Raw genomic sequence first — 56,936 nt, 5'->3', positions numbered from 1 at the left:
CAGCCGCACCACGCGGGTGATGTCGCTGGAGCCGATCGCCTTGGTCGGGTCGCTGAAGCTGAGGATCAGCCCGGTCGGGTTGGACCAGGGTTCGCAGTCCAGGTCCAACTGCTGCGCCAGCGCCACCACCGCCGCCTCCAGCCGCTGCGCGGTGGTGCCGTAGGTGTGCAGTCGCCCGGCGATGTCGGAGACGAAGGCGATGCGCTGCGCGTAGGTCGCGTTGGCGGAGGGACTGACGGTGGGAGCGGCGGGCATGTCGGCTAGTATGGCGCGAACGCCGCGCCCGGCCACCCCGTCGCGATCACCACATCTGCAACACGGGCGAAACAGGTATGCTCGCGCACCGGACGCCCCCATGATCGAACCGCAACCGCCCAAACTCAGCCAGGACGACCGAGACCCCTCGCGGGTGCGGCTGACCGGCAGTTGGACCCTGGCCACGGCCCTGGCCTCCTCGGAAGTGCTGCGCGGGATGCCGGCCGGCACCACCGGCATCGACGCCAGCGGCATCGGCCAGCTGGATTCGGCCGGGGTGCTGCAACTGATGCGCTACGCCACCCGCAACGGCATCGCCCACGAGGCGCTGGATTTCCGCCAGGACCACCGCGCCCTGGTCTCGACCATCGAGGACGTCGCCGACGACCGCCCCAAGCGCAAGCGCGACTATGGCTTCGCCGCGGCGCTGGAACGCCTGGGCTACGCGGTGCACCGCAACGGCAAGGAAATCGTCGCCCTGGTCGGTTTCCTGGGCGAGACCCTGGTCAAGCTGCTGCGGCTGCTGCACGCGCCGCGCCGATTCCGCCTGACCGCCACCGTGCACCACATGGAGCAGGTCGGCCTGGACGCGGTGCCGCTGGTGGCGCTGCTGTCCTACCTGGTCGGCGCGGTGATCGCCTTCCTCGGCTCCACGATCCTGCGCGACTTCGGCGCCGAGATCTACGTGGTGGAACTGGTCAGCATCGCCTTCCTGCGCGAGTTCGCGGTGCTGCTGACCGCGATCGTGCTGGCCGGGCGCACGGCCAGCGCGTTCACCGCGCAGATCGGCGCGATGAAGGCGCGCGAAGAGGTCGACGCGATCCAGACCCTGGGCCTGGACCCGATGGATCTGCTGGTGATCCCGCGGCTGGTGGCGCTGCTGCTGATGCTGCCGCTGCTGACCTTCGTGGCGATGATCGCCGGCCTGGCTGGCGGCGTCACCGTCGGCGCCTTCGACCTGGGCATCCCGCCGCAGATGTACCTGGCGCGCATGCACGACACCATCCAGATCCGGCACATGCTGGTCGGCCTGTCCAAGGCGCCGATCTTCGCCATCGTGATCGGCCTGATCGGCTGCCTGGAGGGACTGCGCGTGGAAGGCACCGCGCAGTCCGTCGGCGAGCGCACCACCTCCAGCGTGGTGCAGACGATCTCGCTGGTGATCATCATCGACGCGATCGCCGCGCTGTGGTTCATGAACATGGGGTGGTGACGTGAAGCCGGGAATCGGGAGTGGGGAATCGGGAATGGGAAAAGCTGGCGGCGTCCGCGACGCTGGCCAGGAGTGCACGCTTTGACCATTCCCGATTCCCCACTCCCGAATCCCGAGCAAGACCTCGCCATCTCCGTGCGCGGCCTGGTCAATCGCTTCGGCAGCCAGACCGTGCACGAGGAGCTGGACCTGGACGTGCGCCGCGGCGAGATCCTCGGCGTGGTCGGCGGATCGGGCACCGGCAAGTCGGTGCTGATGCGCACCATCCTCGGCCTGCGCGAGCCCGATGCCGGCAAGATCCAGGTGCTCGGCGTGGATACCGATTCCGGCCGCCGCGCCGATCGCCTGCACGTGGAGCGCAACACCGGCGTGCTGTTCCAGGACGGCGCGCTGTTCTCCTCGCTGACCGTCGGCGAGAACGTGCAGGTGCCGCTGAAGGAGCATTTCGGCGAACTGCCCGACAGCTGGCACTACGAGCTGGCGCTGCTGAAGGTGAAGCTGGCCGGCCTGCCCGCCGACGCGCTGAACAAGCTGCCCTCGCAGCTGTCCGGCGGCATGCGCAAGCGCGCCGGGCTGGCGCGCGCGCTGGCGCTGGATCCGCCCCTGTTGTTCCTGGACGAACCCACCGCCGGGCTGGACCCGATCGGCGCGGCCGCCTTCGACCGGCTGATCCGCACCCTGCAGGAAGCGCTGGGCCTGACCGTGTTCCTCATCACCCACGATCTGGACACCTTGTACGCTATCTGCGACCGCGTGGCGGTGCTGGCCGACCGCAAGGTCATCGCCAACGCGCCGCTGGCCGAGATCGAGCAAGTGGACCATCCGTGGATCCAAGAGTATTTCCACGGCCCGCGCGCCCGCGCCGCGCGCGATGCCAAGACCGCCTGGACCGAGACCCCCTGAGCCCATGGAAACCAAAGCCAATTACGTGCTGATCGGCGCCTTCACCATCGTGGTGGGGATCGCGCTACTGCTGTTCGGACTCTGGGCCGCCAAATACTCCTCCGACCGCACCTGGCAGGAATACCGCGTGGTGTTCCGCGAGGCGGTGACCGGCCTGTCGGTGGGCAGCCCGGTGCAGTACAACGGCATCGCGGTGGGCTCGATCACCGAGCTGACCCTGGCGCCGAACGATCCGCGCCAGGTGGTGGCGCGGATCCGGGTCAACTCGACCACGCCGATCAAGAGCGACACCCGCGCCAAGCTGGGCATCACCAGCCTGACCGGCCCGTCGATCATCCAGCTCTCCGGCGGCACCCCGGAAGCGCCGTCGCTGACCTCGATCGACAACAGCGATGCGCCGATCATCCAGACCACGCCCTCGGCGCTGCAGAACATCACCGACACCGCCAACCGCATCGTCGAGCGCCTGGACGAGGTGCTCAGCGACCGCAACGTCGCCAGCATCACCGCCACCCTGCACAACCTGGAAACCATCAGCGGCGGCCTGGCCGACCGCGACCAGGGCATGCAGTCGCTGATCGTCAGCGCGCGCGATGCGGCGCGCAACCTCGACACCACGCTCAAGACCACCAACGGCACCATCCAGCGCCTGGACCAGAACCTGGTGCAGCAGTTGCCGCCGATCCTGGACAAGCTGGAGGACACGCTGAGCAAGCTGGATTCGGCCGCGGGCAATGCCGACAAGATCCTTGGCGAGAACCGCTCGGCGATCAACAGCTTCGCCAACGACGGCCTCGGCCAGCTCGGCCCGACCCTGACCGAACTGCGTGGCCTGATCCGCGACCTGCGCCGGGTCAGCGACCGCCTGGACAACAACCCCGCGCGCTACCTGCTCGGCCGCGACGCCCCGAAGGAGTTCAAACCCAAATGAAGCCGATGCGCGCCTTCCTCCTGCTCGCCGTGCCGGCCCTGCTGCTGGCCGGCTGTTCGCTGCCCGGCGGCAACAAGGAGCCGGTGACGATCTACGCGCCGGACGTGCGGGTCACCGCCGACCCGGCCTGGCCGCAGGTGAGCTGGCAACTGGCGCTGACCAAGCCCAGCGCCGCGCGCGTGGTCGACAGTTCGCGCATCGCGGTGCGGCCGACGCCCGACGAACTGCAGGTATATGGCGGCGTCAGCTGGGCGCAACCGGCCACCGACATGCTCGAGGACATGCTGCTGCGCGCGTTCGAGGATTCCGGGCGCATTCCCGGCGTGGCCCGGCTCGGCACCGGCATCCGCGCCGACTACAAGCTGCTGCTGGACCTGCGCCGTTTCGAATCGGACTACGCCGGGCGCACGGTGCCGTCGGCGACCATCGAGCTCAACGCCAAGCTGCTGTACAGCGCCGACCAGCGCGTGGTCGCCTCGCGCACCTTCCTGGTGACCCAGCCCGCCGCCGGCACCGCCGAATCGCAGGTGGTCGACGCCTTCGGCCAGGCCATGTCGCAACTCGGCCACGACGTGGTCGGCTGGACCCTGCAGCAGGGCCAGGCCGATGCCGCCACCGCGCTGGCCCCCAGCGTGCCGCCGCCGGCCAGCCAGAAGCCGCCGCGGCGCTGATTGGCTCCCCTCTCCCACCGGGAGAGGGGTCGGGGGTGAGGGTGCGACGGCCGCGGAGCCGTCTTCTCCAGACACCTCCCTAGCCACCCAACCCTCATCCGCCCCTTCGGGACACCTTCTCCCAAAGGGAGAAGGGATCGAGGCTTCGCTCCCCTCTCCCACCGGGAGAGGGGTCGGGGGTGAGGGTGCGACGACCGCGGAGCCGTCTTCTCCAGACACCTCCCTGGCAACCCGACCCTCATCCGCCCCTTCGGGGCACCTTCTCCCAAAGGGAGAAGGATCACGGCTTCGCTCCCCTCTCCCACTGGGAGAGGGGTCGGGGGTGAGGGTGCGGCGGCCGCAGAGCCGTCTTCCCCAGACACGTCCCCAGCCATCCGACCCTCATCCGCCCCTTCGGGGCACCTTCTCCCAAAGGGAGAAGGGATCACTGCTTCGCTCCACTCTCCCACCGAGAGAGGGGCTGGGGGTGAGGGTGCGGCGGCCAGGGAGCCATCTCCTCCAGACGCTTCCCTGACAACCCGACCCTCATCCGCCCCTTCGGGGCACCTTCCCCCAAAAAGGGGGCCGTGGTCCCGGCGGGAGAAGGGAGGCGCCATCACGCGATCCTGCGAAACGTCAGATTGATCCGCTCCCCCACCGGCTTGGCCGTGCGCGGCAGCGCATGCCTGTACAGGCGCTGGGTGTCGCCTGCCATCAGCAGCAGCCCGCCGGAGGTCAGTTCCAGCGCCTGGCGCAGTGCCGGCTGCTGACGATGGCGCAGCACGAAGCGACGCGTCGCCCCCAGGCTCAGCGAGGCGATCACCGGCGTCGGGCCGAGTTCGCGCTCGTCGTCGCTGTGCCAGCCCATGGCGTCGCGGCCGTCGCGGTAGCGGTTGGCGAGCACGCTGTTGAACGCCACCCCGGTCTCGGCCGCCAAGCGCGCGCGCAGCGGCAGCAGCGCCGCTGGCCACGGATGCGGCGCGAAGAGGGTGCCGGAATAACGGTAGCTGGCGTCGGCGTCGCCGATCCAGCAGCTCAGCCGCGGCGAATCGACCAGCTTGCCGAACAGGCGGATGCTGTGCACCTCCCACGTCACGTCCTGCAGCAACTGCGCGCACAGTGCCGCCGCCACGGCCGGGTCCAGCCACTCGGGATACCAGCGCAGATCGGCGCCGGGCAGGTCCAGTTCCATCGCGCCACGCTAGCATGTCGGCGACCACCATACGCCGGCGTGCGGAATTTGCCCCTTCACGCGCAAACCCTGAAAATGCGGGCAGCCAGAACGAGCCAACGGGAGCGGAGCAGATGACGGGAACCGAGGGCGGCGCCAACGCGCCGCAGCCAGTGGAGCGCGACGTCATGGAATACGACGTCGTCACCGTCGGCGCAGGCCCGGCCGGGTTGGCGTTCGCGATCCGGCTCAAGCAGCTCAACCCCGACCTCTCGGTCTGCGTGATCGAGAAGGCCAGCACCATCGGCGCGCATATCCTGTCCGGCGCGGTGATCGAACCGGCGCCGCTGGACGCGCTGCTGCCGGGCTGGCGCGACAACCCGCCGCCGATCTGCGTGCCGGCGGCCGAGGACGAGTTCTGGTACCTGAGCAAGGACGGCGGGCACAAGTTCCCGATGGTGCCGCCGGGCATGCGCAACCACGGCAACTTCATCGTCAGCCTCGGCGCGATGTGCGCCTGGCTGGCGCCGCAGGCCGAGGCGCTGGGCGTGGAGATCTACCCGGGCTTCGCTGCTGCCGAGACCCTGCACGCCGAGGACGGCACGGTGCTGGGCGTGCGCATCGGCGACATGGGCGTGGCCAAGGACGGATCGCACAAGCCCGGCTACACCGCCGGCATCGACATCCGCGCAAAGGTCACGGTGCTGGCCGAAGGCGCGCGCGGACACCTGACCAAGCGCCTGATCGCGCGCTTCGCACTCGACGCCGGCCACGATCCGCAAGCCTTCTCGATCGGCATCAAGGAGCTGTGGCAACTGCCCGAAGGCCGCGTCAGCCCCGGCAAGATCGTGCACACCCTGGGCTGGCCGGCCGACAGCAAGACCTATGGCGGCAGCTTCCTGTATCACTTGGAGAACAACCAGGTGGCGCTGGGCTACGTCAGCGGCCTGGACTACCACGACCCCGAATACCGCCCGTGGGAAGCCTTCCAGCAGTGGAAGAACCACCCGATGATGAAGTCGCTGCTGGAAGGCGGCACCATCCTCTCGGCCGGCGCGCGCGCCATCGCCAGCGGCGGCTGGCAGTCGCTGCCGAAGGTGGAGATGCCCGGCGCGCTGCTGATCGGCGACACCGCCGGCCTGCTCAACGTGCCCAAGATCAAGGGCACCCACCAGGCGATCCGCAGCGGCATGCTCGCCGCCGAACACCTCGCCGCCGGCGCCGCGCTCGACCCGGCCGGCTTCGACGCGCGCCTGCGCAACTCCGAAGTGATGGCCGAGCTCCGTCAGGTACGCAACATCAAGCCCGGCTTCAAGAAGGGGCTGTGGTTCGGCCTGCTCAACGGCGCCTGGGAAACCCTGGTCAAGGGCGCCTCGCCTTGGACGCTGAAGGTCGGCGCCGACTGGAAGAGCCTGGACCGGCTGGGCGAGCACGAGCAACCCAAGCGCGACTACGTGCAGCGCGAGCTGGCCCCGCGCGACCGCCTGCAGGGCGTGTACTTCGCCGCCACCGAGCACGACGAGGACCAGCCGGTGCACCTGCACGTGCTCGATCCGCAGATCTGCGTGACCCGCTGCACCGAGGAATACGGCAATCCCTGCACGCGCTTCTGCCCGGCGGCGGTGTACGAGATCGTCGACGACGCGGCCGGCAAGCGCCTGCAGATCAACGCCGCCAACTGCGTGCACTGCAAGACCTGCGACATCAAGGATCCCTACGCGATCATCGACTGGGTGACGCCGGAAGGTGGCTCCGGGCCGAACTACCAGAACCTGTGAGCGGTCACCGGATGAGCGACTCCGTGCCGGCACGCCTGCGGGCGGGCATGTACCGCGTGTTGCGTATCGCCTTTCGTGCGATGCCAATCTCCGAAGGACTCCGCGACCGATGGCGCAACTGGTTTCTCGATAGATACGCGAACTGGGTGCCGGAGGCGCCCAGAGGGCGCGTCGCGAGCGTCGGGAGCATGGCCCTGCGCCCTCTGCATCGCGCCGACGAGGCGGCGATCGGTCATGTGCCTTACCAGAAGGGCGTGCTGCCGTCGCCGCTGCCGGCGACCCTGGTCGCGTTCTATCTCCCGCAGTTCCATGCGATTCCGGAGAACGATGCATGGTGGGGCAAGGGCTTCACCGAGTGGCGCAACGTCAGCCGCGCCCTGCCGCAGTTCTATGGACACATGCAGCCACGGATCCCGGCTGATCTTGGGTTCTACAATCTGCGCGACCGCGAGGTGATGCGGCAGCAGGCGCAACTCGCCTCCGAGTACGGGATCGGCGCCTTCTGTTTCTATTTTTATTGGTTCGCAGGAACGACCCTGCTCGAGGACCCCATCCGCAACTGGCGCGATGACACCACCATTTCCCTGCCCTACTGCCTGTGCTGGGCCAACGAGAACTGGGCGCGCCGATGGGACGGCCGCAATACCGACATCCTGATCGAGCAGCAACACAGCGACGCAGACGATCTGGCCTTCATCGCGCACTTGGCCACCTATCTCGCCGACCCTCGCTACTTGCGCATCGACGGCAAGCCGCTGGTGCTGGTCTATCGTCCGAATCTGATGCCGGATCCTAAGGCCACGGCGTCGCGCTGGCGCGCGTGGTGCGCAGCCAACGGGATCGGCGAGATCCATCTTGCGTACGTCCAGGGGTTCGAGCGTCCCGATCCGCGCGACATCGGCTTTGATGCTGCCGTGGAGTTTCCGCCCAATATGAGTGCGCCGCCCTCGGTGGCTGGCGCACAGTTGTTGATCAATCCGGATTTTGCCGGGGAGGTGCTGGACTGGCGCGTCCTGGCGACCGAGATGGCAGCCAGGCCGTTGCAGGACTATCCGCTCTATCCCTGCGTCAATCCCGGCTGGGATAACGAGCCCCGCCGCTCCGGCAAGGGCCGCGTGTATCTCCATGCCTCCCCGCGCGGCTACGGGACATGGCTGTCGCAAACTATCCATGACCGGCTTGCGGCTGCTCCGGCTGCGCAGCGCATGGTGTTCGTCAATGCCTGGAACGAATGGGCCGAAGGTGCCGTCCTGGAACCGGATGCGCGCCTGGGCCACGCATGGTTGGAAGCGACTCGCCGCGCATTGCAACCAAAGCGCCCCGCAAACGAACGCCCGCACGTCGTCATCCATGCCTGGTATGTCGATGTTCTGGAAGAATTGCTGGCGCAGCTGCGCGAGGCGGCGTTCGACCACCAGCTCATCGTGACGACGACGGAACGCAACCTCGCCGGTGTCAACCTCGCGCTGAAACAACAGGGGATGGAGGCCGAGGTCGTGGTCCACGACAACCATGGCCGCGACATCCTGCCGTTCCTGCGGATCGCCGATCGCCTGCTCGATGCCGGCGTATCAGTGGTGCTGAAGCTGCACACCAAACGCTCGGTGCATCGCCAGGACGGTGATCAATGGCGGCGCGAAATGGTGGGCAGCCTCCTCGACCGCGACCGGGTCAAGGCGATCGTGGAGGCCTTCCAGCAGCGTCCGGATCTCGGCCTGGTGGCCCCGGAAGGGCATCTCCAGCCCCTGAGCTTCTACTGGGGCGCAAACGAGCAGGCCGTGCGCGCCCTGGCCACGCGCATGGGTCTGGCGCAACCGGACATCGAGACTGCGGTCTTTGCAGGCGGCAGCATGTTCTGGGTGCGCCTGCAGGCGATTCAGCCCATTTTGGACTGCCACCTGCAGGCCGGCGAATTCGAGAAAGAGGCGGGACAGGTCGATGGCACCTTGGCGCATGCCATCGAGCGCCTGTTCAGCCTCTGCACAGTGGATCGGGGCTTTGCGCTGACCAGTGCCGCCTCCCTCGTGGGGGCCGAGCACGCGCCTGCCGGCCCCTACAAGTACGCACGCAGAGGCTAGATCACCCGGCCCGGATCGAAAACGGCACGCCGGTCTTGGCGGCCAGTTCCGCCTCGTCCACGCCCTCGGCGGTCTCGACCAGGATCAGGCCGCTGTCGGTGACGTCGAACACCGCCAGGTCGGTGATGATGCGGTCGACCACGCCGACGCCGGTCAGCGGCAGGTCGCAGGCCGGCAGGATCTTGTGGCTGCCGTCCTTGGCCACGTGTTCCATCAGCACGACCACGCGCTTGACCCCGGCCACCAGGTCCATCGCGCCGCCCATGCCCTTGACCATCTTGCCGGGCACCATCCAGTTGGCCAGATCGCCCTTCTCGCTCACCTGCATCGCGCCGAGGATGGCCAGGTCGATATGACCACCACGGATCATCGCGAAGGAGTCGTGGCTGCCGAAGTAGCTGGCGCCGGCACGGGCGGTGACGGTCTGCTTGCCGGCGTTGATCAGGTCGGCGTCGACTTCGTCCTCGGTCGGGAACGGGCCGATGCCGAGCAGGCCGTTCTCCGATTGCAGCCACACGTCCACGCCCTCGGGGATGTGGTTGGCGACCAGGGTCGGCAGGCCGATGCCCAGGTTCACGTAGGCGCCGTCGGTGAGTTCGCAGGCGGCGCGCTGCGCCATGTCGTCGCGGGTCCAGGCCATGTCAGGCGTCCTTCTGGCGCAGGGTGCGCTGTTCGATGCGTTTTTCGGGGTGCGGGTTGTGCACGATGCGGTCGACGTAGATGCCGGGCAGGTGCACCTGGTCCGGATCCAGGCTGCCGGTCTCCACCACCTGCTCGACCTCGGCGATGCAGAGCTTGCCGGCCATCGCGCAGGCCGGGTTGAAGTTGCGCGCGGTCTTGCGGAACACCAGGTTGCCGGCGGCATCGGCCTTCCATGCCTTGACCAGGGCCACGTCGGCGCGCAACGCGGTCTCCAGCACGTAGTGCTTGCCGTCGAACTCGCGGGTCTCCTTGCCCTCGGCCACCACCGTGCCGTAGCCGGTGGCGGTGAAGAACGCGGGGATGCCGGCACCGCCGGCGCGCAGGCGTTCGGCCAGGGTGCCCTGCGGATTGAATTCCAGCTCCAGTTCGCCGGCCAGGTACTGACGTTCGAACTCCTTGTTCTCGCCGACGTAGGACGAAATCATCTTGCGGATCTGCCGCGTCGCCAGCAGCTGGCCCAGGCCGAAGCCATCGACGCCGGCGTTGTTGGAGATCACCGTGAGACCGTTGACGCCGCTGTCGCGCAAGGCCGCGATCAAGGCCTCGGGAATGCCGCACAGGCCGAACCCGCCGACCGCCAGGGTCTGTCCGTCCGCCACCACATCGGCCAGCGCCGTGGCCGCATCGGGGAAAAGCTTGCCGCGCCGCCCGCCCGCAGGGGTAGAGGTGTCGCCCATTCGCCAGCTCCGCATTGGAATGTAGACAGCTAGTTTAGCCGCTCGGGGACTGCGACCCCCGCCGCACCGCCGCAACGACCGATTAAGCGCCGTAACGTTACACTCCAGTTTCCCCCAACTAGGACCCTCTTCCATGTCGCTTCCCGCATTCAAGGCCTACGACATCCGCGGTCGCGTACCCGACGAACTGAACGAGGACTTGGCCCGCCGCATCGGCGTGGCGCTGGCGGGGCAATTGGGCAGCGGGCCGGTCGTCGTGGGCCACGACGTCCGCCTGGCCAGCCAGGGGCTGCAGGACGCGCTGTCGGCCGGCCTGCGCGCCAGCGGCCGCGAGGTCATCGACATCGGCCTGTGCGGCACCGAGGAAGTGTATTTCCAGACCGACCACCTGCAGGCGGCCGGCGGCGTGATGGTCACCGCCAGCCACAACCCGATGGACTACAACGGCATGAAGCTGGTGCGCGAGAACGCGCGCCCGATCAGCTCCGACACCGGCCTGTTCGCCATCCGCGACACCGTCGCCGCCGACACCGCGCCGGCCGTCGCGCCGACCGCTGCCGAGCACCACCGTCCGGACAAGAGCGCCTACATCGAACACCTGCTCAGCTATGTCGACCGCGCCACGCTCAAGCCGCTGAAGCTGGTGGTCAATGCCGGCAACGGCGGCGCCGGCGCCATCGTCGACCTGCTCGCACCACACCTGCCGTTCGAGTTCGTGCGCGTCTTCCACGAGCCGGACGGGCACTTCCCCAACGGCATTCCCAACCCGCTGCTGCCGGAGAACCGCGCCGCCACCGCCAATGCGGTCAAGCAGCACGGCGCCGACTTCGGCATCGCCTGGGACGGCGACTTCGACCGCTGCTTCTTCTTCGACGCCGACGGCCGCTTCATCGAGGGCTACTACCTGGTGGGCCTGCTGGCGCAGGCGATCCTGGCCAAGCAGCCGGGCGGCAAGGTCGTGCACGACCCGCGCCTGACCTGGAACACCATCGAACAGGTCGAAGAAGCCGGCGGCATCCCGGTGCTGTGCAAGAGCGGCCATGCCTTCATCAAGGAGAAGATGCGCAGCGAGAACGCCGTGTACGGCGGCGAAATGAGCGCGCACCATTACTTCCGCGAATTCGCCTACGCGGACTCGGGGATGATCCCGTGGCTGCTGATCGCCGAGCTGGTGTCGCAGTCCGGCCGCTCGCTCGCCGATCTGGTCGAGGCGCGCATGCGCAAGTTCCCGTGCAGCGGCGAGATCAACTTCAAGGTCGCCGACGCCAAGGCCGCGGTGGCGCGGGTGATGGAGCACTTCGCCTCGCACGCGCCGACGCTGGACTACACCGACGGCGTCAGCGCCGAATTCGCCGACTGGCGTTTCAACCTGCGCAGTTCCAACACCGAACCGCTGCTGCGCCTGAACGTGGAAACCCGCGGCGACGCGGCGCTGCTGGAGCAGCGTACGCAAGAAATTTCCGATCTGCTGAAAGCATGATCGTTCCCTTGCCTTTCTCTTCCCCCTTCAACGGATCCATGGAGTCCTTCCGTTCATGAGCGACATTCTGCCCATCATCCTGTCCGGTGGTTCCGGCACCCGCCTCTGGCCGCTGTCGCGCGAGGCGTATCCCAAACAGTTCCTGCCGCTGGTGGGAGACACCACCATGTTGCAGTCGACCTGGCTGCGCGCTGCGCCGATCGCCGGCCGTCCGCCCATCCTGGTGGCCAATGAAGAACACCGCTTCATTGCCGCAGAACAATTGCAGCAACTCGGCGTCACGCCCGGCACGATCCTGCTCGAACCGAAGGGCCGCAACACCGCCCCCGCCATCGCGGTCGCGGCGATGGAGGCGATGCGTGAGGGGGCCGACCCGCTGCTGCTGGTCCTGCCATCCGATCACGTGATCCTGGACGAAGCCGCGTTCCAGGCCGCGGTCCAGGCCGCCGCGTCTTCGGCGGCCGACGGCAAGCTGGTGACCTTCGGGATCAAGCCGACCGCGCCGGAGACCGGCTACGGCTACATCAAGGCGGCTGCCGGCGTCGGCGCACGCCCAGTCGAGCGCTTCGTCGAAAAGCCCGACCTGTCCACCGCCCAGGGGTATCTGACCTCGGGCGAATACTATTGGAACAGCGGTATGTTCCTGTTCCGCGCTTCGCGCTACCTGGAAGAACTGCGCAAGTTCCAGCCCGCCATCGCCGATGCCTGCACCAAGGCCTGGCAGTCGGCCAAGCGCGACGCCGACTTCACCCGCCTGGACAAGGACGCCTTCGCCGCCAGCCCCTCCGACTCCATCGACTACGCCGTGATGGAGAAGACCGCCGACGCGGTAGTGGTGCCGCTGGACGCGAAGTGGAGCGATGTCGGGTCGTGGTCGGCGCTGCTGGACGTGTCGCCGCAGGACGTCAACGGCAACGCCCACCACGGCGACGTCATCGAGATCGATTGCCGCAACACCTACGCCTACGGCTCGCGCCTGATCGCGATGGTGGGCCTGCAGGACGTGGTGGTGGTGGAGACCGACGACGCCGTGCTGGTCGGGCACAAAGAGCGTATCCAGGAAGTGAAGGACGTCGTCGGCAAGATCAAGGCCAACGGTCGCTCCGAAGCCACCTGGCACCGCAAGGTGTACCGCCCGTGGGGCGCCTACGATTCGATCGACAATGGCCAGCGGTTCCAGGTCAAGCGCATCACGGTCAAGCCCGGCGCCACGCTGAGCCTGCAGATGCATCACCACCGCGCCGAGCACTGGATCGTGGTCAGCGGCACTGCCGAGGTCACCCGTGGCGAGGAAGTGCTGCTGCTCACCGAGAACCAGAGCACCTACATTCCGCTCGGCGTGACCCACCGCCTGAAGAACCCCGGCAAGCTGCCGCTGGAGCTGATCGAAGTGCAGTCGGGCAGCTACCTGGGCGAGGACGACATCGTGCGCTTCGAGGACACCTACGGCCGCACGTGATACTGAGCCCTTGCACGGATGCGACGGACCGGATGGAGGCCGCTTACGCGGCCTCCATCCCGATGTCAGTCCGCCACCCTCTGCACGTCCACATCCTGCGCAAGGCCACCGTCCTCGATCCAGCTCACGCCCTCCTGTACCAACCTCAGCTGGAGCGTGAACCGGCCGCTACGTGCCGGAGTACGTACTTGCACCGCCATCGTCAGATGCCCGCCCGCCCCCAATGCTACGGGCAGCACACTGCGCTCACCGTCGTACACAGCCACCTCGCCGCTCTCGGCATCGACCCAGTGGTAGGAGACATGTAGCGGGTTCGGCGGACGGCTGCTCAACAGTTCGTCGGAGTCGTTGCGGACGCGCGCCTTCAGCACGACCCGCGTATCGGCAGGTAGCGTTCGTGGACATTCCAGGAGCGTCACACTGATGCGCTTGAACGTAGACGGCTGCAGCGGCAACCGCCAGGCCAGTCCGGCATGACCTTCGCGCCTGGCCTCTTCCATCACCAGCGAGCGCGCCATCGCGTTGAAGCGTTCCGCGAACGCGCCCCTGGCCCACTCGTACAGTGCGCGGTCCAACCCGGTGACACTTTCCACGGCGACACGCACATCGGCAGCCACCCCAAACTCGGGGAGGCGGTCGACCGATGCATTGAGATGCGGAACCGGCAGCCCCGGATCGAATCCGAAGGTGTGCGCGAACAGGGCCAGGGAATCTTCGATACGCTCGACGATGCCGAACTGCATCGATTGCAGGCGGTGTTTCGCGGTCTCCAGCAACGCCGGATCGTCGCCGCGCTCGGCATAGGCGCGGATCGTACGGCGGCCATAACCGGTCGGATCCGCTGCCAGCCTTTCGAAATCCAGATCTGCGGCCAGGTACAACGTTTGCGTATTGATCAGATCCCAGCGCGTTTCAGGATCGGAAACGAAATCCAGTAACGACCAGCGTTCGCGTACCACCTGTTCGTGCCGGTACGCATTGGGATCGCGACGCACATGCGCATACCACGACAGGGTGCGCTGCAAAGGGTCCCGTAACATCGTCAGATAACGCAGTGGCTGACCGACATACCGTTCCAGCCCGTGCCACAGATGGCCGCGGAACAGGCGGTAGCCACCCAGGCGATTCCGGTCGAGTGCGAACAAATCCGGCAGCAACTGGCTCGGACATATTTCATCATGCGCATACTGCGCATCGAGAAAAGCGCTGAGTGTGGTCCCTGCCGTCTTCGGGATATGCAGGTAGTACAGGGCTGACGCCGGCGATCCAGATACTTGGACACCAGGGTTCAACTGAGTTTTCATTAGTCTTCATTTGAGCCGCGATCTGCGCGCGCCTATCGGAAGGCTGCACGGCCAATCATTGCATCGAACTTATCACATTTGTAACTTCATTTTGCCACTGCGGTAACTCAACGCCAAAGTCGGCAAAGAACGAGCTCGTATCCAACCGTGAATAGGCTGGCCGTGCCGCCGCGGTTGGGTAATCTGCGGTCGTGATCGGTGTCAGCTTCGGCACGCGATCGGCCAGCCCGAGCGCAAGGGCGGTCGCAAAAATGTGTTCGGCAAAGCCATACCAACTCGTCTCTCCGGTGGCCGTCAGGTGCCAGGTTCCCGACCGTTGGATGGGATGCCGCATCGCCCGCACCGTCATCTGCGCGATCAACGCCGCCGGCGTTGGCGTGCCAATCTGATCGGCCACCACTCGCAACTCGTCGCGTTCGGCACCGGCACGCAGCATCGTGCGCAGGAAGTTGTGGCCGTGTGCCGAATACACCCAAGCGGTGCGGAAAATCAAATGGCGACCGCCCGCAGCTCGGATCGCCTGCTCTCCGGCCAGCTTGCTCTCACCGTAGACGCAAAGCGGGCCGGTCGGATCGTCCGGCAAATAGGGGCGCCTGGCGCGACCGTCGAAGACATAATCCGTCGAGTAGTGCAACAACGGCACACCCTGCTCGGCGCACCAGCGCGCGATCGCGGCGGGCGCCTCGGCATTGACCCGGAACGCCGCCGCGCGCTCCTGTTCGGCCTTGTCCACTGCGGTGTAAGCAGCCGCATTGATCACCCAGGTCGGCCGCGCGACGGACAGCAGCGCGACCAGTTGTTCCGGCTTTTCCAGGTCCGCGCGCAGACAGGCCGATCCGTCGGCCAGCAGGCCGCTGCGCGTAGTCGCCAGTACCCTGCTGCCGGAAAGCACACGCAGCAGCTCCTGACCAACCTGACCGTTACCGCCAATGACCAGCACGCTCACGCTGCGTCTCCCTGCGCCGGATACACCGGCAGACATTCCTCACCGAGCTGCTCGAGGAACGGTGCGTGCGCGTCCTTCGACGAGAGGATGGGGTCGGCGATTGGCCAATCGACGGCAATGCTCGCATCGTTCCAGCGCACGCCCGCATCGGCGGTTTTCACGTAGACATCGGTGCACAGGTAGCTGAAGACCGCGAACTCAGAGAGAACCGCGAACCCGTGTGCGAATCCCTCGGGAATCCAGAACTGGCGGCGGTTCTCCGCACTCAGAATCACCGCTTCCCAGCGTCCGAAGGTCGGCGAGCCTCGGCGCAGGTCCACCGCCACATCGTAGACCTCTCCCTCCAGCACACTGACCAGCTTGCCCTGCGGCCGTGGCCACTGGTAATGCAGGCCGCGCAGAACGCCCTTGGACGACGCAGACACGTTGCTCTGCACGAATCGACTGGGAAGCCCCAGTTCCGCGAAACGTTCGGCATTCCACAGTTCCATGAAGTAACCGCGGGCATCGCCGAACACCGCCGGTTCGATCACCATGCAGCCGGGCAAGTTTGTCTCAATCACTTTCACGGAACGATTCCTCGTACAGCCAGCTCCTGCAGATATCTGCCGTAGCCATTCTTAAGTAAAGGCGCGGCCAGCCTTTCCAATTGCGCGGCATCGATCCACCCCTGTCCGAACGCGATTTCTTCTGGACAGCACACCTGCAGCCCTTGCCGCGACTGAATGGTCTCGATGAAGTTAGAGGCCTCGTGCAGCGACTGGTGGGTCCCGGTGTCCAGCCAGGCGTAGCCACGGCCCAGCGCCTCCAGATGCAGTTCGCCGTCCTGCAGGTAACGGCGATTGAGATCGGTGATTTCCAGTTCACCGCGTGCGGAAGGTTGCAGTTCCGCGGCGTAGTCGCTGGCGCGACCATCGTAGAAATACAGCCCGGTCACCGCATAGTTCGAGCGCGGCTTGGCCGGCTTTTCCTCGATGTCGATGACCTTGCCCGACGCATCGAACTCGGCCACGCCGTAGCGCTCGGGGTCGTTGACCCAATAGCCGAACACGGTGGCGCCATGCTCTCGCGCATCGGCGCGGCGCAGGGTTTCGGTCAGGCCATGGCCGTGGAAGATGTTGTCGCCCAGCACCAGGCAGCTCGGCTTGCCGGCGACGAAATCGCGACCGATCAGGTAGGCCTGGGCCAGCCCGTCCGGGCTCGGCTGCACCGCGTACTGGATGTCCATGCCCCACTGCGCGCCATCGCCCAGCAGCGCGCGGAACAGCGCCTGTTCGTGCGGGGTATTGATGATCAGCACCTCGCGGATCCCGGCCAGCATCAGCACGCTGAGCGGGTAATAGATCATCGGCTTGTCGTACACCGGCAGCAGCTGCTTGCTGACGCCCTTGGTGATCGGATACAGCCGCGTGCCGGAGCCGCCAGCGAGGATGATGCCCTTGCGTTGTGTCATGAGGTGTTCCCTGGTGAAGTCCGCACGTCCGGACGCTTGTGCGGGACGCGCGTTATGCCGCGGTGCCGATCCGTTCCAGCCGATAGCTGCCATCGAGCACGCCCTGCACCCAGTCCTGATGGCTCAGATACCAGTCCACGGTGAGCGCGATGCCCTGTTCGAACGTGTATTTCGGCTCCCAGCCCAGCTCGTTCTTCAGCTTGGAGGCGTCGATCGCGTAGCGGCGGTCGTGCCCCGGCCGGTCGGCGACATAGGTGATCTGGCTGGCGCGCGGCTTGCCGTCTTCGCGCGGACGCCGCGCGTCCAGCAGTGCACAGATCGCCTGCACCACCTCGATGTTCTGCTTCTCGGCGTTGCCGCCGACGTTGTAGGTCTCGCCGACCTTGCCCTTGGCCAGCACGGTGCGGATCGCCTCGCAGTGGTCGCCGACGAACAGCCAGTCGCGCACCTGCTTGCCGTCGCCGTAGACCGGCAGCGGCTCGCCGGCCAGCGCCTTGGCGATCACCAGCGGAATGAGCTTTTCCGGGAAGTGGTACGGGCCGTAGTTGTTGGAGCAGTTGGTGGTCAGCACCGGCAGGCCGTAGGTGTGGTGAAACGCGCGCACCAGGTGGTCGGACGCGGCCTTGGACGCCGAGTACGGCGAGTTCGGCGCATACGGCGTGGTTTCGCTGAACTTGCCGGTCTCGCCGAGCGTGCCGTAGACCTCGTCGGTGGACACATGCAGGAAGCGGAACGCGTCGCGGCGGTCCTCCGGCAACGCCTTCCAGTGATCGCGCACCGACTCCAGCAGACCGAGGGTGCCGACCACGTTGGTCTGGATGAAGGCACCGGGCCCGTCGATCGAGCGGTCCACATGACTTTCGGCAGCGAAATTGACCACGGCGTCGGGCTGGTGCTCGGCGAGCAGGCGGCACACCAGATCGCGGTCGCCGATATCGCCGTGCACGAACACGTGGTCGGGGTTGCCCTCCAGCGACGCCAGCGTGTTCAGGTTCCCGGCATAGGTCAACGCGTCCAGGTTGATTACACGGATGCCGCGCGCCACTGCCTCGAGCACGAAATTACCGCCGATGAAACCGGCGCCGCCGGTCACGAGCCAAGTCGCCAATGCCTTTCTCCTGTGTCTTGGCCTGGGCACCAGACAGAATCGCTGGAGCTTAACCGGTAAGGATAACGCTCAGGAGGCCGTACGACGCGCCTACGCAACGGGTGCCGTTCAGTCCGCCGATCGGACCTCGACCATACGCCCTCGCATGGTCCCCCGCGCCCGGTTAGAATCCTCCGACTGCCCCGTGCCAGCCGCCGCGGCCGGGCCTTCCCGCACTGCTGAAGGATCTCGTACACGATGAAAATCCTCGTCGCCTACAAGCGCGTGGTGGACTACAACGTCCGCATCCAGGTCAAGCCGGACGGCTCCGGCGTGATCACCGAGGGCGTCAAGCTCTCCGCCAACCCATTCGACGAAATCGCCCTGGAAGAGGCGCTGCGCCTGCGCGACGCCGGCATCGCTAGCGAGGTGGTGGTCGCCACCATCGCCCCGGCCGACGCCGCCGCGCACCTGCGCAACGGCCTGGCGATGGGCGCCAACCGCGCCATCCACGTGGTCGCCGACGCGGCGATCCAGCCGCTGACCGCTGCGCGCACCCTGCTCAAGCTGGTCGAGCAGGAGCAGCCGGACCTGGTGATCCTGGGCAAGCAGGCGATCGACGACGACGCCAACCAGACCGGGCAGATGCTGGCCACGCTATGGGGCCGTCCGCAGGCGACCTTCGCCGGCAAGCTGGTGGTGGCCGACGGCAAGGCGACGGTGACCCGCGAGGTCGACGCCGGCCTGGAGACCCTGGAAGTGGACCTGCCCGCGGTGGTCACCACCGACCTGCGCCTGAACGAGCCGCGCTTCATCAAGCTGCCGGACATCATGAAGGCCAAGAGCAAGCCGCTGCAGACGCTGGCCTTCGCCGACCTGGGCGTGGAGGCCAACGACAGCCTCACCACCACCCACTACGCCCCACCGGCCAAGCGCAACCGCGGCGTGATGGTCAAGGATGCCGCCGAACTGGTGGCCGCACTCAAGCAGAAGGGGTTGCTGTAATGGCCAAGATCCTCGTCGTCGCCGAACATCTCAACGGGCAGCTCAACGCCGCCACCGCCAAGTGCGTCAGCGCCGCGCAGGCGCTGTCGGCCGAGACCATCGACATTGTGGTGCTGGCGTCCGATCCGGCCGCGGTGGCCGCCCAGGCCGCGCAGATCGCCGGCGTCGCCCGCGTCCTCACTGTCGCCAACCCCGCCAACGAACACGCCATCGCGCAGGTGCTGGGCCCGCAGATCGCCGCCCTGGCGACCGGCTACACCCATGTGTTCGGCCCCTCCACCACCTTCGGCAAGGACCTGATGCCGGTGGTGGCCGCCCTGCTCGGCGTCAACCAGATCTCCGACCTGATGGCGGTGGACGGCGACTACGCGTTCAAGCGCCCGATCTACGCCGGCAACGCCATCATCAGCGTGCAGGCGCCGGCCGACCAGATCGTGGTCGCCACCGTGCGCAGCGCGTCCTGGCCGGAAGCAGCACAGGGCGGCACTGCCGCAGTCGAAGCGGCCAGCGTCGACGCCGCCCTGCCGGGCCACACCCGCTTCGTCGGTCTCGCCGCCGGCAGCTCCGACCGCCCCGACCTGCAAAGCGCCAAGCGCGTGGTCTCCGGCGGCCGCGGCGTCGGCTCGGCCGAGAACTTCCAGATCGTCTACCAGCTCGCCGACAAGCTCGGCGCGGCGGTCGGCGCCTCGCGCGCGGCGGTCGACGCCGGCTACGTGCCCAACGAACTGCAGGTCGGTCAGACCGGCAAGATCATCGCGCCGGAACTGTACGTGGCCGTGGGCATCTCCGGCGCGATCCAGCACCTGACCGGCATCAAGGACGCCGGCACCATCGTCGCGATCAACAAGGACCCGGAGTCGCCGATCTTCGAGATCGCCGACATCGGCCTGGTCGGCGACCTGTTCACGCTGTTGCCGGAGCTGGAAAAAGCGCTCGGTTGAACAGCGTCCGGCCCCTACACCTCACTCCCGCTGGCAGCAGCGGGAGTGTGTCGAGCGGGCACTACGCGCCAGGGAGGTACCGGACATGGCGCCAGCGAGCCTGCAGCCCGCAGATGGCCATGGCAAGCCAGCCCGGTGCCCCGGCATGGCGATCAAGGAAGGCCTATCCGCCTCGCAGCACCGAACAACCCTCAGTTGTCTCCGAACAGGTCTCGGGTGTAGACCTTCTCCTGCACATCCTTGAGCGCGTCGGCCATACGATTGCTGATGATGACGTCGGCCTGGGTCTTGAAGGCCTGCAGGTCATTGACGACGCGCGAGTGGAAGAATTCCGGCTCGTCCAGGCATGGCTCATGCACGATGACCTCGACGCCCTTAGCCTTGATCCGCTTCATGATTCCCTGGATGCTCGAAGAACGGAAATTGTCCGACCCGCTCTTCATGATTAACCGATAGATCCCTACCACCTTGGGATTGCGACGGAGGATGTCGGACGCGATGAAATCCTTGCGCGTGGTATTGGAATCCACGATCGCGCGGATCAGGTTCTGCGGCACGCTCTGGTAGTTGGCCAGCAGCTGCTTGGTGTCCTTTGGCAAGCAGTAGCCGCCGTAGCCGAACGACGGATTGTTGTAGTGCGAGCCTATGCGCGGATCCAAGCAGATGCCCTGGATGATCTGGCGACTGTCGAGCCCGTGGGTGAGCGCGTAGGTATCCAGCTCATTGAAGTAGGACACGCGCATCGCCAGGTAGGTATTGGCGAACAGCTTGATCGCCTCGGCCTCGGTCGGCTCCGTGAACAGCACCGGCACATCCTGCTCAAGCGCCCCCTCCTTCAGCAGTTCGGCGAACCGCTCCGCACGCGCAGAACGCTCGCCAACGATGATCCGCGAGGGATGTAGATTGTCGTAGAGTGCACGGCCCTCACGCAGGAACTCGGGAGAGAAGATGATGTTGTCTACACCGAACTGCTTGCGTACCTTGCTGACGTAGCCGACCGGAATCGTCGACTTGATCACCATCGTCGCGGCGGGATTTATCGCAAGCACACCGCCGATGACCGCTTCGATCGAAGAGGTATTGAAATAGTTCGTCTCCGGATCGTAGTCCGTCGGCGTCGCGATGATGACGTACTCGGCGCCCGCATAGGCCTCCTGCGGATCGAGCGTAGCGCGGAAGTTGAGATCGCCGCCGATCAGTACCCGTTCCAGCTCGTCGTCAATGATCGGCGAACGCCCCTCATTGAGCATCCGCACCTTCTCTTCGACGATATCCAGCGCCACAACTTCATGATGGCGCGCCAGCAGCACGCCATTGGAGAGACCAACGTATCCGGTTCCTGCTACCGCAATCTTCATTATCCGAGTCCAGACTTAGGGACGAGGCACGTACAACATGCGCTCGGTCGCACAACTATAGTAGGTATCCGAGCGCCAGAAGCTCAATCCGAGCTGCTGGCTGGCAGGTTCCTGCATGGCTTGCTTCATGCGCTCGCATTGCTGCGCCGGCCACATCGTCTCGCCGATCATGTCCGCACGCGCGGCCAGATAAGGCAGCGACACGTAGTAGGCCGACCAGAGCAAGGTCGGCGCCAACGCCAGCACCACCCAGGCCATGCGTCGATCGGTGGCGACCGACACAGGGCGCAGCGCCAACAGCCCGGCCACCAGGACCGCAAGCATCGGCTGGATCATCAGCCGGTTGCCCCAGGAACTCCATCCGAAGGGCGCCCACCAGCGCGCGAATCCGATCAGGGAGATCAACGCCGCCAGCACGGCGATCGCCAACGTATCGCGATCTGCACGCAGCCCCAGCACCCGCCAGCCAACGAAGGCCGCGGTCAGGCCGAGGGTCCAGAACACCAGTACACCGCCATTGGGGGAGAGCACAGAGCCGACCAGGAACCCAGCGCTGGTTTCCCAGGACGGCTGGGTCTGCCTGGCCTCTTCCAGGTATGCCAAAGGCAGCAGCGAGTGGTAACGCAACAGGTTGTATCCGAGGACGACGCACAAGCCCACCGCAACGCCGGCCCCGGCGGCGATCAGCGCAAGCCTCACCCCATCCCGCCGCTGCGCCGACGCGGATTCCGCCTGCACACGTTGACGCGCCCTCCAGAACCCGGCAACCGCTAGCACAGACAGGCCAACGCTGAGGACCACCGTATCCTTGTAAAGAACCGCCCAGGCACCGGTCAGCGCGATCAAGGCGACCTGTCCACGGGTGAGCGGCGCCGTTGCCCGCAACCCTATGCCGAGCAGCCCGATGAACATTCCGATCACGACGCCGGCCTGCACCTCCAGCGCTCCCGACCTCAGATAGAACATCGGCAGCGGGGTCAAGGCGATTGCGCCAAGATAGACGATCGCGGGCGCAAGCCCACGGCGCCAGCCGTGCAGCCTGAGAACGGCGAACACCGGCAGCAACAGCACGATCAGGTTGAGACCGGTCATCCGCGCGTGCGATTGCGCCGGACCCGCGCCCTGCAGCAAGGCCGAATTCGCCAGGTAAGCGACGGGAAACTTGCTCACGCCAGCACAATCCGACGTCGGTGCAGTGGCGCAGTGCTCAACTAGCGGAGCATCGTGGATCCAAGTCTCCATGTCGTAGACGCTGAAACCTCCAGCGCCCAACCATGCCGACAACAGCGCCAGGACCGCGAACACGCCAGTTACCACCGCTTGCCGCGCCCACGAACCGCGCGCGCGTTCTAGCGGCGCGGGGTGCATAGCCATGAATCATCTCCGTTCACGTGCTGCTTGCAGTCGAAACGCCCGCCTAACCGATCACTGTAGGTGGCGTAGAGATCCGGCGACAACAAATAGATCGCGGACGGGTCCGGCCGCTCCAGCCGATGCGGATAATCGCAGTGGTAGGCCAGTTGCTCAGGCAGGCTGCGGGCAGCGTAAAAGTTATTCGTCACGATTCCATGACGCAGCGCGAAGACGCCGACCGACTCGTAGTTACGGATTCCCAACGGCGTCTTCGCGTTGTCGCACTGCCACGCCGGATAGACCAGGATCGCGGAATACTTGCCCGGCGCAACCCCATGCAGCTCCTGAGTCTGGCCATTGGCGATCGCAAACTTGATGTTGCGGGCGATGGGCTGCACATCCACCACTTGCAGCACCAAGATCAGCATCAGCAACGGCAGCGCCCGTGCAGCCCCCAGCCGCAGCACGCAGGCGCTCAGGCCGATCAAGATGATCCAGAATCCCGACATCCAGAAGAAGCGCCCGCTGGAGCGGAATCGACTGAGCGCGGCCTCCAGTCCTGGCGGAATCGTGAAGTGGTGCCCCTGCGAACCGAAGTAAACCGTACTCGAAAGCGCCAGCAGATAGCAGACGAACACCACCCCTAACGCCGGCACGAACGGGAAAGTGGACGACCGCCCCCGATAGTTGATGAACATCGACACGGCAAGGACGCCCATCAGCAGCACGCCAAAGCCAAGGTAATCGAAGCCTTCGAAGGCCTGGCCGCCGGTCGGGTCGGCGATGTCGAGCCCGACAATGCGAGCCAGTCCATTTGAGTCCAGCGGCCCCAAGATGTTCATGGAGTACATGCCATAGCCGCCGGCAGCAGTACCGGACGCACCCATAAATCCGAAAACAGACAACCCCAGTGCGGCGACCAACCCGGCAGCGGCGATGCGCAAGGCGACCTGCGGCCAGCCCAGGGTCCGATAGCGCAGCACGGTGATGCCGCACACGTTCACCAGCACCATCAGGCAAAGATAGGGATTGATGCCCGCCGCCAGCAATACGACGCCGCAATTGCCGAACAACCAGCGGTTGCGACTGCTGTGCAGCGTGAGCAGGGTCACCCAGATCGAGAGCACCAGCAGCCACTGCGATGACAGCGCGGTGTGGCCCTGGAAACGGAAGAAGGTGAACGGCGCAAGCGCGAACAACATGCCGCCCAGCACCGCAATCACCACATTTAGCCCGCGGTACGGCTCATCCAGCAAACGCAGCGCGCGCTCTGTCGCGAGGTAGCCGAACACGCCCTGCAGGACCACGCACAACAGGAAGTACGGGCCGATGAACTGCAGGCCATCCGGCAGCAACCAGGCTAGCGGACGTGCGAGCAGCAGGAACAGCGGCATCGGGTCGAACAGTGCGATGCTCATCGGCACGGGATGGCTCAGCCGCAGCGAATCCAGCCAGCCTTTGTCCGGGTCCGCCAGATATTGCCCCCAGGCGACGTAGACCTGCGCCAGATCGCCCCAGATCCAATGGGTGTCATGTATGTCCAGGGGCACGGGACCAAGCGCATAGCGGCCCCATACCATGGCCAACCCGGCCACAACGACGATGCCGAGCCAGAAAGCGCGCCCGAGGCCCACGGCCCGCTGCGCAATGCGACGCACTGCGTTGTTCATGTTCATTGGCATGTGTAATCAACGCTTTCGGCGCTTTTACGGAAGGGATCCACCAGGTCGTCCGTATAGGCGTTCATGATTAGGCGCTTCCTTGGCAGGAAATGTGCCCGGTAGAAGCGGCTGATCGAGGCAATATCCTGGCCCTTCGCGGTCAGCAGCACGCAGCCATGCTTTATTTCCACCGTCCCGGATTGCAATTGCTCGGTTAGCCGGATATCCACCAGACGGTGTTCCTTCATGTACTCATGGACAAAAACGTCGCCGATCCGGTTCTCGAGGATGCCGCCGCCCCGCTGCTGCAGCTTCTCAAGGATATAGAACGACAACGAGCGGTCCAGCACCGTCGGTACACTTATGGCGTACACATAGCCGAGCAGGCACCAGATGACCAGCAATTGGGTGAACTCGAGCCTGCTCAGCCCATCGAGCAGGCGCCAGACACGGAACAGCGCGGCCGTGACGAGCACCGCCAGCAGCGCGTCCATGAGCGAGGAATACAGCACCACATTCACGTCGAAGAAGCGCATGTGGATGAAGTTCGTCAACAACAGAATCCCGACGTAGACAACTGTGGCCAGGATCGGACGGAGCAAGACCTTCATTTGAACACCATGAACTTGTTGACAAAGAAGCTGAGGACCATCTGCATGCCCGTGGCCAGCAGGAATCCTATGCGGTAATCGAACGCGAGCCGGTCGGTCCACGCATACATGACAAGCGCATGCAGCAGGGCGATGCCCACGTAGAACAGCAGGAACAGCAGTCCCTGGTTCAGCAGTCGCCCCCGGGTACCGCGAAACACGAAATAACGGCTGCCGATGAAGGACGCGGTGATGCCGAAGATCGCCGCGATGCCGTTGGCGACGCCGGCCGAGCCAATCCCCACCACGTCGAGATTGAACTTGAGGACCGAGAAGTGGATCGCCGTGGCCACCAAACCGTTGACAACATAGCGGAAGAACTGACCGCCCAAGGCGCGGTCAGCGCGGGCGTGCATGGATGACCTCGCGGACGAAGTCGCGGTAGCTGCCGGCGACCAGCACGCCACCGCTGCGGATCATTCCCGACATCATCAAAATGATCAGGGTCAGCGCCGCCGTCTGCAGGAACACCAGCAACAAGATCCCCGATGCCAGCGAGAACCAGCCTGGCGTCGTGAAGCCCAGCGCCTTGAGCAGCAGCGCCGCCACGCCACCGATGATCGACAGCCCGGCCACTAGGGTGCAGGCGATGCCCACGCGTACCAGCACATCCTCGGCGAACACCATCAAGGCGCGGAAGCCGTGCAAAGCCAGGCCGACGAAATTCATTTTGCTGCGACCGGCATAGCGCGCACCACGGTCCAGCGAGCAGGTCTGTACGCGCAGCTTGGAGCCGAGCACCGCGGCGGCGACATGGGTCCAAAGCTCCTGCATCGCTGCCAGGCGGCGTACCGCCGGCATCTTCGCCGCCATGAAGTTGCCGAAGCTGATCTTGCGCCCGCTGAGCAGGGAGAACAGCAGCTTGTAGACTAGGTAGAACGTCTTGAACTTCAGCGACTCCACCCTGCTCTTGCGGGTCGCCACCACCACGTCGACCTCAGCCGACGCCAGGCCGCCCACCAGCTCGGTGATGCTGTGCGGCGTATCCTCGCCGTCGGAGTCCATGGAAATGACGATGACATCGTCGCCGAAGTGGTCGGCGACATAGCTCAGCCCGATGGCGATGGCACGCTGATGTCCGACGTTGCGGCGCAGTTTGATCACCACCCCTTCCAGGGCGGCGGCCTCGATGGCCGAGATCTCCAGCGGCTGGCGCACCGACCCGTCATCGACGGCGACGACGTAAATGTCCGGCCCCTGCATCCTTGCAAGCTCGAGAAACAGCTTCGAAGACGCCTCCAGGTCTTCGTATACCGGCATCACCACGACCTTGCGCATGCTGGCGTCCCTCAAGCGAGCAGGCGCTGGCGGAAGTAGCCGATGGTCTCCTTCAGACCGTCTTCCAGCGCGACCTTCGGCTCCCAGTCGAACGTGGCTTTGGCCAGGCTGATGTCGGGCTGACGTTGCTTCGGATCATCCGACGGCAGCGGACGGTATTCGATCTTCGACTTGCCGCCAACCAGGCGCAGCACGGTCTCAGCCAGCTCCAGCATGGTGAATTCACCGGGGTTGCCGATGTTGACCGGGCCAGTGAAGTCTGCAGGCGACGCCATCAGGCGCAGCATTCCCTCAATCAGGTCGTCGACGTAGCAGAAGCTGCGGGTCTGGGTGCCATCGCCGTAGATGGTGATCGGCTCGCCCTTCAGCGCCTGCACGATGAAGTTGCTGACCACGCGGCCATCATTCGGATGCATGCGCGGACCGTAGGTATTGAAAATGCGCATGACCTTGATTTCGAGCTGGTGCTGGCGCCAGTAATCGAAAAACAGCGTCTCCGCGCAGCGCTTGCCTTCGTCGTAGCAACTGCGAATGCCGACCGGGTTGACGCGGCCCCAATAGCCCTCCACCTGCGGGTGGATTTCCGGGTCACCGTAGACTTCGCTGGTGCTGGCCTGGAGGATGCGGGCGCCGACGCGCTTGGCCAGGCCCAGCATGTTGATCGCACCATGCACGCTGGTCTTGGTGGTCTGCACCGGATCGGACTGGTAGTGCACCGGCGAGGCGGGGCAGGCCAGGTTGAAGATACGGTCCACTTCCACATAGAGCGGGAAGGTCACGTCGTGGCGCATCAGCTCGAAACGCGAGTGATTCAGCAAGCCCGCCACGTTCGCCTTTGCTCCCGTGTAGAAGTTGTCGACGCACAGCACATCGTGGCCGCTGTCGATCAAGCGATCGCACAGGTGAGAGCCCAGGAAGCCAGCGCCACCGGTGACCAGAACCCTCTTTTGTTGTTCAAGCATGTACGATCTCCAGAGAAATTTGCGCGCCCGCGAACGGGCAAGCCATCGTGCCCGCGATTTAGCGCGGCATTGTATTCGAAATTACCGCCCCGCTTGGGCGGCCGCCCCTTGTGGCACCGGCCCTCTCCGCCCCGCGCCGTCACTCCCCGCAACGCTCCCGGGCGCTGCGGCCTATCCTATCACTGGCTGTAGCCACGACCCCTGTAGCAGCAGCGAGCGCAGTTCGCGCCCGTAGTCACGCCAACTCAGGATGCGCCCGGCCAGAGGTCCGCACCCGGCCAGCTCCGGCACCCGCAGCAACGCAGCCAGCGCCGCGCTGTCGCCGACTGGGAAGTAGGCGGCATGTTCGCCGGCGATTTCCCGGAATACGGCGATGTCCGACAGCAACAGCGGGGTCCCGTGGCGCGCAGCCTCCACAATCGGCAGCCCGAACCCCTCGGACAGCGAGGCCTGGATCAGTCCATGGGTGGACCGATAGGCCAAGTCTAGTTCGGCGTTGTTGACCTTTTCCGGCCAGAACAGCCGCTTGCCGAACTGCGGGCTATTGCGAATGGCCGCGACCAGCTCCTCGCTCCCCCATCCATCCTTGCCGACGATCAGCAGATTGGCCTCCAGGCCGGCCGCCCACCCCGCCTCGAAGGCGCTGAGGATGGTGCGATAGTCCTTGCGCGGCTCCATCGTGCCCACCGCCAAGAAGGTGCGCGTGCCGGCCTCGAATAAGGCGCTGATCGATGGACGGATCTCGCTGTCCATGCCCACCTCCATCACGTCCGATCCCAGATGGACATAACCGATGCGATGGTTGGCGCGATGTTCGACGCCGTTCTCGGCGATCCAGGCGCGAAGATCCTCAGCGGTGGTCCGCGAGTTGCAGACGAACATATCGGCATGACGCACGGCGAACTCGGTCCACGCGCGAAACGCCGGCGGCATGCCTTCGCCACAGGTCTCGGGAAAGCGTAGCGGAATGATGTCGTGGAAGAACACCGCCAACTCGCCGCCATTGCGGCGGACCTTGCCAATGCTCGGCAGGAAGCGTTCGGGACCCACCCAGGCGGAGTCGGCCAGGAACAGCATGTCGCGGCTGCGGATGCCCTCGACCTCATCGAAGGCCGGGCACTCGACGCCCAACGTCTTCTTGACCAACAGATGCGCCGAGCGGATTCGCTCGCCTTCATGGTAGACCGGCACGAACAGCATCCGCCCGTCGGCGTTGCGCGCACACAGCTCGCGGACCAGGTTGCGGACCACGCGCTGGATACCAGTGCCGTAGTCGACCCGCGCCATCTCGCTCATGTCGATCAGCACGCGTTGGGGGCTGCCGAACCTGCCCACCGAGCACAGCGATTCGTAGATCCCATCGACGATCGAGGCCGAACGCGCTGACAGCGTCGGCTTCAACAACGCCGCAACACCCGCACTCGACAGATGCGCATAGTGCGCGCGGACCGCCTCGGCCCAGTCGATGGCTGTCCCCGGCTGCGCGGCACCGCCCAAGGATTGCACCGGCACGCGCCGCAGCATCGGCGCGACCGCCATCGCCAGCTTTGCGGGCTGAGAACCGGCTTCCATGACCCCCAGGCAATCGGAGATCAGCTCGGGCAGGGCATGGTCGTGCGCCGGCAGTTGCCCCTGCGCAAGCAGGGCGTACAGCCCCGGCCACTGCGCATGCACTTGGCCGGCGCGCTCGCCGGGGAACGCCAAACCGCGAATCGTCGTGCCATCGGCGCTGCCGTGCAGCGCAACCACCACATCCAGCCCCAGGTCCGAAGCCAGCGGTTGCTCGGGAAACGCCTGCACATGCATGTAAGTCGGCCACTGCCCGGCATCGCGACTGGCGATTTCCACGCTGTTGGTCCTGCCGAACAGCGAAATCCGCTCGACCCACCCGCCGATCGTCTCGGCCGGGAGGGTATCGGCGACCACGATGGCGACCTTCGAATGGCCCTCGTTGCCACCCCGACCCGACTCGCGCCGCTCCAGCGCAGCCTGCCAAGCGGCGATGCTGAGCTGCGCGGTGCGGCGCCAGGAAAAATCCTTGACCCGCTCCAATCCATAACGCTGCAACTGGGAGCGCCAAGCATCGTCGCCGAGCACGCGCTGCAGCGCGGCGGCGATCGCCAGCGGACTTGTCGCATCGAATCGCGCCTCGTCCAGCGCAACGATCTCCTTCAAGCTGGAATTGTCGCCTACCACGACCGGCGCACCGCAGGCCATCGCTTCCACCACCGGCAGGCCGAAACCCTCGTATAGCGACGGGAACACGAAGGCACTGCAGCAGGTATAGAGGTCGACAAGTTCAGCGTCGGTGACGTAACCGGTGACCACCAGCGCATCGTTTTCGAGGTCGCACTGCTGGGCGAATTGGCGCAGTTCTTCGGCCTGCTCGGCCTGATTCAGCACGAGTTTCAGCCTTTGCCGCTGCGCTTGCGGCACGGCCGCGAAGCCAGCGATGGCGCCGCGAGTGTTCTTTCGGTAATCGTTGTTGCCAGTGTAGAGGACATAGCGTTCGACTAACCCGAAGCGTTTGGCCAGGCGCGCACGCGCAGCGGCGATGTCGGGCGAGGGCTGGAATACCTCCGAATAGCCGGCATAGATCACATGCACACGTTCCGGGTCCAGATCCAGCAGACGCACCGCGTCGTCCTTGCTGGACTGCGAGTTGGCCAGGAGCACATCGAACTCGCGCAACTGCGCCACCTTGTGCCGGTACCAATCGCGGATGCGCGGATCGGACAGGTAGCGGTCGCTCATCACCAACGGAATCAGATCGTGGACCAGACAACTGGTGAGGCTGCCGCGCGTGCGCGCCATCCGCCCCAGGCTGGCGCAGGGCTCGACAGCGCCCTCGAACAGGCTCGGCACATGCACGATGTCCGGTGCCATCGCCTCTACGTGCAGGCGTACCAGTTCCTCGCGCAACGTCGCCTCGGGTTCGCTGGTCGGAAACGCGCTCCACAAACCGGCCGGATAGCGGTAGCCATGCAGGCGGTCGGCGGCGATCCTGCCGGCGAATTCGCCGAGCACGTCGCCGGCCTGACGCTCGTAGGTCAGGTCCAGCGAACAGTGCAGATCGAACGGCAGATCCGCCGCGCCGAGCAGTCCTCGCAGATGCTCACGGGTATAGCGGCCGATGCCGCGCGTATTCGATCCGTTCTGCAGCGACTGCAGATCGAAAAGCAAAGAAGGTTTTCGTTGTTGCATGATATCCACGCTGCCCCCTGTCATATCCATCGCAGCCGGTTTACAGCGGCTTGGTCGCGACGATGGCGTAATCGGGGGAAACCGAAAGCCAGTCGACGAAGCGATTGATCTGTTCCGCGCCCGGCACGTCCGCAGCGACGGGCCCGGTCTCGGGCACGAAGCGCCCGTCTTCGAGCAGATCCACGTGCACATCGGCGAAACCGCGATCGCCGGCCATCCACGCCAGCAACGGCGGCGGTAGCGGATTGCGGTGAGTCGGATCGAAATAGAAGTAGTAGGCGCTGGTGCGCAGGTTTTGCGGATTGGGCGTCTCCAGGATCAGCTTGCCGCCCGGGCGCAGCGCCCGCAGCGCTAGGTCCAGCAAGCGCACCAGCACTTCCACCGGCACATGTTCCACCAGATGAATGGATGTGATGACCGCCAGCGAGTCCGGCTCGCAAGCCTCCAGGGCGGTCAGCGCGTCGACCAGCGAAACCTCGCGACCGGCCTGGCGGTTCTCCTCTACAAACACCGGATTCAGGTCAATGCCACGCGCCTCGTAGCCATGGCCAGCGAGCAGGCCAAGCAGTTCACCACGACCGCAACCCAGATCAAGCACTTTGCGGCAACCGGTCGCAGCAGCGGCGTCGGCGATGTAGGGCAGATACACTTCGCCGCGGCGCCGGATCTCCTCCTGGCTGCCCCGAAAGGCCTGCTCCAATCGCACGTACATCGCGGACAGCTCGTCCTGGGTCGCCGCCCCGGCGGTGACGTTCTGCATGGGCGCGGCGTAGAGGCCGGGGTGCTGCGACAGGCGCTGCATCAGATCGTCGAGGATCGCCGACCGCCGGGATTCGAGACCAGCATCGATGTCCTCGATCCGGTTGGCGAGGTCCTGCATGCGGCGCATGACCTCACCCTCGGCCCTACCGACCGACTTGCGCAGCGTGTGTGCGGACGCCGAAATCTGCTGGCGCAACTCCGTGCGCAGGTCGTCGACCGCGGCAGCGGCGCGACGTTCGGTGCGGTCGCCACGCGCGGCCAGGCGTGCCTCGACCGAATCGATACGCTGCCGCAACTCGCCTACGCGCAACACCGACAGAACGAAGTCCAACACGCGCCCACCGCGCTTGCGGCGGATCCGCTGCAGGAAGTAACGCAGACGCAGGTCATGGATCACTACGCCGGCATTCAGCCCCTCCTGCGACTTGCGCAGTTCACCCAGAACTTCGATCTTGGACAGCTGCCCGACCTCCAGCGCGCGCAGGTAGACCTGCCGCCCGGAAGCATCGGGCAGACGCCTGAGTACCGCCTGGTAGGCGATCTCGATGAACTCCTCGCCGGAATAGGCCAGCAGCTCGGACAACGCGTAAGCGTCCTTGGGTTGGAACGGAACGGTCACGCGACGTGACACATCGCCTTCGACATCCCGCGCCAACATCGGCAACTGCAGTTCCTGCATCACTGTACGTGGATCGATCAACATCGACTCAGCCTTTCACCAAAGCAGCCGAGCAGGCATCAGTCCGCTGCATAGAAATCTCCGCCGGCAACCAGGCCACGCCGTCAAAGCGCGGCTTGCCGATGTTGGCGACCTTGAACACCAGCGCAAGGTCCCGCCACTCGTAGTTGTCGACCATGTGGGTCTCGGTGCTCGACAACGCCACGGAAACCGAATAGCTCCCCGCCCCCATGTTGGCATCGAACTCTGCGATGAAGCAGATGCGTTCGCCGGCGCTGGCGCGCTCGACGACCTGACGCGTATGATCGGTATTGGTGCCGAACACAGCCTGGCCGAGTCGGTCCTTGATCAGGTAACCGACCACCAGCCGGGCGATATCGCCGACGCAAACGATGTCGACGCGCAGGCGCACCCGCTGCCCGACCGCGACGAACTCCAGCGGGTCGCCCTTCTCGTCCAGCAGCATCACGTTCTCGACGGTGGCCTGGCCATTGCCCGAGACGGTAACCAGTTCGCCACGCTCGTTGACCATCTGCTGGATGTCGACATCATCCTCTTTCTGCGCAATTAGGGCGTTGTAGTAATCCATCACGCCTGCGGCGTCACCATCCATCAACAGCCGCCCCTTTTCGATCAGGATCGCGCGATCGCACAACGAGATCACCGCGGACGGGTCGTGGCTGACGATCAGCAAGGTGGTACCCGCCTCCTTGTACTCGCGGATCCGCTTAATGCACTTGTGGACGAAGTAGGTATCGCCCACCGACAGCGCCTCATCGACGATCAGTAGATCGGGGCGGAACGCCGTCGCCACGCTGAACGCAATGCGCATCTGCATACCGCTGGAATAGGTGCGCACGGGCTGATCGAAATACTCGCCGATCTCGGCAAAGTCCTCGATCCCCGCCATCGCCGCGTCGATCTGCCCCTGCGAATACCCCATCAGGCCCGCGGCATGGCGAACGTTCTCGCGACCGGTCAGGTCGCTGTTGAAGCCCATGCCCAGCTCAAGGATGGCCGCAACGCGGCCGATCCGCTCGACCGAACCGGCGGTCGGCATGGTGGTGCCGGTGATCAGCTTGAGCAGGGTCGACTTGCCGGCGCCGTTCTGGCCGACGATGCCGACGGTTTCGCCGGCGCGGATGCTGAAGTTCACATCGCGAAGCACCCAGTGTTCTTCTGCCGGCTCCAGCGGCACGCCGAACCACGACAGCGCGCGTAGCCATTCGCTGCTCCACTTCCGATAGGCCTTGCCCAGGCCAGTGACTTGCAAGGAACCATTCATAGCACGTCCACCATTTCCGGGCTCGCTCGACGAAACATGACCAACCCCGCGACGAGCATCAACAACGACGCGATCACCAGATAGGCCAGCTCATGGAAAAGCGGTGGCTTGTTGAAGACCAAAACGTTCTGGTAGCTGGTCACCAGGGGATAAAGCGGATTATAGGCGAACAGGCGCCGATAACTCTCGGGCAGAATGGTCAGCATGTACACCACCGGCGTCATCCAGAACAGCGCCTGCAGCACCACCGGGACTACCTGCGCAATGTCGCGCATGAAGGTATTGAGGATGCCCAGGATCATGCCCAGGGAAAGCGCGAAGATCAGGGTGATCAGGATCAGCACTGGCAGCCATATCACCTGCGTTCCCGGCATGTGCCCAAGCATGGCAAACACGCCAAAGATCGCCAACAGCAACAGCATGTTATTGACCAGCATGGTGCCGCCTGCGATCAACGGCAGGCAGATCCGCGGAAACGACATCTTCTTCAACAGATTACCGTTTTCCACGAACAGGTTGCAGCATTTGTTGATGGTTTCCGAAAACAGTGACCATGCCAGCGTGCCGGCCATCAGATACAGCGAATACGCATATTTGTTGTCCACGCCCGGCAGCTTGGCCGACAGCACTTCAGACAGAATCAAGGCGAAGATCAGCACCTGCGCAAGCGGATGGATGATCATCCACAGGCCGCCCAGCTTGCTGCGCACGAACCGCGAACGCAGTTCGGACTTTATCGAGGAAAAAATGAAGAACCGATAGGCCCAGATAGCCCTCAGCATGCCCAACATGGAGTTACCTCGTGATCGAAAGCGGCGTGATGAATCATTGGATGTGTTGAAAGGTCTGCAACGATCGCAACCTGGTGATCATCGCGGCAGCGGCGGCATTCGCGCTCATCAGGGTGGAGATCGTGTGTTGCGCGCGCTGCCCCTTGCGGCGTGCAAGCTCGGGCGACGCGACCAGGCGCGCCATCCAATCGGCGGCCACGTCGACGTCCGCGTCGGCCCACTGCCCGTCCTGGACGTGCGGATACTGGCCCTGCTCCACCGGAATCAACCGGAAAGGCACCAGGCAACTATTCTCATCGTCCATGAAATCCAGATTACCGGACCAGCCCGTCCCGATGACCGGCTTGCCGAGCGCCATGGTTTCGGCGAGCCCCAGGCCCAAACCCTCCGCACGATGCAGCGATACGTAGGCATCGACGCTGCGCTGCAGCGCGCAGACCTGAGCATCGCTCAGGATCTGATCGCGCAAGAGGATACGGGCGTCGCCCTGCGAGTGACGGCGAAGCTCCGCCAACAGCGCCGGGTGGCGGTGGCCGTTGCTGGTCTTGATCAGCAGTTGTACCCGCGCGGCCGGATCGGGAAACGCCCTCTTGAACGCCGCAATTACCGCAAACGGATTCTTGCGATGGATCGACGAGTTGAAATCGAAGCTGCACAGGAACACGAAGGCGTCGTCCTGCAGATCGAAGCACGACCGCGGCAATGTCAGGTCGAGCGCCTGGGGAATCGGGTGCGGGATGCGGACCACAGGCTTATCGGTCGCGCGACGAAACGCGCGTTCAACGAATGCCGTCGCGACCCAAATTTCATCGACCTGTGCGACCACCTGCATCCAGTCCGCGGGGATGCTGTCCAGTTCCCAGAACCAGAAACCGATGGTATAGGCCGCCACTGGCAGCGACGGCCGGACCTGCGCGAAATGATCCGGATTGACGAAAACCAGATTGATCGGATGCGATGCCGCGCCCCCCATGAACGACACGAGGCTGCGATCGTCGCAGGCATGTGGGATGGCGATGCCGGCATCGTTGAGGCTGAGCGGATAACCCGCCTGCAGCAAGGCGCGCGCATACTGCCGCGCGCTCTGCCCCAGCCCGAACTGGCCGTATAGGTAGCCATAGAGGTTCAGCCCCGGCCCCAGCGTCGCATCCGCTGCGGGAAACGCCGGCGGCCGCTCCGGCCCCGATGCCGCCTGCACTGTGTCCAGCACACCCGCGAAGCGCATCGGCGCCATCTGTCTGGACAGGCGCCACTCGCGCAGCCGGGCGCACGCTTTCGCGAGCGGAACCCGCAGGTCGCCGCCCACGGCACGCAACAGGCGTCTCACCATGTCGTGGTACACGCCGGACGCGTCGTGCCGCCCAGTGACCCGACATGCGTCACTGCAATGCCCTGCCCAGATCGGCCCGCAAATCCCCCACATCCTCCACCCCCACGCTCAACCGCACCAGCGCATCGCTGATGCCGAGCTGCTCGCGGCGTGCGACCGGCACCGAAGCATGGGTCATCACCGCAGGATGGTTGACCAGGCTCTCCACGCCGCCCAGCGATTCGGCCAGGGTGAACAGCTTGGTGCGCTCGCAGAAGCGCTTGGCCGCGTCGAAGCCGCCCTTGAGCACGATCGAGACGATGCCGCCGTAGCCGCTCATCTGCCGGCCGGCCAGGGCGTGCTGCGGGTGCGAGGGCAGGCCCGGGTAGATCACCTTCTCCACTGCCGGGTGCGTCTCCAGCCACTGCGCCAGCGCCAGGGCGTTGTCGCAGTGCGCGCGCATGCGCAGCGGCAGGGTCTTCAGCCCGCGCAGGGCCAGGAAGCTGTCGAACGGGCCCTGCACGCCGCCCACCGAGTTCTGCAGGAAGGCCAGTTGCTCGGCCAGTTCGGCGTTGTCGCCGACCACGGCCATGCCGCCGACCATGTCCGAGTGGCCGTTGAGGTACTTGGTCGCCGAATGCACCACGATGTCCGCGCCCAGCGCCAGCGGCCGCTGCAGCAGCGGCGAGGCGAAGGTGTTATCGACCACCACCAGCAGACCGTGCTTGCGCGCGATCGCGGCGATCGCGGCGATATCGACGATCTTCAGCATCGGATTGGTCGGGGTCTCGATCCACACCATCTTCGTGGTCGGGCGGATCGCCGCCTCGAACGCGGCCGGGTCGGTCAGGTCGACGAAACCGAACTCCAGCGCGGCGGTGCGCTTGCGCACGCGCTCGAACAGGCGGTAGCTGCCGCCGTACAGGTCGTCCATCGCAATGACGTGGCTGCCGCTGTCCAGCAGTTCGATCACCGTGGCCGTCGCCGCCATGCCCGAGGCGAAGGCGAAGCCGCGGCTGCCGCCTTCCAGGGCCGCCACGCAACGCTCGTAGGCGAAGCGGGTCGGGTTGTGGGTGCGCGAGTACTCGAAGCCCTGGTGCTCGCCGGGGCTGGACTGGGCGTAGGTGGAGGTCGCGTAGATCGGCGGCATCACCGCGCCGGTGGACGGGTCCGGGTGCTGTCCGCCATGGATGGCCAGGGTCGCCAGCGCCAGCGCGGGGCCGTCGCCATGGGGATTCGACGTGTTGTCCGTCATGTGGGGTTACCGGAAAAGGGGCGTGATTCTAGCAGTGCGGTCTGAACGGCCCCATGCAGCACGGGGCCGCGCCGGCCGCAGGGATTACTGCACCCGGCGGCGCAGATAGTTGAGCAGGTCGATCCGGGTGATCAGGCCGAGGAAGGCGCCCTCGTTCATCACGATGGCGACCTGGCCACGGTCGAACACCGGCAGCAGGGCCTCGATCGGCGATTTGACGTCCAGCCGGTCGAGCTTGCTGACCATGGCCGTGGCCACGGGGTCGCGGAACCGCGCTTCATCGCCGTATACATGCAACAAGACGTCGCTTTCGTCGACGATGCCGACCAGTTGGTCGCCTTCCATCACCGGCAGCTGCGACACGTCGTACAGCTTCATGCGCTGATAGGCGGTGGTCAGCAGGTCCTTGGGGCCGACCACCACCGTGTCGCGCTGGCTGTAGGGGCGCAGGATCAGGTCGCGCAGGTCGCCGTGCTGCGGGCGCTCCAGGAAGCCGTTGTCCAGCATCCAGTAGTCGTTGTACATCTTCGACAGATACTTGTTGCCGGTGTCGCAGACGAACACCAGTACGCGCTTGGGCTCGGTCTGTGCGCGGCAGTACTTCAGCGCCGCCGCCAGCAGGGTGCCGGTGGAGGAGCCGCCAAGGATGCCCTCCTTGGCCAGCAGTTCCCGCGCGGTGTGGAAGCTCTCGGCGTCACTGATCGAATAGGCCTTCTTGACCCGGGTGAAATCGGAGATCGCCGGCAGGAAATCCTCGCCGATGCCTTCCACCAGCCAGCTGCCGGACTTCTCGCTGACCGTGCCCTGCTCGATGTACTCGGTCAGGATCGAGCCGACCGGGTCGGCCAGGACCAGTTCGGTGTGCGGCGAGGCGGCGGCGAAGGCGCGCGACAGGCCGGTCATGGTGCCGGAGCTGCCGCAGCCGAACACGATCGCGTCCAGCCGGCCGTCCATCTGCCGCAGGATCTCCGGGCCGGTGCCGAACTCGTGCGCGGCCGGGTTGTCGGGGTTGCCGAACTGGTTGATGAAGTAGGCGCCCGGGGTCTCGGCGGCGATGCGCGCGGCCAGGTCCTGGTAGTACTCGTGGTGGCCCTTGGCCACGTCCGAGCGGGTCAGCACCACCTCGGCGCCCATCGCCTTGAGGTTGAAGATCTTTTCCCGGCTCATCTTGTCCGGCACCACCAGGATCAGCTTGTAGCCCTTCTGCTGGGCGACCAGGGCCAGGCCGATGCCGGTGTTGCCGGCGGTGCCCTCGACCAGCACCGCGCCGGGCTTGAGATCGCCGCGGCGCTCGGCCGCCTCGATCATCGACAGGCCGATCCGATCCTTGATCGAGCCGCCGGGATTGGCGCTCTCCAGCTTCAGGTACAGCTCGCACACCCCGGTGTCGAGCTTGCTGGCCTTGACGATGGGGGTGTCGCCGATCAGGTCGAGTACGGAGGAGTGAATGGCCATCGGGTCCGAATGCGTCGCGCCGCGGCAGCGGCTGGACCGGGCATTATCCGCGCTCGGGGAGGGAAAGTCAGAGAATGCGCGCGGCAGAGACGAAAAAAGCCGCGGTCGCGGCTTTCGGAGGGGATGACGCGGACGGTGGCAAGCCGACGAGGAGGCCAGCCACCGCCCGCGACAAGAGGGAATAGTACGGTCAGTGCGGCTTCTGCTCGTAAAGGCGCAGCAGCTTTTCCTTGGCGGCGAGCTTTTCGCGCTTCATCTGCGCCAGGGTGACATCGTCGATCGGCAGCACGCCGAGCTCGGCGTCCATGCACTTCTTGTCCAAGGTCTTGTGGCGCTGGTAGAGCTGCTTGAACTCCGGATCGGACTTGATCAACGCGTCGATTTCGGTCTGCGGTTGCCCTTCGAACATAGGAATAGCCTCCTTCAGCTAGAAACAAGAACGCCCCGGCCGCTGCGGCACGGGGCGTTGCCTGGGAGCGGAAGCGCGCGAGCCGCCGGCTGCACCGCCACAACGCCTGGAACCGCGGTTCCTGCGGCGTCGGACTGCGGTACGTGCCACTGCGTCATCGGCTCGAACTCCTCCGTTGGCACCAGGCGGCGGGAGTGCCGCCTGGACTACCGACCCTACGCCTCCCCACCGCCGCGGACAAGAGAAGCAGGCCCGCTTTGTCGCATTCAGTTGCTCGGCGCTCAGGCCCAGGGAAAAACCCCGTTAAACGCCGCCGCGCAGGGGCACGACACGGCTCAGGGCGCGATCACCACTTCGGCCGAACGGGCCTTGGTCGAGGGCCCCTTCTTGCCGACCGCCTGCACCCGGTTGGCGGCGACGCCGCCGCCGACCAGGGCCGCGCGCAGGGCATCGGCGCGCTTCTGCGCCACCCCGGCGTCGGTGTCGTAGGCCTCGACCCGCACCTTGCCCTTGCTGATCTGCAGGTACTGCGACAGGGCCTTGGCCTGATTCGCGGCATCGCCCGACAGCGCCGCCTTGCCGGCGCCGAAGGCCGCGCCGGAGAAGGTGAAGACCTCCCCACGGCCCTCGAAGCGCGAGGCCGGCAGCTTGGTGCCGGCGACCAGTTCGGCCTCCTCGCGCGCCAGCTTGGCCGACTTCTGCTGGGCGGCGCTGAGCTTGGCGGTCTGCTGACCGGCGACGCTGGCCAGCGCCGCATCCGCATCTGCCCGTGCGGCCTGCTCGGCCTCGGCCGCCTGACGCAGGCTCTCGGCCTCCTCGGCCTGGATCTGCGCCTGCACGCGCAGTCGCTCGGCCTCCTGCCGGGCCCGCGCGGCCTCGCGGCGGCTGGCCTCGATCAGCAGGTCGCTGCGGGTCTTCTCCAACTGGTCGACCTGACGACGGGCGATCTCGGCACGGGCCATGGTTTCGGCGATCTCGACCCGGCGCTCGGCCAGGTAGCGCGCTTCGTCGCGCTCCTTGCGCTTGGCGTTGGCGAAGTTGGCCACCGCCTGCTGCGCCTGCAGGCGCTCGTAGGCGGCGACATCGGCGTTGAGCGGATCGGCCTGCAGCGCCACCAGGCGCTGGTTGAGCACGGCCAGTTCCGGGTCGTCGGCGGCCATCGCGCCCAGCGGCGCGAGCAGCAGGACCAGTAGGGCCAGGCGGCGCATTCCGTGCAGGGCGCGGCTCATGGACGGCCCTCCCCGGTACCCAGGGTCTGTTGCAGCTGGGCCACCTCGGCCTGACGCTGCTTCAACTGTGCATTGGCCACCGCCTCCTCGCTGCGCGCGCGGGCCAGGTCGGCATCGGCGGCCACGCGCAGGGCCAGCTGCGGCGCGGTCTTGCGCTGGCGGCGGTCGAGCGCGGCCTGTTGCGCCTGCTCCAGGCCCTGGCGGGCACTGGCGAGCAGGTCCGGCGCGTACTGGTCGGCATCGGCCTGGACCGCACGCTGCACCGCCTGCTGCGCGGACAGCAGCTCCGGCGAAGCCACCTGGGCGAACGCGGCCGGCGCGGCGAACAACGCCAATGCGCAGGCCATCACATACTGCTGACAACGGAAGTGTGCGAAGCTAGTTTTCATCTAGGGGGGCCGTGGACGGAGACGTCGGTCACGGCCATTGTCGGAAGCCTGTGGCGCGCTTGCAACGGGCGATTGCGGATCGTTGGGGAACCATTGCGCATGGATATCGGCTATTTCCTGAAGCTGATGACCGAAAAGAACGCCTCGGACATGTTCCTGACCACAGGAGCACCGGTCTATATCAAGATCGAAGGCAAGCTGTACCCGCTCGGCGCCACCGGCCTGCCGCCGGGCATGGTCAAGAAGATCGCCTACTCGTTGATGGACGAGGGCCAGGTGCCGCAGTTCGAGCGGGAGCTGGAATTGAACATGGCCATCGCCCTGCAGGACGCCGGGCGCTTCCGCGTCAACGTGTTCAAGCAGCGCGGCGAGGTTGGCATGGTGATCCGCGCGATCCGCAGCAAGATCCCCAGCATCGAGGAACTGCACCTGCCGCAGGTGCTCAAGGACGTGATCATGACCCCGCGCGGACTGGTCCTGGTGGTCGGCTCCACCGGCTCGGGCAAGTCCACCTCGCTGGCGTCGATGATCGACTACCGCAACAGCACCACCACCGGGCACATCCTCACCATCGAGGACCCGATCGAGTACCTGCACAAGCACAAGATGTCCATCGTCAACCAGCGCGAGGTCGGCCTGGACACCCACGCCTTCCACAACGCACTGAAGAACGCGATGCGCGAGGCGCCGGACGTGATCCTGATCGGCGAGATCCTGGACGCGGAGACCATGGAGGCGGCCATCGCCTTCGCCGAGACCGGACATCTGTGCCTGGCCACCCTGCACTCCAACAACGCCGACCAGACCATCGAGCGCATCCTCAACTTCTTCCCCGAGAGCGCGCACAAGAACGTGCTGATGAACCTGTCGTTGAACCTGCGCGCGGTGATCTCGCAGCGCCTGGTCAAGGACAGCAGCGGCCGCCGCCGGCCGGCCTCGGAAGTGCTGCTGAACACGCCGATGATCCGCGACCTGCTGCGCCGTGGCCAGGTCCACGAGATCAAGCAGGCGATGGAGGAGTCGCTGGAGGAAGGCATGGAGACCTTCGACCAGTGCCTGTTCCGCATGGTCAAGCAGGGCCAGATCAATCAGGAGGAAGCGCTGCGCGCGGCCGACTCGCGCGACGGCCTGGCCCTGAAGTTCCGCCTGTCCGAAGGCGGCAGCGGCGAGCACGATCCCTACGCCGACTACGACAGCGGCCCCAGCGCCGCGCCGCGGATCACCCACGGCTTCGTCTGAGGCGTCGCCGTGTTGTCGTAGGCACGGCTTCAGCCGCGACCGGAGGTTCGCAGACGCCTGGTCGCATTGGTCCCGCAGCGACGGCGGGAACGGCGGACCGGAGGCCCAGCGGCGGTCGCCGCGGGTCGCCCTTGCGCGGACAAACGCCACTTCCACGCAACTGCGCGTCGGGACTGAAGTCCCTCCCACAGTGCGCCCAGCGAGTGCGCCGCAAGCGCGTGTGGAAGCGACTTCCGTTGCGACGCGTGAAGGCCGAAGTGTCCGAAAAACTGCCGTCGGGACTGAAGTCCCTCCCACAGTGCGCCCAGCGAGTGCGCCGCAAGCGCGTGTGGAAGCGACTTCCGTTGCGACACGTGAAGCCGAAGTGTCGGGAAAACTGCACCTCCCACATCCTCATGCTCACCGGTGCGGCAGGGGCTGGTGGCCGACTGGCAGCAGCGGATGCCCGGTCGCGGCTGAAGCCGCTCCTGCGACGATAGTTCCAGCTTACTGCGCGTCGGGCTGGCGTTCCGGGCGCGCCGCGTCGAATGCCGGCAGCGCCAGGCAGGCGCGCTCGATCCGCTCCAGGGTCGGGTAGGCCTGCAGATCCACGCCGAAGCGGCGCGCGTTGTAGAGCTGCGGCACCAGGCAGCAGTCGGCCAGGCCCGGCTGCTCGCCGTGGCAGAAGCGTCCGGTGTCGGGCGACTCGGCCAGCAACTGCTCCAGCGCATCGAAGCCGGTCTGCATCCAGTGCCGCATCCACTCTTCGCGCTCGGGTTGCGGCACGTTCCAGGCGCTCTCGAAGAACTGCGTCACGCGCAGGTTGTTGAGCGGGTGGATGTCGCAGGCGATCAGTTGCGCCAGGCCGCGCACGCGGGCGCGATCGATCGGCGCGTCCGGCAGCAGCGGCGGCTCCGGCCAGCGCTCGTCCAGGTACTCCAGGATCGCCAGCGATTGGCGGATCGGCTGGCCCTCGTGGCACAGGGTCGGCACCAGTTCCTGCGGGTTCAACCGCGCATATTCCGGCGAGTGCTGCTGTCCGCCGTCGCGCACCAGGTGCACCGGCAGCGACTGGTAGGCCAGACGCTTGAGCTCCAGCCCGATGCGCACCCGGTACGCGGCGCTGGAGCGCCAGTAGGTGTAGAGCTGCAGTGCCTCGTCCATGCCCGCCTCCGTCTGCGCAATCGACAACGATACCGGTGGACACCCGGGCTGCGGCGCCGCCGGTCGCCCCGGCACCGCCGCCGGCCGGGTCAGGGCAGCGGCGCCTGCTCGATGCGCTGCTCGATCGCGCCGAAGATGCTCACTCCGTCACGGTCCAGCATCTCGATCCGCACCACGTCGCCGAAGGACATGTACGGCGTGCTCGGCTTCCCGTCGCGCAAGGTTTCCACGGTGCGCTGTTCGGCGAAGCAGGAGGCACCGCGCGTGGTGTCCTGGTTGGCGATGGTGCCCGAGCCGACCACCGCGCCGGCCGCCAGCGGCCGGGTCTTGGCCGCGTGCGCGACCAGCTGCGCGAAATCGAACTGCATGTCCTCGCCCGCCTCGGGCGCGCCGAACCAGGCGCCGTTGATGTGGGTCAGCAGCGGCAGGTGCACCTTGTTGCCCTGCCAGGCCTCGCCCAGTTCGTCGGGAGTGACGAACACCGGCGACAGCGCCGAACGCGGCTTGGACTGCACGAAGCCGAAGCCCTTGGCCAGTTCCGGCGGAATCAGGTTGCGCAGCGACACGTCGTTGACCAGGCCGATCAGCTGGATATGCGCGGCGGCCTGCGCCGGGCTGACCGCCATCGGCACGTCGTCGGTGACCACCACGATCTCGGCTTCCAGGTCGATGCCGTAGTCCTCGCTGACCACCTTGACCGCATCGCGCGGGCCGTAGAAGCCGGCGCTGACCGCCTGGTACATCAGCGGGTCGGTGTAGAAGCTCTCCGGCACCTCGGCGCCGCGCGCGCGGCGCACGCGCTCGACGTGCGGCAGGTAGGCGCTGCCGTCGAGGAACTCGTAGGCGCGCGGCAGCGGTGCCGCCAGCGCGGCCATGTCCAGGTCGAACTGGCCGTCGGCGCTGCCGTCGTTGAGCGACTCGGACAGCGCGTTCAGGCGCGGGGCGAGGTTGCTCCAGTCCTCCAGCGCGCGCTGCAGGGTCGGCGCGATGCCGGTGGCGCGCACGGCGCGGGTCAGATCGCGGGACACGACGATCAGGGTGCCGTCGCGACCGCCTTCCTTCAGAGAACCTAGCTTCATGTCCGTCCAGTGCTGGGGGCTGAGCCGGCGATTGTACGGCCAGACGCCGGCTTGGTTTCAACTGAAACGGACCCGGATTTTGTGCGGCGCGCCAATTCAGGTACACTGCGCCGGTCTGCATGCGGCCGTCCGTTTCCCTCAGGGACCGCCGGCGAGGCCAGGATCGCAACGATCCGACTCGCCCGCCCCGCCCGACGCCTTTCGTGGTGCCGACGAACCCCAGCCTCGCGCTGCGGGTTGATCCACCCTCTCGCAGCGCGGTTCACGGGAACGCTCCGAGCCTCACCTTCTTGCGCCTGCGCGCCGGGTCCGTCCCGGCGTCGGCGCGTTATCCGGAGCATTCTCATGTCGTTCGAATCCCTGGGCCTTGCGCCCTTCCTGCTGCGCGCGTTGGCCGAGCAGGGCTACGAAACCCCCACCCCGATCCAGGCGCAGGCCATTCCCGTCGCCCTGGAAGGCCATGACCTGATGGCCGGCGCGCAGACCGGCACCGGCAAGACCGCCGCGTTCGGCCTGCCGCTGCTGCAGCACCTGGGCACTTCGCCGCAGTCGGTGGGCCCCGGCCCGCGCAAGCCGCGCGCGCTGATCCTGACCCCGACCCGCGAACTGGCCACCCAGGTCCACGACAGCCTGCGCGGCTACAGCAAGTACCTGCGCATCCCCAGCACCACCATCTACGGCGGCGTGGGCATGGGCAACCAGCTCGACGCGCTGCGCCGCGGCGTGGACCTGCTGATCGCCTGCCCGGGCCGCCTGCTCGACCACCTCGAGCGCCGCAGCGTGGACCTGTCGGGCATCGAGATCCTGGTGCTGGACGAAGCCGACCGCATGCTCGACATGGGCTTCCTGCCGTCGATCAAGCGCATCCTCGCCAAGCTGCCCAAGCAGAACCGGCAGACCCTGCTGTTCTCGGCCACCTTCGAGGAAGGCATCAAGCAGCTGGCCCGCGAGTTCATGCACGACCCGCAGGAAATCCAGGCCACCCCGAGCAACACCGTGGCCGACACCATCACCCACCGCGTGCATCCGGTGGACGGTGCGCGCAAGCGCGAACTGCTGCTGCACCTGCTGGCCGCCGACTCGCGCAAGCAGACCCTGGTGTTCGCCCGCACCAAGCACGGTGCCGACAAGCTGACCATGTTCCTGGACAAGTCCGGGCTGAAGACAGCGGCGATCCACGGCAACAAGAGCCAGGGCCAGCGCCTGCGCGCATTGAGCGACTTCAAGGCCGGCCGCATCACCGTGCTGGTGGCGACCGACATCGCCGCGCGCGGCATCGACATCGACCAGCTGCCCAAGGTCATCAACTACGACCTGCCGATGGTCGCCGAGGACTATGTGCACCGCATCGGCCGCACCGGCCGCAACGGTTCGACCGGTGAAGCAATTTCGCTGGTGGCGCAGGACGAGGCCAAGCTGCTGCGCGCGATCGCACGCCTGCTCAAGCGCGAGATGGACATCCGCGACGTGCCGGGCTTCGAGCCGGTCACGCCGATCCGCTGGGGCAACAACAACCCGCCGGACGAGCGTCCGGGCGGCCAGCGTCCGCCGCGTCGCGGCAGCCACGCCCGTCGCGGCCATGGCGATGCGCCGGCGCACGCGCATGCGCACGCCGGCAGCAAGAAGCCCGGCGGCAGCCACGCCGACGGCGCCCGCCGCCAGGGCCAGGGCCGCCGCCACGGCAACGGCGGCGGCAACCGCCCCGCCGCGCCGCGCTGATCCGTCCGCGGCCACGCGCTGCGCACGCACTCGGGCCGCCCTTCGGGGCGGCCTTTTTTGTCCGCTCCACCCGGCATCGCGCATGTCGCGACACCCTGCCGCACGACGGCGCCGTCGTCGTCGCGCGGCGCCGGCAGCCCGCCATGCCGCTCCACCCCTGACCGTACAATGCTCCCCATGGATATCTTCAAAGTCTTCACCCTCGAAGCCGCGCATCGCCTGCCCAACGTACCGCCCGGCCACAAGTGCGCGCGCCTGCACGGGCATTCGTTCCGCATCGAGCTGCACGTCAGCGGCGAACCTGGCGCCGAGAGCGGCTGGGTCATGGATTTCGGCGACATCAAGGCGGCGTTCCGCCCGCTCTACGACCAGCTCGACCACCACTACCTCAACGACATCGAGGGCCTGGACAATCCCACCAGCGAGCGTCTGGCGGTGTGGATCTGGGACCGGCTCAAGCCGGTGTTGCCGCTGCTGAGCGAAGTGGTGGTGCACGAAACCTGCACCTCCGGCTGTCGCTATCGCGGGCCGGGTTGAAGAAGGCCAGGAATGGGGAATGGGGATTCGGGAATCGTAAGAGCGGCACCGCGCCGGCTGAGGGTTTGCGTGCAGCCCGCCTTGCGTCGTTGCGCGCATCTGGCGCTTTCCAGGCCCGCAGAGGCGTCCGGCAAGGGCTGGCGGAATTGCGCCAAGTAATTGATCAGAAAAGCAGTTTGAACGAATCCTGAGCGGCTTCAGAAAATTTTGTTGCATCGCAGCAGAATGAGCGTATGTTGCACTGCAACAGCAGTCGGCATTCCAACGGAGTTGCATGATGTCCGCTCAATTCAACGATCAGTTCAGCAGCTACACCCAGCAGTTCGCCGCCGCCGCGGCGCGTGCCAACCGCCTGGCGCTGGAGAGCGCCGAGAGCGTGTTCGGCGTGCAGTTGAAGACCTTCGAGAAGAACGTGTCGGCCACCACCGGCTTCCTCGGCGAACTGACCGAGGCGCGCGATCTGGGCACCGTGCAGGCGCTGTGGCCGAAGGGCCTGCAGATCGCCCGCGACAACTTCGAGCGGCTGGCCACGGCCAACCAGGAAGTGTTCGGCCTGGGCCTGAAGGCCTCCGAAGCCATCGGCCAGCTCGCCAAGCACCAGTTCGAAGCGGCGACCGAACAGGCCGCGCCGAAGGCCAAGCCCGCCGCCAAGTAACACTAGTTTTCGACGTCGCTGCGGTTCGCTGCCCGACGCACGCTCGGTCTGCATGGGTCCCTCCCCCCGTGCAACCCAAGGCCCGGTAGATCCCTCCCTCTACCGGGCCTTTTTTATGGGCGGGATTCGGGAGTGGGGATTGGGGATTGGTTGATCGCGTGCGTCTTGGCGTTCCTGCCTTTCCTGATGAGAGAGGCTTCAGCTCCGGTGCTTTGCTAGGAGCCGGTAGATCGCCTCTTCGACCGGGCTTCTCCATGCGCTTGCTTCGGGAGTGAAACCCGGCATTCGGGATCAGCCCATCTTGCGGATCCTGGACGTCCTGATCTTGTGGGAGGGGCTTCAGCCCCGACGCGGCATCGGTCAGGCGTCGGGACTGAAGTCCCTCCCACAAAAGCCGGCAGCGCAGTGCCACCGGCAGTTGCTCAGCCGGGCGACATGCCCGCCCACGGCTGCAGTTCCGCCGCCAACTGCTCGGCCTGCGGTTGCGGCCGGTACGGCAGGCGCCCCCAGCACGGCATCGGCAGGCGCGCGCGCAGCATCGCCATGTTGTCGTCGATGCGCTCCATCGCCGGGTCGATCTCGTTGCCGATCCAGCCGATGCACTGCAGGCCGTCGGCGGCGATCGCCGCGGCGCTGAGCCGCGCGTGGTTGAGGCAGCCCAGGCGCAGGCCGACCACCAGCACCACCGGCAGCCGCAGCGCGCGCGCCAGATCGGCTTGATCCAGCGTCGCCGACAGCGGCGCCGCCCAGCCGCCGACGCCTTCCACCACCACCACGTCGGCCTGCGCGCGCAGGCGGTCGAACGCGGCCGCGATCGGCGCCAGCTCCAGCTGCACGCCGGCATCGGCGGCGGCCAGTTCCGGCGCCAACGGCAGCGGCAGCGCGTACGGATTGAGATCGTCATAGGCCGGCCGCGGCGCGCTCGCCTCCTGCAGCGCCAGCGCGTCCTCGTTGCGCCAGCCGTCGGCCTCGCGCGCGCAGCCGCTGGCCACCGGCTTCATGCCCACCGCGCGCTGGCCGCGCGCGCGCAGGGCGTGCAGCAGCGCGGTGCTGGCGATGGTCTTGCCGATGCCGGTATCGGTGCCGGTGACGTAGAAGGCGGGAACAGCCATGCGAAACCCTGTCGGTTGGCCGGCGGGACGCGCGGCGGCGCGCAGGATAGCCGGGTGCGTCGCGCGCGTCAGCCGCCGCGGTGCCGGCGGACGCAGTGCGCTGCTAGACTCGCGCGATGTTCGCCTCGTCCTCGCTCACCGGCAGCAAGCCGGAACAGTACGCCCAGTTGCTCGACCAGGCCCGTGCCCTGGTCGCCGGGGAGCCCGACCGCATCGCCAATGCCGCCAACCTGGCCGCGCTGGTGTACCACGCGCTGCCGCGGCTGAACTGGGTCGGTTTCTACTTCTACGACGGCAAGGAACTGGTGGTCGGCCCGTTCCAGGGCCTGCCCGCGTGCGTGCGCATTCCGCTGCACAAGGGCGTGTGCGGCGCGGCCGCCAGCAGCGGCCAGACCCAGCGCATCGACGACGTGGAGGCGTTCCCCGGGCACATCGCCTGCGATGCGGCCTCGCGGTCGGAACTGGTGGTGCCGCTGCTGCGCGACAGTGCGCTGGTCGGCGTGTTCGACCTGGACAGCCCCGACCTCGCCCGCTTCGACGCCGACGACCAGCGCGGCCTGGAAGCGATCGCCCAGGTCTTCGTCGACAGCCTGCGATGAGTACCACCAAGCTGCGCAACATCGGCCCCAAGAGCGCGGCCTGGCTGCGCCAGGTCGGCGTGCGCACGCAGCAGGACCTGGAGGCGGCCGGCGCGGTCGGCGCCTTCGTCAAGGTCAAGCGCGCCGGCTTCAAGCCCAGCCTCAACCTGCTGTATTCGCTGGAAGGCGCGCTCAGCGGCTGCCACTGGCAGGAACTGTCCGAGGCACGCCGCGCGCAGTTGCTGGGCGAACTGGAGATCGCAACGGCGGCGCTGCCGGCGCAGCGCGGCCTGCCGGTCGCTGGGCCGGTGGCGACCACCCACTTCGACCGCGACGACACGCGCGACGACGCTGCCGACGGCGCCTACGCGCAGGACACGCACGACACGCCGATGGGCGACCGGCACGGCGACGACGACGGCCACGGCACTCACGCCGACTGAGCCGCGCAGCCAGCGGCGATCGCGTACAATCGCGCCGCTTCAAGGTGACCCACCGGCTCGGGCCAGCGGGTTGAAACGGGAAGCCGGTGCGTCTTGCGACAAGGCCGGCGCTGCCCCCGCAACGGTAAGCGATCCGCGCTGACGACCTGCGCCACTGTGCCCTGGGCATGGGAAGGCGTCGCAGCCGGGAGGTCCGCCTCCCTGATCGCCAGCCCGGAGACCGGCCTTGCAGTTCACTGGTTGCGATGCGGAGGGCGTCGCGGCGTGCCGCGCCGTGTCCGGCGCCGTCCGCTTGCACCTTCCGTTCGCGACTCCCTTGCCGTCACAGCGCGCAGCCGCGCGCCGGAGTTGCCACCCATGTCGTCCCGCCTGCTTTCGGTCGCGATCGCGTCCGCCCTGTCCCTGCCCGCGCTGGCCCACGCCGCCGATGCCGCCACCGACCTCGACCAGGTCCTGGTCACCGCCACCCGCACCCAGATTTCCGTGGAGGACAGCGTGGTGCCGGCGCAGGTCATCGACCGCGCCGAGATCGAGCGCAGCCAGGCCACGTCGCTGGCGCAACTGCTGCAGGGCCGCGCCGGCATCGGCGTCTCCAACCAGGGCGGCCTGGGCAAGCTGACCACGCTGAACCTGCGCGGCAGCGAATCGGACCACGTGCTGGTGCTGGTGGACGGCGTGCGCATCGGCTCGGCCAGCGCCGGCCTGGCCGCGTTCCAGGACCTGCCGCTGAGCCAGATCGAGCGCATCGAGATCGTGCGCGGCCCGCGCTCGAGCCTGTACGGCTCTGACGCGATCGGCGGCGTCATCCAGATCTTCACCCGCCGCGGCGGCCAGGGCTTCCAGCAGAACCTGAGCCTGGGCGGCGGCAGCCATGGCCTGCGCGAGGCCGGCGCCGGCTTCAGCAACCGCGGCGAGCGCGGCTGGCTGGCCGTGCAGGGCGGCTACCAGAAGACCGACGGCATCAATGCCTGCAACGGCTCGGCCACGCTGTTCGCCGGCTGCTTCGTCGACCAGCCCGACCGCGACGGCTACCGCAACGTCTCGCTGAGCGCGCGCGGCGGCTACGCGCTGACCGACACGCTGCGCATCGAAGGCCAGGCGCTGAACATCGACAGCCGCAACGAGTACGACGGCGACGCGCTGTTCGCCGGCAACGAGGCCGACAACACCCAGCAGGTGTTCAGCGGCAAGCTCGACTGGACGCCCTCCGATCGCCTGCACATGGCCGCGCAGCTGGGCCGCAACGTCGACGACGCCGACAGCTACTACCGTGCGCCGGGCGCACGCACCCGCAGCTTCGTCAGCACCTTCGACAGCCGCCGCGACACCGCCGCGCTGCAGGGCGACATCACCCTGGCCGAAGGCCATCTGCTCAGCGTCGGCAGCGACTGGCAGCGCGAGCACGTCGCCAGCAGCACCGCCTTCGACATCGACAGCCGCGACAACACCGGCGTGTTCGCCGAGTACCAGGGCCGCTTCGGCGCGCAGCAGGTGCAGGCCAGCGTGCGCAGCGACGACAACGAACAGTTCGGCGAGCACACCACCGGCAGCCTCGGCTGGGGCCTGGCGCTGGACCATGGCCTCAAGCTCACCGCCAGTGTCGGCACCGGCTTCAAGGCGCCGACCTTCAACGACCTGTACTACCCGTTCGCCGGCAACCCGGAACTGAAGCCGGAGCGCTCCAAGAGCGGCAACCTCGGCATTGCGCAGTATGCCGACAGCTGGAACTGGACCTTCAACGCCTACGAGACCCGGGTGAAGGACCTGATCTCCTACGACGCGGTCAGCTTCCTGCCGGTCAACGTGGACGAGGCGCGCATCCGCGGCGCCGAACTGACCGGCTATGCGTTGCTGGCCGGCTGGGAACTGTCGGCGCAGCTGAGCCACACCGACCCGCGCAACCGCAGCGACGGCGGCAACCGCGACAACTGGCTGGCGCGCCGCGCGCAGAACACCGCGCGTCTGGACGTGGACCGCGGCATCGGCCCGGTCAAGCTCGGCGTCAGCGTGTTCGGCAGCGGCCACCGCTTCGACGACGCGGCCAACCGCGTGCGCCTGGCGGGCTACGGCACCGTCGACCTGCGCGCGGAGTACGCGTTCACCCCGGACTGGACGCTGCAGGCCAAGGCCAGCAACGTGTTCGACCGCGACTACCAGACGGTGAACTGGTACAACCAGCCGGGTCGCGAATACGCGCTGACCCTGCGCTACGCGCCGGCAGCGCGCTGACGCCATGAGTCGCGCTGTGCCGGAAGGCATGGCGCGACGCGACAGCTCAGACATCACACCCGTCTTTTTCGTAGGAGCTGCTTCAGCCGCGATGGACTTTCCCGGGAAAGCCCATCGCGGCTGAAGCCGTTCCTACGAAAGGCGGCATGTGCGAACACACCGGATGTAGATGCGCGCATTCTCAAAGCAGACATGCGCGACGCATCGCGCACGTGGTCGCTCGCGATCAGGCCGCTGGCTGCCGAACGCAAACGGCCTCCCTCGTGCTCATGCATCGCGGCACAAACCTGACAGTTCAGCGACCGCTGCGCGCCCGGACCCTCACCCCAACCCCTCTCCCGGAGGGAGAGGGGCTTACTGCGTCATCGGCTGAAGCCGCTCCTGCAAGCGCATCCCGGTCTTTGCGCTACACCGCAGTGTTTGGATCGCCGTCGTATCAGCGCAGCTGCAGCAGCTCGCGCAAATCATCCATCAGCAACACCACGTCGGCCGTGGCCAGATCCAGATCGCGCGGATAGCCGTAACGCACCAGCGCCACCGGCATGCCGGCGGCGTGGCCGGCCTGCAGGTCGGTCCCCGAATCGCCGACCATCAGGCAGCGCGCCGGCGGCTGCGCGAACTGCTGCGCCAGGTGCAGCAGCGGCGCCGGGCTGGGCTTGCGCTCGGGCAGGCTGTCGCCGCCCAGCACCGCAGAGAACAGATCGGCCACGCCCAGATGGCGCAACAGCGGCGGCACCATCGCCGATGGCTTGTTGGTGCATAGCGCCAGCGTCACGCCATCCGCATGCAACTGCGTCAGCGCCTCGGCCGCACCCGGATACAGCCGCGGACTGCGCAATAGGCATTCGGCGTAGTGACGCATGAAGGTCGGCATCACCGTCTCGAGTGGCGTGGCGTCGCCGGCATGCCACCAGGCGCTCTCGACCAGTTTGCGCACGCCCTCGCCGATCCAGCCGAGCACGGTCGCCTCCGGCACGTGCGGCAGGCCGAAGTCGGCCAGGGTACGGTTCAGCGCCTCGGCGATGTCGGCGCCGCTGTCGACCAGGGTACCGTCCAGGTCGAACACCACCAATGCATAAGGAAATGTCATGTCGTGCCAACACAGGGGGACAAGTGCGCATTGTAGGTGGCGCAATGTCGGACGCGGTTGCGACGCGCGCGCGACGCGTGCTCTGCCTTCGCTGGCACGCGATTGCGACCACGCCACGCCCGCTACGGCAGCGCCGTGACGGCGACCGAGCGCGCGAACCGCGCTCACGCGATCCATCCCGGCCCGAGTCAACCGCTCGATCCCTGCGCTCGCGCGCACGACACCCGAGAACATCACCGGTTGGCGATCCCCACCCATGTTTCAATCCACGCATCCGTGAGGACGCGACCAGGTCGATCCGCGTGCCGGAGGATGAAGTCGCTGTTTCAACCCGAGCAGCATGCCCCTGTGGGAGGGACTTCAGTCCCGACGCGGGAGCGACGGCCAGGTTCTCGGCCTGCACCCACATCCCATGGTTGTTTCAACACACGCACGCGAGAGTGTGCGACCGCTGACGCTGTGCTTGCTGACCGACTCGATGTGCTTTCAATCCACGCCCCCGCAAGGGCGCGACACAGACCCGCCGTCGCCGCACCGTAACCCCAGGTGTTTCAATCCACGCACCGCTCAGGGCGCGGCGATAAAGGGTACGACAGTCTCCCGTGGCACACGTTCCCATGCAATCAGCCGGGAAGGCAGTCTCCCAGGCGACGCCACCGCCTCAACCGAACAAGCGCCCCTGCGCCTGCCCCGGCTCGCGCTCGTGGAAGCCGGACAGGCCGACGCCGACCAGGCGGTAGCGGGTGGATGCCGGCAGGTCCACCCGCTCGCGCAGCGCCAGGGCGATGTCGATCAAGGCCTGCAGCGAGTCCGGCGGCTGCTCCGGGGTGAAGCTGCGGGTGAGGATGCGGAACTGCGCGGTCTTCAGCTTCAGCACCACGGTGCGCGCGATGCGCTCGGTGCGGCGGGTGGCGTTCCAGGTCTTCTCGGCCAGTTGCCGGATCGCCGGCTCCAGCGCCTCCAGCGCCAGGTCTTCGGCGAAGGTGTCCTCGGAGGAGATCGACTGCACCGGCTGGTCCGATTCCACCGGGCGTTCGTCGATGCCGCGCGCGCGCTGGTACAGACGCAGGCCGAAGCTGCCGAAGCGCGCTTCCAGTTCCGCCTCGCTGCGCGCGCGCAGATCGCCGACGGTGGCGATGCCCAGTTCCGCCAGCTTGGCCTCCATCACCTTGCCCACGCCGGGCACCTTGTTCACCGGCAATGGCGTCAGGAACGCTTCCACGCGATGCGGTCGGATCACGAACTGGCCGTCGGGCTTGCGCCAGTCCGAGGCGATCTTGGCCAGGAACTTGTTCGGCGCGATCCCGGCCGAGGCGGTCAGTTCGGTTTCGGCGCGGATCTGCGCGCGGATGGTCTGGGCGATCTCGGTGGCGGTGCGCAATTCGCCCTTGGGCTCGGTGACGTCCAGATAGGCTTCGTCCAGCGAGAGAGGCTCGATCAGGTCGGTGTGGCGCTGGAATATCTCGCGCACCTGCCGCGACACCGCCTTGTAGCGGGCGAAATCCGGCGGCACGAAGATCGCGTCCGGGCACAGCCGCTCGGCACGCAGCGCCGGCATCGCCGAGCGCACGCCGAACACGCGCGCCTCGTAGGAGGCGGCGCACACCACCGAGCGCATGCCGCGCCAGGCCACCACCACCGGCTTGCCGCGCAGCGCAGGATCGTCACGCTGCTCCACGGACGCGTAGAACGCGTCCATGTCGACGTGAATGATCTTGCGCATCGACCCCATACCCTACGCCTGCGAACGGTGTGCGCATGATAAGCCCCGCGCTGCGCACGGACTGAGAATGCGCGCCTTGATCCGGCGCAGTGCGCGCGCCACCGCCGCTGCCGACACTACGCGTGCGTACGGATAAAACGTTTGATTGAACGCGCGAAGCTCATGCACTCTTGCGCGCCTCGACTGTCTCGCCTGGGAATGTTCCGCTCATGAGTCGTCTGTCCTCCTATTCGCGCGAGCAATTGCTCGCCAGCGCACGCGGCGAGTTGTTCGGCGCCGACGCCGCGCGCCTGCCCAACGATCCGATGCTGATGTTCGACCGCATCGTCGCCATCGACGAGACCGGCGGCGCGCACGGCAAGGGCGTGATCCGCGCCGAACTGGATATCCGCCCGGACCTGTGGTTCTTCGGATGCCATTTCATCGGCGATCCGGTGATGCCCGGCTGCCTGGGCCTGGATGCGATGTGGCAGTTGACCGGCTTCTTCCTGACCTGGCTGGGCGCGCCCGGCCGCGGCCGCGCGCTGGGCGTGGGCGAAGTGAAGTTCACCGGGCAGGTGCTGCCCACCGCCAAGCAGGTGGTGTACGAGATCGACATCAGCCGGGTGATCAACCGCAAGCTGGCGATGGCGGTGGCCGACGGCCGCATGTCGGTGGACGGGCGCGAGATCTATACCGCCAAGGACCTGCGCGTGGGCCTGTTCACTTCGACGGAGGCATTCTGATGCGGCGCGTGGCAATTACCGGAATGGGCATCACGTCGTGCCTGGGCAACGACCTGGACAGCGTGTCGCGCGCCTTGCGCGAAGGCCGCGCCGGCATCCGCCATAACCCGCAGGCGGTCGAGGCCGGCCTGCGCAGCCAGATCGGCGGCGATGTGCAACTGGACCTGGACGCGGCGATCGACCGCAAGCTCAAGCGCTTCATGGGCGACGCCTCGGCCTACGCCTACCTGGCGCTGCGCGATGCGCTGGCCGATGCCGGCCTGGACGAGGCGGCGATCAGCGACCCGCGGATCGGCCTGATCGCCGGCTCCGGCGGCGGCTCCAGCCATTGGCAGGTGGAAGCGGCGGATCTGCTGCGCAACCGCGGCGTGCGCAAGGTCGGCCCGTACATGGTGCCGCGCACGATGTGTTCGGCGGTGTCGGCGAGCCTGGCCACCGCGTTCAAGATCAAGGGCGTGAGCTACTCGTTGTCGGCCGCGTGCGCGACCTCGGCGCACTGCATCGGCGCGGCGGCGGACCTGATCCGCCACGGCCAGCAGGACGTGATGTTCGCCGGCGGCGGCGAAGAGCTGGACTGGACCATGAGCCTGATGTTCGACGCCATGGGCGCGCTGTCCACCGGCTTCAACGACACGCCGGCGGTGGCCTCGCGGCCCTACGACGCCGCGCGCGACGGCTTCGTCATCGCCGGCGGCGGCGGCATGCTGGTGCTGGAGGACTACGACCATGCGATGGCGCGCGGCGCGCGCATCCACGCCGAACTGGTCGGCTACGGCGTGACCTCCGATGGCGCCGACATGGTGGCCCCGTCCGGCGAAGGCGCGGTGCGCTGCATGCGCATGGCGCTGCAGGGCGTGGACGCGCCGATCGACTATCTCAACACCCATGGCACCTCGACGCCGCTGGGCGATGTCACCGAGCTGGATGCGGTGCACGCGGTGTTCGGCGATGCGGTGCCGCCGCTGTCCTCGACTAAGGCGCTGTCCGGGCATTCGCTGGGCGCGGCGAGCGTGCACGAGGCGATCTACTGCCTGCTGATGCTGCGCGACGGCTTCATCGCCGGCTCGGCCAATATCGACACGCTGGATCCGCGCGCCGAGGGCTTCCCGATCGTGCGCGAGAGCCGCGACGCGGACTTGCGCACGGTGATGTCCAACAGCTTCGGCTTCGGCGGCACCAACGCCGCGCTGGTGTTCGCCAAGGCCTGACCGTATCCAGGCCGCACGGCGCCTTTGAGGGCGCCGTGGCGCGGCTCAGAGTTCCAGTTGCTTCACGTCGTGTCGCCCGGCGGCCTCGTCCTTGTGCGGTTCCGGCTTGGCCGGTGGCGCTGAGGGCGGAGGCGGCGGAGGCGGAGGTGGCGAACTCGGCTTCGGCGGATGCCGCTCGACCCACTGGATCGTCGCGGGCGTGGGCGGCCACGAAGGCGATGCCGACGGTGCGGGAGCAGACGGCGGCACCGGTTGCAGTCCCATAGATTCGCGCTGGCGGCGGTCGCTGTCCTGGCGTTGCAACTCCTTCGCCAGTTCCTTGTTGTAGCGGGGATTGAGCGCGTCCGGTGGCGGGATCTGATGCATCCGCTCGCCCGGCGGCGTCCATGCCGGCGTGGCGCTCACGGCCTCGGACGCGGACGCCTGCGGTGGAGGGGGCGCCCGCCATTGCGGCGCCAACTGCCGCTGCAGCGGTGCCGGGATCTGCGCTGGACCAGCGGCAGTCGCCGCGCTTTCCAGCGGGCGGTAACGCGCGCGTTCGCGTGCCCACGGCTGGCCGCGATAGTGCGTGTCCCAGTAGCGGTCCAGCGCGAAGCCGACCGTGGGCACACCGAGCGAGGCACCGGGCGCGACGCCCTGCCCGTGTTCGTGAAAGTCGATTGCACCAGCCGGCAGCCAGCCGCGTTTCTCGCGCCAGCTGACATCGCACCAGGCCCAATCCCGTGTGCAGCCATGCACCTGCAACGCGTCGTCGGTGGCCGGCGTAGCCACGCGCGGATACTCCGGCGCCGGGCCGGCGCGCAGACTGGCGCCGATGCGCACCGTGCCGCTGCCGTCCTGCGCCAATGCCGGCGCGGCCATGCCCAACAGCAACGGCGTCCACCACCCTGCTCGCTTCATGCGGTCCTCCTTGTGCAGTGCGGCGGTGTCCTGCGCCGCGGTCGCGGCGGCGAAGATCGACGTGCCGCTGTGCTGTGTTCTAGCACAGAGGAGCTGGGATTCGGGATTCGGGATTCGGGATTCGGGATGACCAGCCTGCGGCTGTTGAAAGCCGGGAATCGGGAATCGGGAATCGGGACGGCAGCGTAGTCCGCGGAGCACAATCGCTGCAAAGCGATCCAGTGCGCCGATAAAAAACAGCTGCTTTTGTGGGAGGGGCTTCAGCCCCGACGGGCTTTCCCGGGAAAGCCCGTCGGGGCTGAAGCCCCTCCTTGTATCTGGACCTGTCGCCCCTAAACCGGCGTCATGTCTTCCGACTGAGCATCGCAGGAGGTGCGGGGTGTCCAGTCGCTACTAAAGCTTCGAGCTTGCATTGTAGATCGGCGCCGCCCTCCACATGATGGCCCTTGTGGGTCCGCACGGACAACAGTGTCCGACCGATGTCGTGAACTCGT

Annotated in this window: 51 protein-coding genes and 1 riboswitch (1 of these 52 running past the window's edge); of the genes, 19 read left to right on the top strand and 32 right to left on the bottom strand. The window is 66.7% G+C overall.

Annotated features, from left to right (window positions below; translation table 11 throughout):
• Nucleotides 1–255: the beginning of a threonine/serine exporter family protein gene (locus CEK68_RS06920; RefSeq protein ID WP_043093281.1), read on the bottom strand. It extends 1,005 nt beyond the left edge of the window; only the first 255 of its 1,260 coding nucleotides appear in the window; it begins with the start codon at nt 253–255; its stop codon lies off the left edge, out of view.
• Between the two features lie 100 nt (nt 256–355).
• Between CEK68_RS06920 and CEK68_RS06915 the strand changes: the two genes are divergently transcribed.
• The 4 genes from CEK68_RS06915 to CEK68_RS06900 all read left to right on the top strand — a co-directional run bounded on the left by CEK68_RS06915 (nt 356) and on the right by CEK68_RS06900 (nt 3,973).
• The gene (locus CEK68_RS06915; RefSeq protein ID WP_010340194.1) at nt 356–1,468 is read left to right on the top strand and encodes an ABC transporter permease; all 1,113 of its coding nucleotides are present in this window, start codon (nt 356–358) and stop codon (nt 1,466–1,468) included.
• Nucleotides 1,469–1,549: 81 nt separating this feature from the next.
• Complete coding sequence (locus CEK68_RS06910) at nt 1,550–2,371, top strand: ABC transporter ATP-binding protein (RefSeq protein WP_152238957.1); 822 nt, start codon at nt 1,550–1,552, stop codon at nt 2,369–2,371.
• Nucleotides 2,372–2,375: 4 nt separating this feature from the next.
• Nucleotides 2,376–3,302, top strand: a complete 927-nt coding sequence (locus tag CEK68_RS06905; RefSeq protein ID WP_043093283.1) for an MlaD family protein — start codon at nt 2,376–2,378, stop codon at nt 3,300–3,302.
• On the top strand, nt 3,299–3,973 hold the full coding sequence (locus CEK68_RS06900; protein WP_152238956.1) for an ABC-type transport auxiliary lipoprotein family protein: 675 nt from the start codon (nt 3,299–3,301) through the stop codon (nt 3,971–3,973). The genes CEK68_RS06905 and CEK68_RS06900 overlap by 4 nt, the downstream gene beginning before the upstream one ends.
• Nucleotides 3,974–4,568: 595 nt before the next feature.
• Here the strand turns inward: CEK68_RS06900 and CEK68_RS06895 are convergent.
• A complete protein-coding gene (locus tag CEK68_RS06895; RefSeq protein ID WP_152238955.1) occupies nt 4,569–5,144 on the bottom strand; it encodes an alpha-ketoglutarate-dependent dioxygenase AlkB in 576 nt (191 codons plus the stop codon).
• Between the two features lie 113 nt (nt 5,145–5,257).
• Between CEK68_RS06895 and CEK68_RS06890 the strand changes: the two genes are divergently transcribed.
• Both CEK68_RS06890 and CEK68_RS06885 read left to right on the top strand, forming a co-directional pair.
• Nucleotides 5,258–6,901 carry an electron transfer flavoprotein-ubiquinone oxidoreductase gene (locus tag CEK68_RS06890; RefSeq protein WP_152238954.1) on the top strand — a complete coding sequence of 548 codons (1,644 nt, stop codon included), beginning with the start codon at nt 5,258–5,260 and terminating at the stop codon, nt 6,899–6,901.
• A gap of 11 nt (nt 6,902–6,912) precedes the next feature.
• Nucleotides 6,913–8,979, top strand: coding sequence for a glycoside hydrolase family 99-like domain-containing protein (locus CEK68_RS06885; RefSeq protein WP_152238953.1), 2,067 nt, complete (start codon nt 6,913–6,915; stop codon nt 8,977–8,979).
• A gap of 1 nt (nt 8,980) precedes the next feature.
• Here CEK68_RS06885 and CEK68_RS06880 read toward each other — a convergent pair whose 3' ends face one another.
• Both CEK68_RS06880 and CEK68_RS06875 read right to left on the bottom strand, forming a co-directional pair.
• Complete coding sequence (locus tag CEK68_RS06880) at nt 8,981–9,619, bottom strand: CoA transferase subunit B (RefSeq protein WP_152238952.1); 639 nt, start codon at nt 9,617–9,619, stop codon at nt 8,981–8,983.
• A gap of 1 nt (nt 9,620) precedes the next feature.
• Nucleotides 9,621–10,358 carry a CoA transferase subunit A gene (locus tag CEK68_RS06875; RefSeq protein WP_010340202.1) on the bottom strand — a complete coding sequence of 246 codons (738 nt, stop codon included), beginning with the start codon at nt 10,356–10,358 and terminating at the stop codon, nt 9,621–9,623.
• 133 nt (nt 10,359–10,491) lie between these two features.
• On the opposite strand from CEK68_RS06875, the gene CEK68_RS06870 reads away from it, so the two are divergent.
• Nucleotides 10,492–11,838, top strand: a complete 1,347-nt coding sequence (locus CEK68_RS06870; RefSeq protein ID WP_152238951.1) for a phosphomannomutase — start codon at nt 10,492–10,494, stop codon at nt 11,836–11,838.
• Nucleotides 11,839–11,893: 55 nt separating this feature from the next.
• Nucleotides 11,894–13,297, top strand: coding sequence for a mannose-1-phosphate guanylyltransferase/mannose-6-phosphate isomerase (locus CEK68_RS06865; protein WP_152238950.1), 1,404 nt, complete (start codon nt 11,894–11,896; stop codon nt 13,295–13,297).
• Between the two features lie 65 nt (nt 13,298–13,362).
• Here the strand turns inward: CEK68_RS06865 and CEK68_RS06860 are convergent, their stop codons facing one another.
• The 5 genes from CEK68_RS06860 to rfbB are packed head-to-tail and all read right to left on the bottom strand — an operon-like array spanning nt 13,363 to nt 18,108.
• A complete protein-coding gene (locus tag CEK68_RS06860) occupies nt 13,363–14,601 on the bottom strand; it encodes a sulfotransferase family 2 domain-containing protein (RefSeq protein ID WP_081616342.1) in 1,239 nt (412 codons plus the stop codon).
• A 55-nt stretch (nt 14,602–14,656) separates the two neighbouring features.
• A complete protein-coding gene (gene rfbD / locus CEK68_RS06855) occupies nt 14,657–15,547 on the bottom strand; it encodes a dTDP-4-dehydrorhamnose reductase (RefSeq protein WP_017911205.1) in 891 nt (296 codons plus the stop codon).
• Nucleotides 15,544–16,116, bottom strand: coding sequence for a dTDP-4-dehydrorhamnose 3,5-epimerase (gene rfbC, locus CEK68_RS06850; RefSeq protein ID WP_043090220.1), 573 nt, complete (start codon nt 16,114–16,116; stop codon nt 15,544–15,546). The genes rfbD and rfbC overlap by 4 nt, the downstream gene beginning before the upstream one ends.
• A complete protein-coding gene (gene rfbA, locus CEK68_RS06845) occupies nt 16,113–17,000 on the bottom strand; it encodes a glucose-1-phosphate thymidylyltransferase RfbA (RefSeq protein WP_017911203.1) in 888 nt (295 codons plus the stop codon). Before rfbA ends, rfbC begins: the two co-directional genes overlap by 4 nt.
• 52 nt (nt 17,001–17,052) lie before the next feature.
• Nucleotides 17,053–18,108 carry a dTDP-glucose 4,6-dehydratase gene (rfbB, locus tag CEK68_RS06840; protein WP_152238949.1) on the bottom strand — a complete coding sequence of 352 codons (1,056 nt, stop codon included), beginning with the start codon at nt 18,106–18,108 and terminating at the stop codon, nt 17,053–17,055.
• Nucleotides 18,109–18,345: 237 nt separating this feature from the next.
• Between rfbB and CEK68_RS06835 the strand changes: the two genes are divergently transcribed.
• Together CEK68_RS06835 and CEK68_RS06830 are read left to right on the top strand one after the other, a co-directional pair.
• Nucleotides 18,346–19,092 (top strand): electron transfer flavoprotein subunit beta/FixA family protein, encoded by a 747-nt coding sequence (locus CEK68_RS06835; RefSeq protein ID WP_152238948.1) that lies wholly within the window; start codon nt 18,346–18,348, stop codon nt 19,090–19,092.
• A complete protein-coding gene (locus CEK68_RS06830; protein WP_152238947.1) occupies nt 19,092–20,033 on the top strand; it encodes an electron transfer flavoprotein subunit alpha/FixB family protein in 942 nt (313 codons plus the stop codon). Before CEK68_RS06835 ends, CEK68_RS06830 begins: the two co-directional genes overlap by 1 nt.
• Before the next feature lie 191 nt (nt 20,034–20,224).
• Here CEK68_RS06830 and CEK68_RS06825 read toward each other — a convergent pair whose 3' ends face one another.
• The 17 genes from CEK68_RS06825 to CEK68_RS06745 all read right to left on the bottom strand — a co-directional run bounded on the left by CEK68_RS06825 (nt 20,225) and on the right by CEK68_RS06745 (nt 40,062).
• The gene (locus CEK68_RS06825; RefSeq protein ID WP_043090218.1) at nt 20,225–21,391 is read right to left on the bottom strand and encodes a nucleotide sugar dehydrogenase; all 1,167 of its coding nucleotides are present in this window, start codon (nt 21,389–21,391) and stop codon (nt 20,225–20,227) included.
• Between the two features lie 15 nt (nt 21,392–21,406).
• Nucleotides 21,407–22,561 carry a hypothetical protein gene (locus tag CEK68_RS06820; protein ID WP_152238946.1) on the bottom strand — a complete coding sequence of 385 codons (1,155 nt, stop codon included), beginning with the start codon at nt 22,559–22,561 and terminating at the stop codon, nt 21,407–21,409.
• 179 nt (nt 22,562–22,740) lie between these two features.
• Nucleotides 22,741–24,420, bottom strand: a complete 1,680-nt coding sequence (locus CEK68_RS21210) for a DUF6311 domain-containing protein (RefSeq protein WP_226977796.1) — start codon at nt 24,418–24,420, stop codon at nt 22,741–22,743.
• Nucleotides 24,417–25,016, bottom strand: coding sequence for a hypothetical protein (locus CEK68_RS06810; RefSeq protein ID WP_017911196.1), 600 nt, complete (start codon nt 25,014–25,016; stop codon nt 24,417–24,419). Before CEK68_RS06810 ends, CEK68_RS21210 begins: the two co-directional genes overlap by 4 nt.
• Nucleotides 25,013–25,411, bottom strand: coding sequence for a GtrA family protein (locus tag CEK68_RS06805; protein WP_017911195.1), 399 nt, complete (start codon nt 25,409–25,411; stop codon nt 25,013–25,015). The genes CEK68_RS06810 and CEK68_RS06805 overlap by 4 nt, the downstream gene beginning before the upstream one ends.
• Nucleotides 25,395–26,333: a glycosyltransferase gene (locus CEK68_RS06800; RefSeq protein ID WP_017911194.1), complete on the bottom strand. Its 939-nt coding sequence runs from the start codon at nt 26,331–26,333 to the stop codon at nt 25,395–25,397. Before CEK68_RS06800 ends, CEK68_RS06805 begins: the two co-directional genes overlap by 17 nt.
• Nucleotides 26,334–26,344: 11 nt before the next feature.
• Nucleotides 26,345–27,295, bottom strand: coding sequence for a UDP-glucuronic acid decarboxylase family protein (locus CEK68_RS06795; protein ID WP_043090217.1), 951 nt, complete (start codon nt 27,293–27,295; stop codon nt 26,345–26,347).
• A gap of 171 nt (nt 27,296–27,466) precedes the next feature.
• Complete coding sequence (locus CEK68_RS06790; protein ID WP_226977798.1) at nt 27,467–30,499, bottom strand: glycosyltransferase family 1 protein; 3,033 nt, start codon at nt 30,497–30,499, stop codon at nt 27,467–27,469.
• Nucleotides 30,500–30,539: 40 nt separating this feature from the next.
• Nucleotides 30,540–31,964: a methyltransferase domain-containing protein gene (locus tag CEK68_RS06785; RefSeq protein ID WP_081616340.1), complete on the bottom strand. Its 1,425-nt coding sequence runs from the start codon at nt 31,962–31,964 to the stop codon at nt 30,540–30,542.
• Nucleotides 31,965–31,968: 4 nt separating this feature from the next.
• Nucleotides 31,969–33,225, bottom strand: a complete 1,257-nt coding sequence (locus tag CEK68_RS06780; protein WP_017911190.1) for an ABC transporter ATP-binding protein — start codon at nt 33,223–33,225, stop codon at nt 31,969–31,971.
• Nucleotides 33,222–34,016 (bottom strand): ABC transporter permease, encoded by a 795-nt coding sequence (locus tag CEK68_RS06775; protein ID WP_017911189.1) that lies wholly within the window; start codon nt 34,014–34,016, stop codon nt 33,222–33,224. Before CEK68_RS06775 ends, CEK68_RS06780 begins: the two co-directional genes overlap by 4 nt.
• Nucleotides 34,017–34,050: 34 nt before the next feature.
• Nucleotides 34,051–35,358, bottom strand: a complete 1,308-nt coding sequence (locus tag CEK68_RS06770; RefSeq protein ID WP_017911188.1) for a glycosyltransferase — start codon at nt 35,356–35,358, stop codon at nt 34,051–34,053.
• 37 nt (nt 35,359–35,395) lie between these two features.
• Entirely contained in the window at nt 35,396–36,580 is a 1,185-nt protein-coding gene (locus CEK68_RS06765) for a cystathionine gamma-synthase (protein ID WP_017911187.1), read from the bottom strand.
• Nucleotides 36,581–36,664: 84 nt separating this feature from the next.
• The gene (locus tag CEK68_RS06760; protein WP_017911186.1) at nt 36,665–38,035 is read right to left on the bottom strand and encodes a pyridoxal-phosphate dependent enzyme; all 1,371 of its coding nucleotides are present in this window, start codon (nt 38,033–38,035) and stop codon (nt 36,665–36,667) included.
• Nucleotides 38,036–38,225: 190 nt separating this feature from the next.
• Nucleotides 38,226–38,444, bottom strand: coding sequence for a YdcH family protein (locus CEK68_RS06755; protein ID WP_010340228.1), 219 nt, complete (start codon nt 38,442–38,444; stop codon nt 38,226–38,228).
• A 335-nt stretch (nt 38,445–38,779) separates the two neighbouring features.
• Entirely contained in the window at nt 38,780–39,652 is an 873-nt protein-coding gene (locus CEK68_RS06750) for a hypothetical protein (RefSeq protein ID WP_152238965.1), read from the bottom strand.
• Nucleotides 39,653–39,669: 17 nt separating this feature from the next.
• Nucleotides 39,670–40,062: a DUF4398 domain-containing protein gene (locus CEK68_RS06745; RefSeq protein ID WP_026144112.1), complete on the bottom strand. Its 393-nt coding sequence runs from the start codon at nt 40,060–40,062 to the stop codon at nt 39,670–39,672.
• A 99-nt stretch (nt 40,063–40,161) separates the two neighbouring features.
• On the opposite strand from CEK68_RS06745, the gene CEK68_RS06740 reads away from it, so the two are divergent.
• The gene (locus tag CEK68_RS06740) at nt 40,162–41,301 is read left to right on the top strand and encodes a PilT/PilU family type 4a pilus ATPase (RefSeq protein WP_017911184.1); all 1,140 of its coding nucleotides are present in this window, start codon (nt 40,162–40,164) and stop codon (nt 41,299–41,301) included.
• A 486-nt stretch (nt 41,302–41,787) separates the two neighbouring features.
• Here the strand turns inward: CEK68_RS06740 and maiA are convergent, their stop codons facing one another.
• Both maiA and CEK68_RS06730 read right to left on the bottom strand, forming a co-directional pair.
• A complete protein-coding gene (gene maiA, locus CEK68_RS06735) occupies nt 41,788–42,444 on the bottom strand; it encodes a maleylacetoacetate isomerase (RefSeq protein WP_017912437.1) in 657 nt (218 codons plus the stop codon).
• Between the two features lie 89 nt (nt 42,445–42,533).
• Nucleotides 42,534–43,523 carry a fumarylacetoacetate hydrolase family protein gene (locus tag CEK68_RS06730; RefSeq protein ID WP_017908490.1) on the bottom strand — a complete coding sequence of 330 codons (990 nt, stop codon included), beginning with the start codon at nt 43,521–43,523 and terminating at the stop codon, nt 42,534–42,536.
• 345 nt (nt 43,524–43,868) lie between these two features.
• Here CEK68_RS06730 and CEK68_RS06720 point away from each other — a divergent pair, with 345 nt between their 5' ends.
• The 3 genes from CEK68_RS06720 to CEK68_RS06710 all read left to right on the top strand — a co-directional run bounded on the left by CEK68_RS06720 (nt 43,869) and on the right by CEK68_RS06710 (nt 46,434).
• Nucleotides 43,869–45,242 (top strand): DEAD/DEAH box helicase, encoded by a 1,374-nt coding sequence (locus tag CEK68_RS06720; RefSeq protein WP_152238945.1) that lies wholly within the window; start codon nt 43,869–43,871, stop codon nt 45,240–45,242.
• Nucleotides 45,243–45,419: 177 nt separating this feature from the next.
• Entirely contained in the window at nt 45,420–45,779 is a 360-nt protein-coding gene (gene queD / locus CEK68_RS06715) for a 6-carboxytetrahydropterin synthase QueD (protein ID WP_017912556.1), read from the top strand.
• Nucleotides 45,780–46,056: 277 nt separating this feature from the next.
• Nucleotides 46,057–46,434, top strand: coding sequence for a phasin family protein (locus tag CEK68_RS06710; protein WP_026143664.1), 378 nt, complete (start codon nt 46,057–46,059; stop codon nt 46,432–46,434).
• Between the two features lie 422 nt (nt 46,435–46,856).
• Here the strand turns inward: CEK68_RS06710 and bioD are convergent, their stop codons facing one another.
• Nucleotides 46,857–47,546, bottom strand: coding sequence for a dethiobiotin synthase (gene bioD / locus CEK68_RS06705; protein WP_152238944.1), 690 nt, complete (start codon nt 47,544–47,546; stop codon nt 46,857–46,859).
• A 116-nt stretch (nt 47,547–47,662) separates the two neighbouring features.
• Between bioD and CEK68_RS06700 the strand changes: the two genes are divergently transcribed.
• From CEK68_RS06700 to btuB, 3 genes are all read left to right on the top strand, one after another.
• Nucleotides 47,663–48,145: a GAF domain-containing protein gene (locus CEK68_RS06700; protein WP_017912553.1), complete on the top strand. Its 483-nt coding sequence runs from the start codon at nt 47,663–47,665 to the stop codon at nt 48,143–48,145.
• Nucleotides 48,142–48,567, top strand: a complete 426-nt coding sequence (locus CEK68_RS06695) for a TfoX/Sxy family protein (protein WP_152238943.1) — start codon at nt 48,142–48,144, stop codon at nt 48,565–48,567. Before CEK68_RS06700 ends, CEK68_RS06695 begins: the two co-directional genes overlap by 4 nt.
• A 25-nt stretch (nt 48,568–48,592) precedes the next feature.
• Nucleotides 48,593–48,811, top strand: a riboswitch (cobalamin riboswitch).
• 113 nt (nt 48,812–48,924) lie between these two features.
• Nucleotides 48,925–50,796 carry a TonB-dependent vitamin B12 receptor gene (gene btuB, locus CEK68_RS06690; protein ID WP_152238942.1) on the top strand — a complete coding sequence of 624 codons (1,872 nt, stop codon included), beginning with the start codon at nt 48,925–48,927 and terminating at the stop codon, nt 50,794–50,796.
• 436 nt (nt 50,797–51,232) lie between these two features.
• Here the strand turns inward: btuB and gph are convergent, their stop codons facing one another.
• Nucleotides 51,233–51,886, bottom strand: a complete 654-nt coding sequence (gene gph, locus CEK68_RS06685) for a phosphoglycolate phosphatase (protein ID WP_152238941.1) — start codon at nt 51,884–51,886, stop codon at nt 51,233–51,235.
• A 661-nt stretch (nt 51,887–52,547) separates the two neighbouring features.
• A complete protein-coding gene (dinB, locus tag CEK68_RS06680; RefSeq protein WP_017908913.1) occupies nt 52,548–53,618 on the bottom strand; it encodes a DNA polymerase IV in 1,071 nt (356 codons plus the stop codon).
• Nucleotides 53,619–53,818: 200 nt separating this feature from the next.
• Between dinB and fabA the strand changes: the two genes are divergently transcribed.
• Together fabA and fabB are read left to right on the top strand one after the other, a co-directional pair.
• Nucleotides 53,819–54,334 (top strand): 3-hydroxyacyl-[acyl-carrier-protein] dehydratase FabA, encoded by a 516-nt coding sequence (fabA, locus tag CEK68_RS06675; protein WP_017908912.1) that lies wholly within the window; start codon nt 53,819–53,821, stop codon nt 54,332–54,334.
• The gene (fabB, locus tag CEK68_RS06670) at nt 54,334–55,542 is read left to right on the top strand and encodes a beta-ketoacyl-ACP synthase I (RefSeq protein ID WP_152238940.1); all 1,209 of its coding nucleotides are present in this window, start codon (nt 54,334–54,336) and stop codon (nt 55,540–55,542) included. Before fabA ends, fabB begins: the two co-directional genes overlap by 1 nt.
• A gap of 45 nt (nt 55,543–55,587) precedes the next feature.
• Here fabB and CEK68_RS06665 read toward each other — a convergent pair whose 3' ends face one another.
• A complete protein-coding gene (locus CEK68_RS06665; RefSeq protein WP_226977795.1) occupies nt 55,588–56,442 on the bottom strand; it encodes a hypothetical protein in 855 nt (284 codons plus the stop codon).
• Nucleotides 56,443–56,936 lie beyond the last annotated feature (494 nt).

Origin of the sequence: Xanthomonas sp. LMG 12461 (assembly GCF_009192935.1) — a bacterium.
Taxonomy (GTDB): domain Bacteria; phylum Pseudomonadota; class Gammaproteobacteria; order Xanthomonadales; family Xanthomonadaceae; genus Xanthomonas_A; species Xanthomonas_A sontii.
This window is presented reverse-complemented; position numbering and strand designations above follow the sequence as displayed.

Bases quoted from the DNA above. Each gene is read 5' to 3' on its own strand.
- CEK68_RS06915 (WP_010340194.1), top strand. From the start codon at position 356: ATGATCGAACCGCAACCGCCCAAACTCAGCCAGGACGACCGAGACCCC.
- CEK68_RS06800 (WP_017911194.1), bottom strand. From the start codon at position 26,333: ATGCGCAAGGTCGTGGTGATGCCGGTATACGAAGACCTGGAGGCGTCT.
- CEK68_RS06745 (WP_026144112.1), bottom strand. From the start codon at position 40,062: ATGAAAACTAGCTTCGCACACTTCCGTTGTCAGCAGTATGTGATGGCC.
- CEK68_RS06895 (WP_152238955.1), bottom strand. From the start codon at position 5,144: ATGGAACTGGACCTGCCCGGCGCCGATCTGCGCTGGTATCCCGAGTGG.
- CEK68_RS06785 (WP_081616340.1), bottom strand. From the start codon at position 31,964: ATGTTGATCGATCCACGTACAGTGATGCAGGAACTGCAGTTGCCGATG.
- CEK68_RS06810 (WP_017911196.1), bottom strand. From the start codon at position 25,016: ATGAAGGTCTTGCTCCGTCCGATCCTGGCCACAGTTGTCTACGTCGGG.
- bioD (WP_152238944.1), bottom strand. From the start codon at position 47,546: ATGGCTGTTCCCGCCTTCTACGTCACCGGCACCGATACCGGCATCGGC.
- gph (WP_152238941.1), bottom strand. From the start codon at position 51,886: ATGACATTTCCTTATGCATTGGTGGTGTTCGACCTGGACGGTACCCTG.
- CEK68_RS06900 (WP_152238956.1), top strand. From the start codon at position 3,299: ATGAAGCCGATGCGCGCCTTCCTCCTGCTCGCCGTGCCGGCCCTGCTG.
- CEK68_RS06890 (WP_152238954.1), top strand. From the start codon at position 5,258: ATGACGGGAACCGAGGGCGGCGCCAACGCGCCGCAGCCAGTGGAGCGC.
- CEK68_RS06765 (WP_017911187.1), bottom strand. From the start codon at position 36,580: ATGACGGACAACACGTCGAATCCCCATGGCGACGGCCCCGCGCTGGCG.
- CEK68_RS06885 (WP_152238953.1), top strand. From the start codon at position 6,913: ATGAGCGACTCCGTGCCGGCACGCCTGCGGGCGGGCATGTACCGCGTG.
- btuB (WP_152238942.1), top strand. From the start codon at position 48,925: ATGTCGTCCCGCCTGCTTTCGGTCGCGATCGCGTCCGCCCTGTCCCTG.
- CEK68_RS06750 (WP_152238965.1), bottom strand. From the start codon at position 39,652: ATGCGCCGCCTGGCCCTACTGGTCCTGCTGCTCGCGCCGCTGGGCGCG.
- CEK68_RS06905 (WP_043093283.1), top strand. From the start codon at position 2,376: ATGGAAACCAAAGCCAATTACGTGCTGATCGGCGCCTTCACCATCGTG.
- CEK68_RS06775 (WP_017911189.1), bottom strand. From the start codon at position 34,016: ATGTTGGGCATGCTGAGGGCTATCTGGGCCTATCGGTTCTTCATTTTT.
- CEK68_RS06860 (WP_081616342.1), bottom strand. From the start codon at position 14,601: ATGAAAACTCAGTTGAACCCTGGTGTCCAAGTATCTGGATCGCCGGCG.
- CEK68_RS06875 (WP_010340202.1), bottom strand. From the start codon at position 10,358: ATGGGCGACACCTCTACCCCTGCGGGCGGGCGGCGCGGCAAGCTTTTC.
- CEK68_RS06780 (WP_017911190.1), bottom strand. From the start codon at position 33,225: ATGAATGGTTCCTTGCAAGTCACTGGCCTGGGCAAGGCCTATCGGAAG.
- CEK68_RS06865 (WP_152238950.1), top strand. From the start codon at position 11,894: ATGAGCGACATTCTGCCCATCATCCTGTCCGGTGGTTCCGGCACCCGC.
- CEK68_RS06825 (WP_043090218.1), bottom strand. From the start codon at position 21,391: ATGAAGATTGCGGTAGCAGGAACCGGATACGTTGGTCTCTCCAATGGC.
- fabA (WP_017908912.1), top strand. From the start codon at position 53,819: ATGAGTCGTCTGTCCTCCTATTCGCGCGAGCAATTGCTCGCCAGCGCA.
- CEK68_RS06665 (WP_226977795.1), bottom strand. From the start codon at position 56,442: ATGAAGCGAGCAGGGTGGTGGACGCCGTTGCTGTTGGGCATGGCCGCG.
- CEK68_RS06755 (WP_010340228.1), bottom strand. From the start codon at position 38,444: ATGTTCGAAGGGCAACCGCAGACCGAAATCGACGCGTTGATCAAGTCC.
- dinB (WP_017908913.1), bottom strand. From the start codon at position 53,618: ATGGGGTCGATGCGCAAGATCATTCACGTCGACATGGACGCGTTCTAC.
- maiA (WP_017912437.1), bottom strand. From the start codon at position 42,444: ATGGACGAGGCACTGCAGCTCTACACCTACTGGCGCTCCAGCGCCGCG.
- fabB (WP_152238940.1), top strand. From the start codon at position 54,334: ATGCGGCGCGTGGCAATTACCGGAATGGGCATCACGTCGTGCCTGGGC.
- CEK68_RS06795 (WP_043090217.1), bottom strand. From the start codon at position 27,295: ATGCTTGAACAACAAAAGAGGGTTCTGGTCACCGGTGGCGCTGGCTTC.
- CEK68_RS06760 (WP_017911186.1), bottom strand. From the start codon at position 38,035: ATGGCCATTCACTCCTCCGTACTCGACCTGATCGGCGACACCCCCATC.
- CEK68_RS21210 (WP_226977796.1), bottom strand. From the start codon at position 24,420: ATGAACATGAACAACGCAGTGCGTCGCATTGCGCAGCGGGCCGTGGGC.
- CEK68_RS06835 (WP_152238948.1), top strand. From the start codon at position 18,346: ATGAAAATCCTCGTCGCCTACAAGCGCGTGGTGGACTACAACGTCCGC.
- rfbA (WP_017911203.1), bottom strand. From the start codon at position 17,000: ATGACACAACGCAAGGGCATCATCCTCGCTGGCGGCTCCGGCACGCGG.
- CEK68_RS06720 (WP_152238945.1), top strand. From the start codon at position 43,869: ATGTCGTTCGAATCCCTGGGCCTTGCGCCCTTCCTGCTGCGCGCGTTG.
- CEK68_RS06730 (WP_017908490.1), bottom strand. From the start codon at position 43,523: ATGAAGCTAGGTTCTCTGAAGGAAGGCGGTCGCGACGGCACCCTGATC.
- CEK68_RS06700 (WP_017912553.1), top strand. From the start codon at position 47,663: ATGTTCGCCTCGTCCTCGCTCACCGGCAGCAAGCCGGAACAGTACGCC.
- CEK68_RS06805 (WP_017911195.1), bottom strand. From the start codon at position 25,411: ATGCACGCCCGCGCTGACCGCGCCTTGGGCGGTCAGTTCTTCCGCTAT.
- CEK68_RS06790 (WP_226977798.1), bottom strand. From the start codon at position 30,499: ATGCAACAACGAAAACCTTCTTTGCTTTTCGATCTGCAGTCGCTGCAG.
- CEK68_RS06740 (WP_017911184.1), top strand. From the start codon at position 40,162: ATGGATATCGGCTATTTCCTGAAGCTGATGACCGAAAAGAACGCCTCG.
- queD (WP_017912556.1), top strand. From the start codon at position 45,420: ATGGATATCTTCAAAGTCTTCACCCTCGAAGCCGCGCATCGCCTGCCC.
- CEK68_RS06880 (WP_152238952.1), bottom strand. From the start codon at position 9,619: ATGGCCTGGACCCGCGACGACATGGCGCAGCGCGCCGCCTGCGAACTC.
- CEK68_RS06830 (WP_152238947.1), top strand. From the start codon at position 19,092: ATGGCCAAGATCCTCGTCGTCGCCGAACATCTCAACGGGCAGCTCAAC.
- CEK68_RS06870 (WP_152238951.1), top strand. From the start codon at position 10,492: ATGTCGCTTCCCGCATTCAAGGCCTACGACATCCGCGGTCGCGTACCC.
- CEK68_RS06695 (WP_152238943.1), top strand. From the start codon at position 48,142: ATGAGTACCACCAAGCTGCGCAACATCGGCCCCAAGAGCGCGGCCTGG.
- CEK68_RS06710 (WP_026143664.1), top strand. From the start codon at position 46,057: ATGTCCGCTCAATTCAACGATCAGTTCAGCAGCTACACCCAGCAGTTC.